Below are 57671 nucleotides of genomic sequence, written 5' to 3'. Positions count from 1 at the left end.
TTACTCAAGTTATGGGAACAACGAACCATACGGTACATATGATGGGGAAAGTAGATAATGAGGTACAGGCAGGTACACAAGTAGTAATGCATACAGAAAAAGTATTTGGAACAATTACAGAAAAAGTACAGCAAGTATCTGAGCAAATTCAAACGGTATCTATGTCTACAGATGAAATTGCAGCGAGTAGTGAGGAAATCTCGGCTTCTGCAGAAGACATGGCTCAAATTTCCCAAAGATCATCTGACCGAACTGATAGGGTAAAAGAGTCTATTCAACAGCAAGAAAAATCTGTTCAAGAGATTTCGGTTTCAATTGAACATATGCATAACGCAGCAGGAAAACTAAAACAAATAGTTGCCCAATTTACTCTTCAAAAGTAGTAGCATATTTGAGTGTTAATAAATATAAAAAAAGCATCCTCTTTTAATAAAAAAGGATGCTTTTTTTATTGCTACTATTCATAGACTTCAGGCATTTTCAAGGCGATGATTTATACATACTAGATTTGTATATTACTTATTTTTTGACAGTTTAAGAGATTTATCGACGAGACTCATTTCTGTATTAGTGTTTTTAGATCCTGCTGTTGCCAAACTATTAGACCGGATTTAGATGCAAGTAATAGGGAGTATCCTTATATTTTTAGGGATGGTACTAACTTTTCGCAAGGGAAGAGAAGGCGAGTTATCATTGAAGGGGAATGCTACCTCTGAAATATAAATCATGAATATAGTAATCGCCATTAGGTATCTCCTTTTCGCGCCAATAAAGGGAAGTTGTAAAGTGAAAAGGAGTTTATAAAGAGATTGTAGAATGTTTTAGTACATAACACCTTAGAGGTGACAACTTCCTTTTTGAAAAAGAAAGAAGGAGGCATAAAGCAGAAAGGTAGTGGAAATATTTCTTCTAGAAGATTTGCATTTTATCTTACATTCACCAAAAAGAGTACTCCTGAAACAATGAAATTCATTTTATTTGAATGAAATAGGGAGAGAGGATAATGAAGAAAAAAATATTGGGTGTAATGATGATTGCGACAATGGCAGGAGGTATATTTGCAGGGACGAATGTGACGCCTGTAAAAGCGGAAGAGTATCCACAAATGATTGTGTTTGAAGATGTTCCATACGGATTTTGGGCATATGATGCTATTATGGATTTAGCATATCATAAAATTATATTAGGGTATGGAAACGGGAAGTATGGTGTTGGTGATCTTATAACACGTGAACAAGTAGCTGGGACTATTTACAGAACACTTGAGATAAAAGAAGAAGGGCCAGTAGCGAATCCATATAAAGATGTTTCTGATAGTACAACAACTTTTAAAAAGGAAATTTTGGCGTTAACAAAACGTGGTGTTTTTACAGGGGATGGCCAAGGGAATTTTAGGCCGAAAGCACCAATCTCTAGAGCGGAAATGGCTGTCATTTTAAAACGAGCATTTAATTTTGAAACGAAACAAAAACATACATTTAAAGATATTCCAAAAGGCCACTGGGCAGAAGATGCAATTAGTGCGCTACAATCTAATAATGTTGTAAGAGGAACTGGGAATGGCATGTATGAATTAAATCGCTCTGTACCTAGAGAACAATATGCTCAGTTTATTAATAATGCGATTATTAATTATCATTTGAAAGAGGATTGGAAATAGAGTGAAATATGAAAGCACAAATAGAAATATTTGTGCTTTTTTGTTTGTTTAAAAAAGAATTATTATTCGTTTATTTGTATTTTTAATGTTATACATAAGCTTTATAATCAACCCCATAAAAAAGACATGATGTGTAATAAGATTCACAAAAACGTCACGAAATGTGTCGGAAAAAATATATACATATTGGGGAGGAAATGTAATGAGCAAAAAATTATTAAAAACAGCTACAGCATTAACAATTATGGGTGGGGTGTTATTCACAGCAGAGAGTAATAGTGTAAAAGCGGAAAGTGCACCGTTGCAAAAAGCAAATACAATTGTATTTAAAGATGTACCAAAAGGACATTGGGCATATGAGGCAATTCATGAATTAGCGGAACAAGAAATAATTTTGGGATATGGCGATGGAATATTCGGTTTTGGGGATAATGTAACACGTGAGCAAGTTGCAGCTTTAGTTTACCGTGTGTTTGATATGGAAGAACAATATGAAAATCCATATGGAGATATTGATGAAAATTCAACAAGCTTTATCGAGGAGATATTGGCTTTAACGGAAATGGGAATTTTCCAGGGAGACGAGAATGGAAACTTTAGGCCGAAGGCGACGTTAACGCGTGCGGAAATGGCACAAGTTCTTACGAATGCTTTTGACTTACAGGCAAAGGGATCTCATAACTTTAATGATGTTTCAGCAAATTCATGGGCAACGAATGCAATTAGTGCAGTACAAACAAATGGTATTACAATGGGAATCGGAGAAGGTAAATTCGGTCCGTCTATGAAGGTAACGAGAGAACAATACGCACAGTTTTTACATAGAGCAATATTGCATGATATGGAACAAGGGCAGTAATAAAGTTTAACTAGTCAAAGTGAAATTTAAAAATAATACAAAAAGGTCGTTGTTGTATAACAGTGGCCTTTTTTTGTATGAAATAAAGCGCGAAAGAATGGCGTTTTGAAAAAAAATGAAGTGAATTTTCAAAAAAAACTTCCTTTTCTGAAGATTTGTTATATAATATAAAACATAAAATCAAATCTGTTATAAAACAGTTTAAGAAGGGGATGCTAATATGTCGACGCAAACTTCACGGGTTACACTCGTTGGAGAAATGTTACCAGCGTACAACGAAATATTGACACCTGAGGTGCTTAGTTTTTTGAAGGAACTACATGAGAATTTTAATGAGCGCCGCATAGAACTTTTACAAAAACGTGTAGAAAAACAAAAGAGAATTGATGCAGGGGAGTTTCCGAAGTTTCTAGAAGAAACAAAACACATACGTGAAGCGGATTGGACAATTGCCAAGCTGCCAAAAGACTTAGAGGATCGCCGTGTAGAGATTACTGGACCGGTAGATAGAAAGATGGTCATTAACGCTTTAAATTCAGGAGCGCATCTTTTTATGGCGGATTTTGAAGATTCGAATTCACCAACTTGGGAAAATGCAGTGGAAGGCCAAATCAATTTACGAGATGCAGTAAAGGGAACGATTTCACATGAAAATGATAAAGGGAAAGAATATAGATTAAATGAGAAAACAGCTGTACTCATTGTACGTCCAAGAGGATGGCATTTAGAGGAAAAGCATATGCAAGTTGATGGGAAAAATATGTCGGGTAGCTTAGTAGACTTCGGCTTGTACTTTTTCCATAATGCGAAAGCTCTTTTAGCAAAAGGGAGCGGCCCATACTTTTACTTACCGAAAATGGAAAGTTATTTAGAAGCGAGATTATGGAATGATGTATTCGTATTTGCTCAAAAATATATCGGCATTCCAAATGGAACGATTAAAGCAACTGTGTTACTGGAAACGATTCACGCTTCGTTTGAAATGGATGAAATTTTGTATGAGCTAAAAGATCATTCTGCTGGCTTAAACTGCGGAAGATGGGATTATATTTTTAGCTTTTTAAAGAGTTTCCGTAATCATAATAAATTCTTACTACCAGATAGAGCACAAGTCACGATGACGGCACCATTCATGCGTTCCTATTCTTTGAAAGTAATTCAAACATGTCACCGCCGTAATGCACCAGCAATTGGAGGAATGGCGGCACAAATTCCGATTAAAAATAATCCAGAAGCAAATGAAGCAGCTTTTGAAAAAGTGCGTGCTGATAAGGAGCGCGAAGCTTTAGACGGTCATGACGGGACTTGGGTTGCCCACCCTGGACTTGTACCGGTTGCAATGGAAGTATTTAATCACATTATGAAAACACCGAATCAAATTTTTAGAAAACGTGAAGAAATATGTGTAACAGAAAACGATTTACTAGAGGTACCGGTGGGAACGATTACAGAAGAGGGCCTTCGCATGAATATTAGTGTAGGTATTCAATATATTGCATCTTGGTTAAGCGGACGGGGAGCAGCACCCATTTATAACTTAATGGAAGATGCGGCAACTGCTGAAATTTCAAGAGCACAAGTATGGCAATGGATTCGTCATGAAGGTGGAAAACTAAATGATGGTCGTAATATTACGCTTGAATTAATGGAAGAGCTAAAAGAAGAAGAATTAGCAAAAATAGAAAGAGAGATTGGTAAGGAAGCCTTTAAGAAAGGGAGATTCCAAGAGGCGACAACTTTGTTTACAAATCTCGTTCGAAATGATGAATTCGTACCATTTTTAACATTACCGGGTTATGAAATTTTATAAAAAATGAAAAGGGGATGGAACAAATGAAAAACGAAAGAATCGAGAAGTTACAAGAAAGCTGGGAATTAGATGAGCGTTGGAAAGGGATCACACGTCCATATTCGGCAGAAGATGTAATTCGCCTGCGCGGGTCAATTGATATTGAACATACGTTAGCGCGTCGCGGTGCTGAGAAGCTTTGGACATCGCTTCATACAGAAGACTATATTAACGCACTTGGCGCATTAACAGGAAACCAAGCGATGCAACAAGTAAAAGCTGGGTTAAAAGCGATTTACTTAAGTGGTTGGCAAGTAGCAGCTGATGCAAACCTTTCTGGACATATGTATCCAGACCAAAGTTTATATCCAGCGAACAGCGTACCTGCTGTAGTAAAACGAATTAATCAAACGCTTCAACGTGCGGATCAAATTCAGCATATGGAAGGAAGCGATGATACAGACTATTTCGTACCGATTGTAGCAGATGCAGAAGCTGGATTTGGTGGGCAATTAAATGTATTCGAACTGATGAAAGGTATGATTGAAGCAGGTGCATCAGGTGTGCATTTTGAAGATCAATTATCTTCAGAGAAAAAATGTGGCCATTTAGGCGGAAAAGTATTACTACCAACGCAAACAGCAGTACGCAATTTAATTTCTGCACGCCTTGCAGCAGATGTAATGGGAGTGCCGACAATTATCGTTGCAAGAACAGATGCGGATGCAGCTGATTTAATTACGAGCGATATCGATCCTGTTGATAAAGCATTTATTACAGGAGAAAGAACACCAGAAGGATTTTACCGTACAAATGCAGGTCTTGATCAGGCAATTGCGCGCGGTTTAGCGTATGCACCGTATGCAGACCTCGTTTGGTGTGAAACGTCGGAACCAAATTTAGAAGATGCAAAACGATTTGCGGACGCAATTCATAAGGAGCATCCAGGAAAGCTACTTGCATATAACTGTTCACCTTCATTCAACTGGAAACAAAAACTAGATGAAAAAACAATTGCAAGCTTCCAAAAGGAAATCGCGTCTTACGGTTATAAGTTCCAATTCGTAACACTTGCTGGATTCCATTCATTAAATTACGGTATGTTTGAACTAGCACGTGGCTATAAAGAGCGCGGCATGGCAGCATACTCTGAACTACAACAAGCAGAATTCGCAGCTGAAAAACATGGCTACTCTGCAACACGTCATCAACGCGAAGTAGGAACAGGTTACTTTGATGAAGTTGCACAAGTGATTACAGGCGGAACTTCATCAACGACAGCGTTAAAAGGATCTACGGAAGAAGCACAGTTTACGAAATAAAAGGAAGGGGCACCTTTTTGAAGGGTGCCCCTTGTTATTTTCTAAACGATTCGAAAAGAGAGATTGAGTTGTCGGAAAAAAACGATACTTCCTTTTCTTTATTACTAAATCAACTCCACTCAGCCCTATGATCACGAATAAACTTCATATCTTTCTCATAATGCTCTAGATGTCCTTCATCAATCATTCTTTGGAAATTCAAGTCGCCTTCTTGCGCTTTTTGTTTCATATATGTACATAATCCTTCTAATCGAAGCAACACCATTCCTAAGTAATCTTCATCCATATTTTTATCATAGGACTGAACGAACAAATTCATTCTCTCTTTAATGCGATCTGCATGTTGCGATGAGTCATAATGAACGGCTTCACCGGATTCTGTATAATACACTCTACTTAAAGGCACACAAGTATAGAGTGTATAAGCGATATCCCATAGTCTTGGACCAGGAGCAGCAACATCGAAATCAATAATCCCTACTGGCTTCTCATTATTAAAAATAATGTTATATATGGCAAAATCATTGTGACATAAAACCTCAATGTTATTTGGAGTGTGATCCATCGGTTTCCAATCATTTAATAATGGAAAATCACTTACAGCATCATGGTAAAGGCGAAGCATCTTTGCGATTTCTTTTAATACATCATTAGATCGCATATATTCTTTTAAAGGATAATTGCCAGCTTCTCCTTCAATAAAGGATAAAATCTCTCTATCTTTTTCATCTACACCTAAAAACTTTGGAGCATAATGAAATCCTTTGTTTTCTAAATGTTGCAATAGCTTATGAATCTTTTCACTGCCCGGCTTTAACTCTCGCCGAACAGTATTTTCAGAACGATATACGTTTGAGACGTTTCCCCCTGTTAGCCTTTCTTCTTTAGCGTAGTTTGACATGTGAAAATTCCCCCTGTGATTAAAAAATCCAATTCCAAATAGTAAATAGACCAATAATGGCAGAAAAGAGAAGGCAAGCAAGGAATGCTAGACAGCCAAAAGGAACTAGCTTATCTTGCCATGTTTCTTTATACTCATAAATTAACTCCTCTGCTACTTTCTTCTGTACTGAAGATAAAGGTTGATCTTTATGCAAACCTTTTATATGGTTAGAATCGCCTTTAAACTTTAAAGCACGTGCAATATGATGAGGACTATTTCCCCTTGATTTTTCAAATAATAAACATGATTCATGCATAATATCTGTTTTATGCTCCTCTAGATACCAGTAACGTCCAGCCATTTCTGGATATTGTAATTTATAATAAATATCTCCGAGTTGTTTTCGAAGATGTAATTCATTTGGGTATGTAAAGATGAGGCCGTGCAATCTGTCTCTTGCTTTTCCAAGATTATTATTTTCAATATCCTCTTCGATTCTTTTTAATGTTTTTCTAGGAATTTTATTGGTCATAAATTCCTCCTTATTTAGAATAGAGATAATTATATTTTATAAGAAATACTAAAAATTAGAAATTCCATTTTCAAAAAAGATTGTACATTTCATTTTAAGTATGCTATGATGATGTCAGTTGAATAGTTAAATTAAGCAATCCATATGTTATCAAGTGCTGGAAACGAACGAGAAAAAGTATGTGAGAACTAGTTTATGTTTCGTATTTGATAATGTGTGGATTCTTTTTTTAGACAGGAAGACTAAAAAAATTAAAATTTGTATTTTCTTAGGAGGAAATAATCATGGCAGTAACAGGACAAGTAAAATGGTTTAATAACGAAAAAGGCTTCGGTTTCATCGAAGTTCCAGGCGAAAACGACGTATTCGTACATTTCTCTGCAATCGAAACTGAAGGTTTCAAATCTCTAGAAGAAGGCCAAAAAGTTAGCTTCGAAATCGAAGAAGGTAACCGTGGACCTCAAGCTAAAAACGTAATCAAACTATAATTTTATAGTTGATGATGGAAAAAAGGATGGCTAATGCCATCCTTTTTTTGTTGTGGAGAAAGTTTTTTTAGAGCCTGTTTTTATATCTAAATCTCTTTTTCTATGTTACAACGGGTAAAAAATTATCTGGAATGCGTATTAGTTTCTGTAGAAGAATTATTTCAGCAAGAGCAGTTACTGCGTATGATAGTAAATAACTATAAATTTGTATTCTTCATTGAAATAGGGGAATCTTTTCCAGATAGACCTTGAGTAACATCTTTTTTGTTAGCATTGTTGTTGGAATTTTGTACGTTTTGAGATGATGTTTCTAACAGTTGTTCTTGTTCCTTACTAGGGGTATTCAGAGCATCTGAGGGGATGCTATTAACCTGCTGGCTTAATAGGTTTTCTTTATCCATAGTATACAGCTCCTTTTTGGAATTCGATAAAAAGCAATGTAATTATAAAATGACCACTTATATATATTGTGTTTTTGAATGAAATTATATACAAAACTTATATTATAAAGTTAACTAATTAACGAATTGTTAGTGATGGATAAAGATGTACAAATACTATTTCTCATGTTTTATATAAGGATCATATACAAATCAAAAAAAGATGTAGAGAATCTTGGAAGAAAATATAGTTGTTTTTTAGGGTGAAGAAGAATAAATAAAATGATACTACAAATGTAAAAAGGCATTCCATAAAGGAAGGCCTTTTATTGTTCTTGCTCTAATTTTTTCTTCTCACGTTTTTTACATTCTGGACATTTTGATTTACGAAATGGTTTGGAAAAGAATAGAAGAATGAAAAATAAACCGAATATAATACTAGCTGAGTTTTTCACGATAATGACGCTGCTATTTTTCATTTGAATCGATGGTTGGATTTCTTTTTCTTCCATAGTGGCCCTCCATATATTGGATTTATATTTTAATTATAGCAAAGTTAGTTGTTGTAATGATGTGAAATGAGGAAGTGATTTCAAATATTTATAGTAGTATAAATGTTTTTTGTGTACATTATTATCTTTTTATTATTATATAGTTAATTTTAAATTTGAAGAATGGTTGATAAATAATAAATCTATGTAAAATAGTGGGATATGCAATCCGTTTTCTTTTCATAGGTGCTAAAATTATATATGCAGCTGCTAATATAAATGGAAAAAAGGAGATAATAGAGCATGGAAAGTAAAGTGGAACGCTATGTCGAAAATTATGTTGTAACGAAAAATACGATGGCCTTACTTCCTGTTATTCTAAGTGAAAAGAAAATTGTTACTCGAGTCGTTGAAATGAATGATTCTTTTTTCGTATTTCAAAAACCTCTAGATATTATAGAAAGAAGTTGCCGCAAGCATGGCTCGAGTTTCTTAGGCAGAAAAGAAGGAACGAAAGAGTTAACTCATATTACACATAAAGCACCAATTGCGATTAGTCCTACAGATCAACTTTATTTTTTCCCTACCTATTCTTACTCTAGAAAAGAGTGCGCTTGGTTGTCTCATTTTTATATTGAAAGTAATAAAGAATTAAAAGATGGAAATCTTATTATTAGATTTATAAATGGCTTTGCTGTGAAATTAGAAATATCAAAAACTAGTTTTGAAAATCAACAAAATCGTACAGCGAAATTACGTACTGAATATGAAGATCGTAGGAAAAAACAAGGGAGCCCTTGTTTTAAAGAGATTGATAAAAAAGAGGAATCAACATTAAGACCCGCTTATGAGAGTGTGTATTTTGTGAAGGAAGGCGAAGTGTGAAAGAATGGGGGGAATCCCCATTCTTTTTTTGTTTATCCCGCTATTTGTGGGCAGTAAGACCCCCACCTCAAAATTCAGCGAAAGCAAAAAAGTTAGGTGGGGGTCGGGCTGTATAGATAAAGCGATATATTTAGAAAATTACCAGTGTAATTTCATTTACCGATAAAAAATCGGAAAACCATCTAAATAACAAAACGAACGACATGTCCTGTCGAATATTGATAGATTATCATAGCTAAATAATGAAGGAATTCTTATGAAAGATATGGAAACTTTAATAAATACATCTCCATATGTCGTATCTACCATTTCCTCTTTCATATAAGCGATGATACAGTAGGGATAGTATTTAGAGTAAAGGGGTAAAGTGTAGAATGGATTTTCAGACAATCAAAGAGTATTTTTCACCAGAAAATATGGATCATATTGTTGAGAGTTATAAAGCGTTCGGACCACTTCTTGGTATTGGTTTACCGATGATAGAGGCGTTGATTCCAGCATTACCGCTTATCGTATTTGTACTGGCGAATGCTGTTGCATTTGGCTTTTGGCTCGGTTTTCTTTATTCATGGCTTGGATCAGTAATGGGTGCATTATTTGTCTTTTTCATCATCCGCCATTTTGGTCGCAGTCGTTTCTTTTCGTTTGTAAATAAGCATGAGAGAGTACGAAAAGCAATGGGGTGGATTGAAAGGAAAGGATTCGCACCGATTTTTGTTATATTTTGTTTTCCGTTTACACCGTCAGCGCTCATAAATGTTGTCGCTGGTTTATCCCGAATTAGTGTAAAACAGTTTGGTCTAGCGTTAGCATTCGGAAAACTTGTGATGATTTTTATTTTAACGTATATCGGTCATGATTTAATGTCATTTATTCATAACCCGGTGAAATCAGTCATTGTAGCGATTGGTATTTTTATTCTATGGTATGTCGGTAAGAAAATTGAAGTAAAATTAGAACTACATTAAGAATAGTCTTCTTTGTAAAGGAAAGCTTCAGTATTAAAGGATAAGGGGAGAAGCAGATGAAGAAAACTTTGAAAAAAGAAGGCATAGAGTGGATACGAACAATTTTAATTGGTGTATTATTAGCTGTATTTTTTCGAACGTTTTTCTTTTCAACGTATGTTGTAGAGGGGAAGTCAATGATGCCGACATTGCAAGATGGCAATATGCTCGTTGTAAATAAGGTGAGTTATCAAGTTGGGGACTTGAACAGATTTGATGTTGTGGTGTTTCATGCGAATAAAAAAGAGGACTATGTAAAGCGAATTATCGGTTTACCTGGAGATCATATTGAATATAAGCATGATAAGTTATATATAAATGGACAATTTATTGATGAGCCGTATTTAGAGAAGTATAAGAAAGAGATAAATGGAAGGCAACTAACAGGCGACTTTACATTAGAAGAGTTAACGAAAGAAAAGCTGGTGCCACCCGGGTTTATTTTTGTAGTAGGTGATAACCGGCTCGGGAGCTGGGATAGTAGACACTTTGGCTTTGTAAAAGCTGATACAGTCGTCGGTAAAGTTGATTTGCGATATTGGCCAATTCAAGAGGTACAAACGAATTTTTCAAAAGGTTGATATAATGAAGTAGAAGTATAGAAAAGGCAAACAACTCAGTTTGTCTTTTTTCGTGTACTATAATACAATTATAGTAGCAAACTAACGTTCGTTATGTAAGTGAAAGGTGGGGTTACATGTCACTTCGATTTGTGATTGGTAGAGCGGGAAGTGGAAAAAGTACACTTTGTTTACGTGAAGTGCAAGAAGAGTTAAAACAGCGCCCGAGAGGGAAAACAATATTATATCTTGTGCCAGAACAGATGACATTCCAGACGCAGCAGGCGTTAATTGGAAGTGAGGATGTAAGAGGTTCTATTCGGGCACAAGTTTTTAGTTTTTCACGATTAGCGTGGAAGGTACTGCAAGAAGTTGGCGGAGCAAGTCGTCTTCATATCGATGAAGCTGGTGTACATATGTTACTCCGTAAAATTGTAGAGTCTCGTAAAGATGGGTTATCGGTGTTCCAAAAAGCAGCGGAGCAAAACGGTTTCTTTGAACATCTTGGCAGTATGATCGCGGAGTTTAAACGTTACAATGTAACGCCATCTAACGTATATGAAATGTGGCAACAATTAGATGCGCATAGTAGCAGTGCCGAACAAAAGTTACTAGCGAATAAAGTGTATGATTTACAGTTACTATACGATGATTTTGAACGTGCTTTAATTGGAAAATACTTAGATTCAGAAGACTACCTGCAATTGCTAGTGGAAAAGCTTCCGCAGTCTGAATATGTAAATGGTGCGGAAATTTATATAGATGGATTTCATTCATTCTCCCCGCAAGAGTTAGAGATTGTAAGACAGCTTATGATTTGCGGAGCGAAAGTTACGATCACGTTAACGATAGATGAAAAAACGTTAGCACAGCCAGTAAATGAACTCGATTTATTTTATGAAACGACGTTAACGTATGAAAAAATAAAACAAGTAGCGCGTGAAGAGAAAATAGAAATTGAAAAAACAATTCCACTTATGGAACAGCCGCGTTTTCATTCTCCAGCATTAGCGCATTTAGAAGCTCATTATGAAGCGCGTCCGAATGAAAAATTTAACGGTGAAGCGAGTGTAACGATTAGTACAGCTGCGAATTTACGAGCGGAGGTAGAAGGTGTTGCTCGTGAAATTCGTAAACTTGTTGCGGATGAAAAATATCGTTACCGAGATATTGCTGTGCTTCTGCGTAACGGGGAAAGTTATTACGATGTGATGCGGACTTTATTTACAGATTATAATATCCCGCACTTCATCGATGAAAAACGCCCGATGTCACATCATCCATTAGTAGAATGTATTCGTTCTGCTTTAGAGATTATTAGCGGGAATTGGCGTTACGATGCGGTGTTCCGCTGCGTGAAAACAGAGCTTTTATATCCATTAGACGTAAGAAAAGAAACGATGCGCGAAGAAATGGATGAGTTTGAAAACTACTGTTTAGCGTACGGTGTACAAGGAAAGAGATGGACTTCAGAGGATCCGTGGATGTATCGCCGTTATCGTTCTCTTGACGATACGAACGGGATGATTACAGACAGTGAACGTGAAATGGAAGAGAAAATAAATAGGCTACGCGACGTTGTAAGAACGCCTGTTATTCGCATGCAAAAAAGGTTGAAACGTGCGGGAACAGTTATGCAAATGTGTGAAGCAGTTTACTTGTTTTTAGAAGAACTGGATGTTCCGAAGAAACTAGAAGAATTACGTATACGTGCAGAAGAAAGTGGAGATTTCTTATTTGCGACAGATCATGAACAAGTATGGGAAGAAGTAATGAGCCTTCTTGATACATTTGTAGAGATGCTTGGGGAAGAGAAAATGTCTCTTTCTATGTTTACTGACGTTATGTCGACAGGTCTTGAGGCACTTCAATTTGCTAACATTCCGCCGTCATTAGACCAAGTGTTAATTGCTAATATTGATCACTCCAGGTTATCTGATGTGAGAGCAACGTTTATTATAGGTGTAAATGAGGGTGTCATTCCAGCAGCACCTATGGATGAAGGTATGCTTTCTGATGAGGAAAGAGAAGTTCTTGGTGCAGCAGGGATTGAATTAGCGCCAACGACGAGACAAACTTTGTTAGAAGAACAGTTCGTTATGTATCAAATGGTAACGAGAGCATCTGAGAAGTTATACATTTCATGCCCGCTTGCAGATGAAGAAGGAAAGACGTTACTTGCGTCTAGCTTTATTAAGAAAATAAAAAGAATGTTCCCTAATGTGAAAGATTCGTTTATTACGAATGATGTAAACGACTTATCACGCTCAGAACAAATTTCATATGTAGCAACGCCAGAAGTGACGTTATCTTACGTTATGCAGCAACTACGAACGTGGAAACGATACGGATTTGAAGGGAATTTAGATTTTTGGTGGGATGTATATAATTTCTACGTAACGTCAGATGAATGGAAACAAAAAAGTAGTCGCGTGCTATCAAGTTTATTTTACCGAAATCGTGCGCAGAAACTAAGTACAGCAGTAAGTAGAGATTTATACGGAGATACAATTAAAGGAAGCGTCTCTCGTATGGAACTATTTAATCGTTGTGCATACGCTCATTTCGCGCAGCATGGTTTGTCGCTTAGAGAGCGTGATATTTTCAAACTTGATGCGCCAGATATCGGCGAATTATTCCATGCGGCATTAAAGAAAATTGCGGACAAGTTATTGCGTGAAAACCGCACTTGGGCGGATTTATCAATAAAAGAATGTGAACATCTTTCTGTTTTAGTAATAGAAGAAATTGCACCGTTATTACAACGACAAATTTTATTAAGTTCAAATCGTCATTTCTATTTAAAACAAAAACTACAACAAATTATTTTCCGCACGTCAATCATTCTTCGTGAACATGCGAAGTCGAGCGGATTCGTACCAGTTGATTTAGAGGTGCCGTTCGGTATGGGTGGTACAGGGTCACTTCCGCCAATGGAATTCTCATTACCAAATGGTGTAAAGATGGAAGTAGTCGGTCGTATTGACCGTGTTGATAAGGCAGAAGATGAAAACGGGACGTTCTTACGTATTATTGATTATAAATCAAGTTCAAAAGCGTTAGATTTAACGGAAGTGTATTACGGATTAGCACTTCAAATGTTAACGTATTTAGATGTTGTTACTTCGAATGCACAGACGTGGATGAAAAAAGGCCACGCAGCATCACCAGCTGGTGTATTGTATTTCCATATTCATAACCCAATCGTTGAGATGAAAGGTGACGCATCTGAAGCTGAAATTGAAAAAGAAATTTTAAAGAAATTTAAAATGAAAGGACTCGTATTAGGAGATGCTGACGTTGTTCGTTTAATGGATAACAAACTTTCAACAGGAAGCTCAGATATTATTTCTGCTGGCCTGAAAAAAGACGGTAGCTTTAGTGCGCGTTCAAGTATTGCAAGTGAGCAAGAGTTTAACGTACTGCAAAAATATGTACACCATACGTTTGAAAATATTGGAAAAGATATTACAGAAGGTGTTATCGATATTGCTCCTTATAAAATGGGAAATAAAGCAGCATGTACGTTCTGTAACTTCAAATCTGTTTGTCAATTTGATGAGTCACTTGAAGATAATCAGTTCCGATCGTTAAAAGATATGAAAGATAGCGAAGCGATGGAGAAAATAAGAGAGGAGGTTGGCGGAGAATGATAGAAAATTGGCCTAAAAAACCAGAAGGTAGTCAATGGACAGATGACCAGTGGAAAGCTGTTGTAGCGAACGGACGTGATATTTTAGTTGCGGCTGCAGCTGGATCAGGTAAAACAGCAGTATTAGTTGAACGTATTATTAAAAAGATTATTAATGAAGAGAACCCAGTCGATGTCGACCGCCTGCTCGTTGTAACATTTACGAATGCAGCAGCGCAAGAGATGAAAAACCGAATCGGGGAAGCGTTAGAAAAGGTATTAATTGATGAACCAGGCTCTCAACACGTAAGAAAGCAGCTGAGCCTATTAAATAAAGCTTCCATTTCAACAATTCACTCATTCTGTTTACAAGTAATTAGAGGATATTACTACATGCTTGATGTTGATCCTCGTTTCCGTATTGCGAATCAAACAGAAAATGAATTGTTAAAAGAAGAAGTGCTAGATGACATATTAGAAGAAGAGTATGGCATCGAAGATAATATGATATTCTTTGAACTCGTTGATCGTTATACGAGTGACCGTAGTGATGATGACTTACAACGTATGATTTTAGCGCTTCATACAGAATCAAGAGCGCATCCAAATCCGGAAAAATGGCTTGATAAATTAGTAGAAGCATATGACGTAGAAGGAAAGACAATTGAGGATTTAGTATATGCTTCTTATTTATTAGAAGATGTGAAATTCCAGCTTGAAACAGCGGAACAGCATATTCGTAAGGCAACTGAACTCGCAATGCTTCCTGACGGTCCAGCGCCTCGCATTGAAACCCTGCAAGCAGATGTAGCTTTACTTGGAACGCTATCATCAGCTGCTCGTGAGTCGTGGACAAGATTGTATGAAGCGATGCAAAACGTATCGTGGCAAACGTTAAAGCGTATTAAGAAAAGTGATTACAATGAAGATGTTGTAAAACAAGTAGACTCTCTTCGTAATAAAGCGAAAGATGAAGTGAAGAAATTACAGGAAGAGTTATTTAGCCGCAAACCGGAAAGTTTCTTACGAGATTTTCAAGATGTGCACCCAGTATTAGAAAAGCTTGTTCAACTTGTAAAAGTATTTACAGAGCGTTTCCAAGCGATGAAGCGAGATAAAGGAATGGTCGATTTTACAGATTTAGAGCATTTCTGTTTACAAATTTTAAGTGAACAAAGTGAAAATGGTGAAATGAATCCGTCAGCAGTGGCGCTCCAATATCGTAATAAATTTGCTGAAGTATTAGTCGATGAATATCAAGACACGAACTTTGTACAGGAATCCATTATTAAATTCGTAACGAAAGATTCTGAGAGTGAAGGAAACTTGTTCATGGTTGGTGACGTAAAGCAGTCGATTTATCGTTTCCGACTAGCCGAGCCAGGACTATTCTTAGGAAAATATAAACGCTTCACACAAGAAGGATTGGGCGGCGGAATGAAGATTGACTTAGCGAAAAACTTCCGTAGTCGTCATGAAGTACTAGCAGGTACGAACTTTATTTTTAAACAAATTATGGGCGAAGAAGTTGGGGAAATTGACTACGATGCTGACGCTGAACTAAAGCTAGGTGCTACCTATCCAGAAGGTGAAGATGTAGCAGCAGAATTACTATGTATTCAGCAAACGGAAGAAGAAGTAATGGATGGAGAAGAAGGTGCAGAAGTCGAAAAAGCACAGCTAGAAGCTCGTCTTATGGCGCAGCGTATTAAAGCGATGGTTGATTCAGGTTATGAAGTGTATGATCGTAAAACGGATAGTATGCGCCCTGTACAATACCGTGATTTCGTTATTTTACTCCGCTCGATGCCGTGGGCGCCGCAAATTATGGAAGAGTTAAAATTGCAAGGAATTCCAGTATATGCTGACCTTGCGACTGGTTATTTTGAAGCGACAGAAGTAAATATTATGATGAACGTATTCCGCGTTATTGATAATCCGATGCAAGATATTCCGCTTGCAGCTGTACTTCGTTCACCGATTGTGGGACTAAATGATGAAGACCTTGCGACGCTTCGTGCTCATGGGAAGAAAGGGTCATTTTATGAAGTAATGAGCTCGTTCTTAAAAGGAGCACCGCTTGAAGAAGAGCAAGAACTTCATGATAAATTAGAGTGGTTTTATAATTTACTGCAAGGATGGCGTGAATTTGCCCGTCAACAATCCCTTTCTGATTTAATTTGGAAAGTGTACGGTGAGACAGGTTATTACGACTTCGTTGGCGGTTTACCAGCTGGAAAGCAAAGGCAGGCAAACTTGCGCGTGCTATATGACCGTGCAAGACAATATGAAGCAACATCATTTAGAGGGTTATTCCGCTTCTTGCGTTTTATTGAACGTATTTTAGAACGCGGTGATGATATGGGTACGGCGAGAGCCCTCGGTGAACAAGAAGACGTTGTTCGCATTATGACGATTCATAAAAGTAAAGGGCTAGAGTTCCCGGTCGTATTTGTAGCTGGACTCGGTCGTCGTTTTAATACACAAGACTTAATGAAGCGTTTCTTACTGCATAAAGATTTCGGTTTCGGTTCACAATTTATCGATCCGCGTAAACGAATTAAATATACGACATTATCACAGCTTGCGATTAAGCGTAAAATGAAAATGGAATTAATTGCAGAAGAAATGCGCGTATTATACGTAGCGTTAACGCGTGCGAAAGAGAAGCTAATTTTAATCGGAACAGTTAAGGATGCAACTAAGGAAATGGAAAAATGGCTTGATGCGAGGGAACATAGTGAATGGTTATTACCAGATCACATACGTGCTGGGGCGTCTTGTTATTTAGACTGGATTGCACCTTCATTATATAGACACCGTGATAGTGAAATGCTTCTTGAATTAGGACAAGGAAGCATTCCGGATGAAATTTACGGGTATGACACTAGCTGGAAAGTAGAAGTTGTGGACGGTAACACGCTTCTTGCACCAGAGCCAGTTCAAGAAGAGAAACAAGAATTGTTAGAAGCGCTTCGTGAGAAAAAGGCTGTTCCCCTGCAAAGTGAACGGAAAGAAGAAGTGTACGACAGATTAATGTGGAAGTACGGATATGAGGATGCGACATCTCATCGTGCGAAGCAATCTGTTACAGAAATAAAGAGAAATTATCAATCTGAAGAAGGTAGCGATAACGCCTTTATTAAAAAACTACGTGCACCAATTAAAACACGTCCGCGCTTTATGGAGAAAAAAGGGTTAACGTACGCAGAGCGTGGAACAGCAGTCCATGCCGTTATGCAGCATGTAGATTTGAAGAAACCGATTACGGCCGAAACGCTACAAGAACAAATCGCAGGAATGGTAAATAAGGAATTATTAACATTCGAGCAGGCGGAAGAAATAGCGATTGAAAAAGTAATTTCATTCTTTGACAGTGACTTAGGTAAAAGGGTATTAGCGGCGAAAAGTGTTGAGCGTGAAGTACCATTTACGATGATGCTTGCAGCAGAAGAAGCATATCAAGATTGGCAAGGGGAGAGTGAAGAAACGATTCTTGTCCAAGGGGTTATCGACTGCATGATTGAAGAGGAAGATGGCATTACGTTAATCGACTTCAAAACAGATACGATTGAAGGGAAATTCCCAGGTGGATTCGAACAAGCAAAACCAATTTTAGAAGATCGATATAAAGTGCAACTTTCGTTATATGCAAAAGCACTCGAGAAAAGCTTACAACATCCTGTGAAAGAGAAATGTTTATATTTCTTTGATGGGAATCACGTTGTAAATATTGAAGAATAGAGGGGCTTGAAAATGGTAAAGGAAAAAACGTTAAGAACTTGTGAACAGGGACACGAGTATTATAAAAGTAGCGATTGTCCAACTTGCCCAACCTGTGAGAAAGAGAGAAAACCAAAAGAAGGTTTTCTCTCTCTTCTTTCAGCACCAGCAAGAAGAGCATTAGAGCACCACGGAATTCAAACTGTAGAAGAACTCTCAAAATATAGTGAAAAAGAAATTTTAAAACTGCATGGTATGGGACCTGCGTCTTTGCCGAAGCTTAGACAAGCTTTGGAGGAGAGCGGATTATCATTTAAATAAAATGAAATAGTGCCTCTTCACTCCTTACTTGTTTATACCACTATTTGTGAACAGTAAAGCTCTTGCTGATTAAAATTTCATTTTAATAATTTGAATTAGATAAAAGAAAAAAGTAGGAGAATATCTCCTACTTTTTTTACGCTGTTCCAATCTGATCTTGATCCGCCACATCAGAATCAAACGTATTTGTTGCACTAACACCGCTAAAAGTATTCACAACAAACCCAACATTGGAAGCTCCAGATCCGTTATAGGCTTTCGTGTTTTCTTTCGGAGACACGTTATAAAAATCTCCTAAGTTGAAAGAGCCGTTACTGTTTTGAACAACGAGATTTCCTACAACTGAAGGCATACCATCCACCTACTTTACTAAGCTTTTTAATTACTATATGAATTATTGTGCGGAAGGTTCATTTGTAATATATTGGCGGATTTGCATAATACGAGAGTTATTAAAAACATAATCAACATTTCCAATTTGAAAGCAACCAGAATTTAAAAGTGTCCGTAATTCAACGTTATTAACTTCAATAAAAGGGCATTCATTTACAATATTTAATTTTACATCTGTCGTTCGTTTTGGAATTGTAATGTGTTCATCTGTAAAGATTTCAAAAGCATCAAAACGACCTTCTCCCTTTATATAACAAGGAATTTCACGGTGGACGGCAAGAGCTCTACTTTTTAATTCCATTTGGTTTGCATCTCCAACTTGCAATACGGCAGTAATCCCTAAAGAAATAATAGAAACATTTTGGACAATGGACACATGATGCAACATAATTTCTCAGTCTCCTTAACCTGGAGTAGGAGGGACATCTGTTACTAATGGTACAAATGGACCCTCTGTAACTGTTTCAAATGGTGTATCGAGAATAGAAGATAGAATGAGGAGATTTGCATCTCCAATTAAAAAGAGTGCGGACGACGATACACCGTTCATTTTAATCTGTCCGACTTTTAACTCACGGTTTACAACGTTAAGGTTCATACATACTTACTCCTTTCGGAAATTTCCCGGTATGTGCTGAATAAAGGAGAGAAAGGCTTTGTCAATATCTTGTTTCATTGCCTGAATAATGATATCTCGTAAATAATCTGGATCTGTTGAAATACCTTCATATGATTGCGCTTGTGATAAATAATAAGGGAGTCGATGCTCCATCTGTTTTTTTATGTCATCTACCATCATTTGTCGATACATTTCATCAAGCGGTGTTCTCTCTTCTTGTTCAAAATGGAGAATACGATTATATGCTTCTTCATCTAAGTATCGATGCATTTCTTGGAGGATACCTTGATAAAAGTCTGGGTTTGTTTCGGTTTCAGGGTTTACCTTCAATGTTTCTGTATCCACTTGAAAATCTTCAATTTGTTGTCCTTTTGCTGAAAATGGGTTTAAACCAATATTTAAAGTACCATTTAAATTTTCGACTTTTAATTGATCGAATTTGTATTCCACTTTTCCTACAGAAGAGGAGGGGCGATTTTTTAATTCGTTAAGCTCTTCTTGGAGTTGGCGCACTTGTTCTTCTAAATTTAGGATGGCTGCTTGTTGTGTTTGAAGAGCTTGTTGAAGTTGGTGTAAGTAAGTATATATATCTTGATTCATTTGTGAAACCTCCTTTTCAATAGGGAGGGTAAAAATATTCCTGCTATATATTTATGACAAGGATGTCTTAAGAAGAACTAGTTGATGGTTTGATAGAAATAATTTGTCCTTTTGCCTGTAATGGGCGAAGCGGCTCCGTAAATCCGCCCGTATTTGAAAATTTAGATAGGGCTTTAATACTTCCGGCAGTACCAATTTGGAACACAGAAGAGGTTGTAATACTATCAATTTTAATACTGTTGATGATGATACTTTGGTTTACATAAAAATTCAATGCAATTGCCTCCTTTAAGTTGAGCCAATTATCGCTTGATCGATTACATCTGAATCGTTGACAGTCGTTGCACTTTGATAATTGTAGACAGAAACATTATCTCCAACGTTGAAAGAACCGGCCCCGGCGAAAGCACGTGAGTAACTAATAGGCCTAATCGCAAATACATCTCCAATATGAAAAATACCACTTGATCCAATATTGACGATACGAATATGTCCGACCATAGCTGGCATACAAAACACCCTTCGTTTTTAAAATTTTCTTTTCTACTATTGTATGGGCGTTTCCAATAAAATGTGTTTTTTTTTGAAATAAAAGAAACACACGCGTTATTGCGTGTGTGTGTTGAACGTTTGAGTAGGGTGTAAATCCGTATGTACATGACAAATTACATTTAAGAGCCTGTCCAGTTCTTGGCTACAATCCACTGTTCTTTGAGAAGTCATTCCATAGCGTTCAGCAAAATAGATCATTTTTTCACGTTTTTTTTCAATAGCTTGCTCAAACATTGAAATCGGCTCCATCTCTAAATGAAATTTTTAGTATATATGTAGTACATATTATACAAAAACTCCATAAAAAAGAAATACCTTCGCTAAAAAAAGTAAAATTTCTACATTTTATGCTAAATAATGAATAAGTAACGAATAAGTGCGAGAAGAATATTGTAAAAATTAGCGTGCATGAGAAGGTTTTTTTCTTGCGGATGCGAATACAATTAAAAGGTATGAGTTTTAGGATGGAGAGTGGAAATATTGCGTTTTGTAACGGCGAAGAAAGAAGAAAAGGTATTTGTAGGTATTGTGGATGAAGAAGAAGAAAAGGTATTACACTTAAGAGAAGCGCAAAGACAAAAAGGGGAAAAGGTTACAATCCCTATTACAATGTTAGAGTGTATTGAAAGAGGGACTGAATGCTTTGAGAAAGTATGTGAAATTGTAAATTGGGCAAAAGAGAACGGGGAAGCGGCGTATTATCCGTTAACAGAGGTGAAAATATTAGCGCCGATTCCAAGGCCAAGAAAGAATATTTTGTGCGTTGGAAAAAACTATCGTGAGCATGCGGTAGAAATGGGCGGAGTAGAGTCTATTCCAGAAAATATAATGATCTTTACGAAAGCACCAACAACAGTTATTGGCATAAATGAGCAAATTAATGGTCACCCTCACGCAACGGACGAACTAGATTACGAAGGAGAACTAGCTATCATTATTGGTAAGCGAGGGAAGCAAATTAAAAAAGAAAAAGCCCTTGAGCATGTTTTTGGTTATACGATTATAAATGATGTAACAGCTCGAGATATTCAAAGAAAACATAAACAGTTTTTCCTTGGGAAAAGCTTCGATACATTTTGTCCGATGGGACCGTATTTAATTCATAAATCGGTGGTTGAAACGCCGAATGCATTACACATTGAAACGGTAGTAAATGGAGAAGTAAGGCAAACTTCCAACACGAATAAAATGATTTTTTCAATAGAAGAAATTATTTCAACGATAAGCAAAGGAATGACTTTAGAACCAGGCGATATTATCGCAACAGGAACGCCGGCTGGTGTCGGAAAAGGTTTTACACCACCGAAGTTTTTACATGCTGGTGATGAAGTGGTCATTACAGTGGAAAGAATTGGTACTTTGCGAAATGTAGTGAAATGAAAAAAGAGCTATCTTGTATAAAGATAGCTCTTTTCTATGGTCTCGGATTATAGAGATAATCGATAACGGCAAAAGTGTAAAGACCAATTAATGCAAGTGTACAAATGCCAAATAATATAACCGCAAGTGCGCTTTTTTCTCGTCCAAATCCAATAATAGTAAGAATAACAGCAGTCCAAAATGATGCTTTCAGTAGTGTGAGTGTAGTAGGAGTTGAGTAATGAAGCCATGTTGTGGAAAGTAGGAAACTAAAGAATGTAACTAAAATAAAAGCTGTAGCTAAATAGTTAATATGTTTACCATATCTTAGTAGCATATCGCACCTCCTTTATGAATTTAAAATACAGAAAATTACAATTGTATCTTAATATAATTGAATGTAAAAAGAAAGAGGTTGTCCCAACATGTTGGGCAACCTCTCTATTATTACGATAATACAGCTTTAATTTTTTGGAATGCCCACTCTAAATCTTCTTCAGAGATTACTAGAGGTGGTGCGATACGAATTACGTTTTCGTGTGTTTCTTTACATAGTAGACCAGCTGCTTTTAGTTGTTCACAGTAAGGACGAGCTGGCTCGTTTAATTCGATACCGATGAATAAACCTTTACCGCGAACTTCACTGATCATTGGGTTATCAATTTCTTTTAATTGCCCAACTAATTTTTCTCCTAATTGAAGAGAACGCTCTGTTAATTTTTCTTCTTCTAAAACTTCAAGAGCTGCGATAGAAACAGCACATGCAAGTGGGTTACCGCCGAATGTAGAACCATGAGAACCTGGCTCAAATACACCTAAAATGTCGCGGTTTGCTGCAACACAAGAGATCGGGAATACACCGCCACCAAGGGCTTTACCAAGTATGTACATGTCAGGAGTTACATCGTCCCAGTCACAAGCGAATACTTTACCAGTACGGCCTAAGCCTGTTTGGATTTCATCTGCTACGAATAAAACGTTTTCTTTTTTACATACTTCAAGAGCTTCTTTTAAGTAACCAGCTGGTGGGATGTTAATTCCTGCTTCACCTTGAATTGGCTCTAAAATGAATGCTGCTGTGTTTGGTGTAATTGCGGCTTTTAATGCTTCTAAATCACCGTAAGGAATTACAACGATGCCAGGAAGCATTGGACCGAATCCACGCTTGTACTCTTCATTTGAAGACATAGAAACAGAACCCATTGTACGTCCGTGGAAGTTATCTTCACAAACGATGATTTCAGCACGGTTTGCTTCTACTTTCTTCACATCATAAGCCCAGCGACGAACTGTTTTAATTGCAGTTTCAACAGCTTCAGCACCTGTATTCATTGGAAGTACCATTTCTTTATTAGTTAGTTTCGCAACTTTTTCGTACCAAGGACCTAATTGATCGCTATGGAAAGCACGAGAAGTTAACGTAACACGATTAGCTTGGTCAATTAAAGCGTTAATAATTTTCGGGTGACGATGACCTTGGTTTACTGCAGAATATGCACTTAATAAGTCCATATAGCGGTTTCCTTCAGGATCTTCTACCCAAACACCTTCTGCTTTAGAAATAACGATTGGAAGTGGGTGATAGTTATTTGCTCCATATGTGTCTGTAAGTTCGATAATATCCTTAGTTTGAATCATGATTGTTCCCCCTTTTGTTATTACAAGAAGTTTGTAAATACTCTAAATATTATAGCATTTAAATGTAAAAAAGCGAAACATTTCCTGAAAATAAATGAACATGTTATCATATAGAGTGAAAAAGTGTGAAAAGAGGAGGTAAGGGATACGATGGTACATATGCATATTACAGCATGGGCGTTAGGTTTAATTTTATTCTTCGTTGCGTATTCACTTTATTCAGCAGGAAGAAAAGGTAAAGGTGTACATATGGGGCTTCGTCTTATGTACATTATCATTATTGTGACAGGTTTCATGTTGTACATGGGGATTATGAAGACTGCAACAAGTAACATGCACATGTGGTATGGTTTAAAAATGATAGCTGGTATTTTAGTTATCGGTGGAATGGAAATGGTTCTTGTGAAAATGAGCAAGAACAAAGCAACAGGGGCAGTTTGGGGGCTATTTATTGTTGCATTAGTAGCAGTATTTTACCTTGGACTGAAATTACCGATTGGTTGGCAAGTATTCTAATAAAGAAAATAAAACCACCTTATAATCTCAAAGACTTGGGAGCTAAGGTGGTTTTTACTTTTTATGTCGCATCGATATGTAACTCTTCTCCATTTACTTTCGTAAAACGGAACATGTTTTTATTGGATGTAGTGTGACGGACGAAATGATGCTGTAGTGTACAGATCATCTCTTCGTTATCAAACAAAAGAATATTTACTCCTTCGCGTGACTCCTGTTTCGGTAAGAAAGATAAATAATTATGACAATACATGCAATCATATAAAGAGTAGTGAAGTGATTGCAATGATTCGGTTAATAATGTGAACACAGAGTCAGGTAATTCCTCGAGCCATTCATTATAGCTAAGAAGTAATTTTTTTCGAATACGTATCATTTCCCCGTTTTGCAGGTGGTGCTGTTCGTTGGCGATTTGTAATATATCTTGTTCATAGAAACGAGCTGGTAGCCAGTTGTTGTTATATAAAATCTCAAAACCATCTTCGGCAATATCTTCTAATAAAAATGCTTCATCATTTTCATCATCAAAGAATACCCATTCATTGTTTATATATTCTACATTACCGACTGTATGAGCGCGGGGCTGGTTATATAAAATATGGTTACGTTGTATCATACATGATTTCTCCTTTATAAAAAGTAGTTATTCCTGTTATAGACAGTTCGTGCATTCTTTATAACTAGACACATCTAGACATAGGTGGGCATACAATAAAACACGTTTTACTGAGTGAGAATGCTATTCCATATGTGGATAGTAGGTTATCGTCAAGTTTTCCATTTTTTGATCCGCACTCTTAGGGTGGGGATTACTGCACGTTCAAGAAAAGAAATAAGATGGAAGGATGATTTATATGTGCGGGATTACAGGATGGGTGGATTATAAACGCTCATTAGAAGGAGAAAGAGATGTCGTTACGAAGATGGCTGAGACGTTAGCGAAACGTGGTCCGGATGATAATAAAGTTTGGATTAAAGGCAATGTCGCATTTGGGCATAAACGTTTAATCGTTGTGGACCCTGAGGGCGGGAAACAACCGATGACTTGTTTAAAAGATGAAACGAATTACGCCATTTGCTATAACGGTGAACTTTATAACACAGAAGACATTCGAAAGGAATTATTAAGAAGAGGGTATACGTTTAAAGGTCATTCTGATACAGAAGTATTATTAGCTTCTTATATTGAATGGAAAGAAGAATGTGTCGATCATTTAAACGGTATATATGCGTTTGCTGTATGGGATGAACAGAAAGAACAAGTATTTATTGCGCGAGATCGACTAGGTGTAAAACCGCTATTTTATAAATATGATAGTGGGCGATTACTATTTGGTTCAGAGTTAAAAGCGATACTGGCTCATCCAGATGTGAAGGCGGAAGTAACGTTAGAAGGGTTATCCGAAATATTCGGCCTCGGACCGTCAAGAACGCCTGGCCATGGTATTTATGCTGGTATAAAAGAATTACGTCCAGGTCATGCGATGACATTTTCAAAGAACGGTTTATGTATATGGAGATATTGGAATGTAGAAAGTAAAAAACATGAAGACTCTTTTGAAGAAACAGTAGAGAAAACGCGCTTTTTATTACAAGATGCGATTACAAGGCAGCTTGTTTCTGATGTGCCACTATGTACTTTTTTATCAGGTGGTGTAGATTCGAGCGCTATTACAGCTATCGCAGCAAAAGAATACGAGAGATCAGGAAAAGGGCAATTACACACGTATTCTATTGATTACGAAGATAATGACAAATACTTTAAAGCGAATGCGTTCCAGCCAAATTCAGATGCTCCGTTTATTAATTTAATGACTGAGACATTTCAAACAACCCATCATCGCTGCGTCATTTCGAATGAAAAATTAGCAGAGTATTTAACTGAAGCAGTACTCGTTCGTGATTTGCCTGGTATGGCAGATATCGATTCGTCATTATTATGGTTTTGCCGCGAAATTAAACAAGATTTTGTCGTCGGTTTATCTGGGGAATGTGCAGATGAAATATTTGGTGGATATCCGTGGTTTTATAGAGAAGATGATTTACAATCGAGTGCCTTTCCGTGGATGCGCTCTACAGAAGCACGTGAACAACTGCTAAAGAAAGAATGGAGAAATAAATTAAATTTACAACAATATGTACAAAGGCGCTATGAAGAGTCGATTCAAGAAGTTCCTATTTTAGAGGGAGAAAGTCCGCTAGAAGCAAAAAGACGCCAATTATTTTATTTAAATATGGTATGGTTTATGACAACATTATTAGACAGAAAAGACCGCATGAGTATGGGGGCAAGTTTAGAAGTACGTGTTCCATTTGCAGATCATCGCCTTGTCGAATATGCGTGGAATATTCCTTGGGAAATGAAAATGTATAAAAACCGCGAAAAAGGTCTATTACGTAAAGCGTTAGAAGATGTACTTCCACATGACATCTTATATAGAAAGAAGAGTCCTTATCCGAAAACGCACAATCCACACTATACAAAAGCAGTAACAGTATGGCTTCAAAATCTATTAACGGATAAAGGTTCAATTTTACACGAATTGTTTGATAAGGAGCAGTTGAACGGATTAATTCAGTCTGGTGGCAGTGCATTTCAAACACCATGGTTTGGTCAATTGATGACTGGGCCACAGCTTTTAGCTCATTTAGCACAAATTCACGTTTGGTTTAAAGAATATGGGGTAAATATTAAGGAATAAGGGAAAAGCGGCTTACAATTATGTAAGTCGCTTTTTATTAAAGAAATTGTCATATAAAATTCAAAATCACCTTATAAATAATACTTAATTAGAATTATTATTTTGACATACTTATTATTAATTGTTATAATTGGAAACAAATGTTCTGAAAAGGATTCTCATTTATAAAATTGAGGTGTTATATAGATGACAAAGAAAAAAATAGGTTTACTCGTAATGGCGTATGGAACACCAGAATCATTAGACGATGTAGAGGCATATTATACACATATCCGTCACGGACGTAAGCCGTCAGAAGAAGCGCTTGAAGATTTAATTGGGCGCTATAAAGCGATTGGTGGAATTTCGCCGCTTGCAAAAATTACGAAAGAGCAGGCGCATAAATTAACAGATTCGATGAATAACATATTTACAGAGTATGAATTTACTTGTTACTTAGGTTTAAAACATACTGCGCCATTTATAGAAGATGCTGTAGAGGAAATGAAGCGAGATGGAATTGAGCAGGCGATTAGTATCGTATTAGCACCGCACTATTCTACATTTAGCATTAAAGCGTATAATGATCGTGCTATTCGTCTTTCAAAAGAAATCGGTGGTCCTGTTATTGAACCAATTGAACAATGGTATGATGAACCGAAATTTATTTCGTATTGGGCAGACCAAATAAAAGAAACGTTTACAGAAATTGATGATAAAGAGAAAGCAGTCGTAATTTTCTCAGCGCATAGTTTGCCAGAAAAGATTATTGCAGCAGGAGACCCATATGTAGAACAACTAAAGTATACGGCAGATTTAATTGCAGAAGCTGCAAATATTCAAAACTATACAATCGGTTGGCAAAGTGCTGGGAATACTCCTGATCCATGGATTGGTCCAGATGTCCAAGATTTAACGAAAGATTTATATGCAGAGCATGGGTACGAATCTTTCGTATATTGCCCAGTTGGTTTTGTAGCGGAGCATTTAGAAGTTTTATATGACAACGATTATGAATGTAAAGTTGTAACTGATGAATTAAATGCCAAATATTTTAGACCAAGTATGCCGAATGCACAATCTGCATTTATCGACTGTTTGGCTGAAATTGTTTCAAAAAAAGTGAAGGAAATAGTTGACAAAGGTTTAGTTTTGAATAATAATTAGTTTATAATAATTTTAAATAAATAATAATTACTATGAAGGAAAGAGGAGGATCCCCCTAGATGAATCCAAATAATCGCTTAACAACAAACCAAGGTGCTCCAGTTGGAGATAACCAAAATTCTCGTACAGCTGGTCGTCGTGGACCAGTATTATTAGAAGACTATCATTTAGTAGAAAAACTTGCGCACTTTGATCGTGAACGTATTCCGGAGCGTGTTGTGCATGCACGTGGTGCAGGTGCTCACGGTGTATTCGTAACGAAAAATAGTATGAAGCAATATACGAAAGCGGCATTTTTACAAAATGAAGGAACTGAAACGCCTGTATTTGTTCGTTTTTCAACGGTTATTCATGGTCAAGGTTCTCCTGAAACAGCACGTGACCCACGTGGGTTCGCTGTTAAATTTTATACAGAAGAAGGAAACTACGATATCGTAGGTAATCATTTACCGGTTTTCTTCATTCGTGATGCAATTAAATTCCCTGATATGGTACATTCTTTAAAACCAGCACCTGATACGAATATTCAAACGCCAGATCGTTACTGGGATTTCATGGCGTTAACTCCAGAATCTACACACATGATGACATGGGTATTTTCTGATTACGGTACACCAGCAAGTTATCGTAAAATGGAAGGTTTCGGCGTCCATTCATTTAAATGGATTAATGAAGAAGGTAAAATTGTTTATATTAAATACCACTGGAAACCACAGCAAGGTGTACGTAACTTAAATGCGAAAGAAGTGCAAGAAGTACAAGGGAAAGACTTCAATCATGCAACTCGTGACTTGTTCGACGCAATCGAAAAAGGAAATCACCCGAAATGGGATTTACACGTACAAGTTATGCAATTAGATGAAATGGACTCTTTAGACTTTGATCCATTAGATCCAACGAAAGTATGGCCAGAAGATCGCTTCCCATTAATGGAAGTAGGGACGATGACGTTAAATCGTAATCCGAAAAATTTCTTTGCAGAAGTAGAACAAGTAGCGTTCTCTCCAAGTGCAACTGTAAATGGTATTGAGCCATCGGAAGATAAATTATTACAAGGTCGTTTATTCTCTTACCCAGATACACAGCGTTATCGTCTTGGTGCAAATTACTTACAAATTCCTGTAAACTGCCCATACGCAGCTGTTCATAATCAACAACGTGATGGTGCGATGCAAGTAAATCAAAACCCATCTACAATCAACTACGAACCGAGCCGTCATGCAGAGAATCCGGTTGAAGACAAAGCTTACCGCGATTCAACTATGAAAGTAGAAGGCTATGTATCTCGTGAAAAAATCGAGAAACCAAATGACTTTAAACAAGCAGGTGAGCGTTACCGTTCATTCTCTAAAGAAGAGCAAGATAACTTAATTGCGAACTTAACAAATGATCTAAAAGACGTAAATGAACGCACAAAATTATTAGCTGTTTGTAACTTCTTCCGTGCAGATCAAGAATACGGTATGCGCTTAGCGCAGGCGTTAAATGTTGATATTACGCAATATGTAGGAAATGCTCCGAAATAAATAGGAAAAGACGACCGGGTTTCGGTCATCTTTTTTCTATAACGTTATGTGGGGTATTTTGCTTGTAAATTATGTCGGAATTTGTTTGTAAATCGATATGTTGTGTCGAACCGTTGATATATTGAAAGAAACAATCGATATATTTGAAAAATCGTTGATATATTCAAAAAACCGATGATATATTTACATTTATACTAGGTGGGGTATGTTGCCTAGTACGCAAAAAAGAGATGCAATCTACTATCAATAGATTGCGTCTCTTTTTTAGTTTGCTCGCTCTGCATGTTCATAAGCCTTCTCGCCGTGCATTGAAATATCAAGACCCATGTGTTCTTCATGTTCATCGACGCGAACAGGGAGGAAGAAGTTAATCGCTTTAATAATGGCATACGTCATGATGATCGTGAATGCATATGTTGCGCCAATTGCTATAAGTTGTTTAAACAGTAAAGCGGCGTTTCCGTAAAACAATCCGTTCGCACCATCCCCGTTTACGGTAGTAGTTGCAAATAGTCCTGTTGCAATACCGCCCCAAGTTCCTCCGATGCCGTGGCATCCAAAGGCATCAAGTGTATCGTCATACCCGAATTTTGTTTTTAAGAAGAAAACGGCGCCAAAGCATAATATACCACCAATTGCTCCGATAAGAAGAGCGGAGAAAGGTGTAACGAACCCGCAAGCTGGTGTAATAGCGACTAGACCAGAAACAACTCCGCAAGCAGCTCCCATCGCAGTCGGTTTTGATTGGAAGAACCATTCAGAAAGCATCCAAGTTAGAGCGGAGGCAGCAGCGGCTATATTTGTATTAATAAATGCAGTTAAAGCTACGTCGTTTAAGGATAATGCGCTGCCGACGTTAAAACCGAACCAGCCAAACCATAATAAGCCTGCGCCTAACATTGTAAATGGCAAATGGTGAGGAGAAGAACCGTTTATGTTTTTTCGTTTTCCAAGGAAAATAGCTAATACAAGACCAGCAACTCCGGAAGTGATGTGAACGACGTTTCCGCCAGCGAAGTCTAGTGCACCAAGTTCCCTTAGCCACCCGCCGACGCCCCATACCCAATGAGCGACAGGATTGTAAACGATCGTTGTCCATAGAAGGATAAAAATAAGAAAGGCAGAAAATCGCATTCTTTCAGCGAATGCACCTGAAATTAAAGCTGGAGTTAAAATGGCGAACATGAGTTGAAACATCATGAATAAATTGTGAGGAATAGTAGATGAGTAGTCTGGATTTGGTGCGTAGGTAACTCCGTTTAGACCGAACCAATCAAGTGTACCGATAAGCCCGTGCCAATCTGGTCCGAATGATAAAGAATAGCCGATAACAATCCATTGAATCGAAACGATAGCCATTGCGCTATAACTATGCATCGTTGTGCTGAGTACATTTTTGCTGCGAACCATACCTCCATAAAAAAGTGCCAATCCTGGTGTCATCAACATGACCATTACTGTCGTCACAAACATAAAAACTGTATCTCCCATATTCATGAGCTCTCCTCCTATAATGTTAGAAAAAATAACATCTATTTGTTATGTTTCATATCATATTCGAAATTAAACTAAAAATCAACTAAAAATTCAGAAAATTATATACATGATGTCAGGAAATCTAACATGAATTATTTTGTGAGGATTAAAATCGACATATGCGTTTCGTTCGGATAATTGGTATAATATTCTTAAAATTAAAAAACTTGGGGGATGCGTGTGGGAAAAATACGGACTAGGAAACTATTCATTTGTTTTTGCTTAGCTTTTGTTTTGTTTGTACCAATACATACTTTTGCAGACGAAAAAAGAGAGTGGCGAGATGAAGTTATATACTCCATTATGATTGATCGCTTCAATAATGGAGAACCGAAAAATGACAAACAATTAGAAGTTGGTAATTTAGAAGGGTATCAAGGCGGGGATATAAGAGGAATTATAAAAAGGTTGGATTACATAAAAGAAATGGGTTTTACTACCGTTATGCTTTCGCCACTTTTTGAAAGTGGAAAGTACGATGGATTAGACGTGCGAAATTTTAAAAAGGTAAATGAACATTTCGGGACAGACAATGATGTGAAAAAACTTGTAAAAGAAGTTCATGCAAAAGGAATGAAAGTTGTATTTCAATTTCCGCTTGGAGAAAACGAACAACAGGTAATTGACGTAATGAAATGGTGGATAAAAGAAGTTGATTTAGACGGAAGTTATGTTATACATAGTGAAAAAAAGCCGCGTTCCTTTTGGGATAACGCGCAAAAAGATATGCAAGTGATAAAGAAAGATTTTCGTATTATGACAAAGGAGGATAGCGAATACAACGAAAAAATAGTAGAATCGTTTTCTAAAGCAGATGTATCGGTGAAATCGTTATACGATGTGAGTAAAAAAGAAGGAGAATTTGTTACGTTCTTAGATAATCAAGAAACAAAAAGATATGCGCGTATTGCAAAAGAAAATATGTATTATCCGCCATCACGTTTAAAACTGGCGCTTACTTATTTGTTAACATCACCTGGAATTCCGAATTTTTATTACGGAACTGAAATTGCATTAGATGGAGGAAGTGTACCCGATAATAGACGATTAATGGATTTTAAGTCAGACGAAAAATTTATGCAGCACATAACAAAACTAGGTGAACTTAGACAGGTGAGACCGTCTTTACGACGCGGTACGTTTGAGCTACTGTATGATAAGAGCGGTATGAGCATACTAAAACGAAAATATAAAAATGAAGTAACTTTAGTAGCAATTAATAATACGAAAGAAACACAAAAAGTCTCCTTACCTGCAAGTACGATTGGTGAAAAACAAGAGTTAAGAGGATTGTTGCAGGATGAAATTATAAGAGAGGAAAACGGGAAATTTTATCTCGTTTTAAAGCGTGAAGAATCAAACGTGTATAAAGTTAACGGAGAAACAGGTGTGAATTGGTTATTTATCTCCTTAATCGTTGGGGTGAATGTATTATTTATTGCGTTTTTAATTGCAGTTAAAAGGAAGCGTAGATAAGATGAGAAGTTGCTGGCTCTATGTTCATGTCTTCTTATTGTATATGTAAGTTTGTTCGGTGGCGCGATAGTGTTTATTCTGTTGATATGAAATTTCTTAAGAGAAACGATGTGAGAATGAAAACGTCCCTAGTGAGAGGAGGGCCAGGTTAGGAAGAGGATTTTCTTCCTAACCTGTTTTTTGTGTTAGCACCGATAGGGAAGAATCTTTGAAAAATCAATAATTGCAACTATATTAATTTTACATTACATTAAAAGTTAGAGAATACTCTTATACTAATACAGTGCTAAATAGTAGGTGGGAAAATGGAGTTTTACGATTTGGGTATTACCATTAAAGAGCTTAGAATTAAAAAAAATATATCACAATCCGAATTATGTCATGGAATATGTTCGCAAAGTCAAATTAGCAAAATAGAAAAAGGTGTGATTTATCCATCTAGTATATTGTTATATCAATTATCAGAAAGACTTGGTATTGACCCAAATAATATATTTGCATTAACTCAAAGCAAAAAACTAAAATATGTAGAAAATGTAAAATGCGTAATAAAAGATTGCTTAAAGCAAAAACAATACAAAGAACTTTATGAAATAGTGAAAAAAGAGAAAAACGAAAATAACTTCCAATCAACAGAAGATAAACAATTTTTAATATGGCATGAAGCGATTGCTATATTTATGGTGGATAAATCAATAAAAACTGCTTTAGATTTTTTAAATAATGCATTAAAATTAACTGTAACTAATTCAGATTTTTTATCAGAAAGAGAAATAGATATTATGCAGACAATTGCTATATTCCATGGGGAAAATAAAGAATATGAAAAAAGTATTAATATATTAAGAAGGTGTTTAACTAATTTTAATAAGTTAGATTTTCCTAGAGATAAAGAAATTAAATTGAAAATTATTTTTAATTTAGCAAAAATTTTAGGTCATGCAAATCAACATGAAGAGGCAGTAAAATACAATGATATGGGTATCAAACTAGCTATTAATCTAAATACTTTATATTTACTAGGTGAATTATACTATGGAAAAGCTTGGAATTTATTGAAACTTAAACAACCTAATGAAGAAGATGTTGCAAATAACATGAAAAAAGCATTATTTATATTTGAACTAACAGAAAAAGAAAATCTGATAAAAATGGTTAAAGAAAAATATTTTGAAAACCAAACTGAAAAAAGTCACTCATAATTCATTTGGAAATCACTTGAAATATAATAAAACCTACAGGGAAAATCCCTGTAGGTTCTAAACTTATAAACTTTCTTCTAAAATATTAGTGTTTAATATAAATTTTTGAATAAGAGTTTACTTAGTGTACTTTTTATTTTGAAGTCTGCATCTTTATTAACGATGTATGCTTCTTTTTAAATCCATCCGAATATTATTGGTTCAAGTCGGAGGAAGGTACTTTGAAGTGTCTTTTTTTTATGACCTTTATCATTAACTATTTAATGTTTTTTTAAATGATTACATGACATAGTTTTTTTGTACCAAGCTTTGTTGATACAGTTAGACTTATCCGTTAGTGAATTCGCATTATTAGAACATCCTACAGTATTTAGGGAGAATGTGGCCAATAAAAACCAGAGTATTAATTTCTTCATAATAACCACTTCTAACTCTTTTTTAATTAACATTTTTTAAGTTCCTTATTAATTTTACATTACATTAAAGGTTGGGAAATATTCTTATACTCATAAATTGTTACGTTTTGGCGTGGAGAGGAATTATGAGTTACAGCGATTTTTAAGATGACTTTGGTCTAGGATGTAGTTACTAAGAAAAGTAATTCAAATCGAAGGGAAAACGTCTTAAGGTGTCTTTTCCTTATTTTCAATTTACTTAGCGATTTTTACCACACATACCCTTTTTCTATAGTTTGTTCTCGTAATATTGTCTCTACAAGACAAAAAAGAAAGCTCCTCTAATTAAGAGGAGTTTTCTTTTTAGCGGTAGTTAATGAACTGTACGTCGATTGGTAAATCAGCGCTACGAACAGCTGCGATTACTGCTTGTAAGTCATCACGGCTTTTTGCTGTAACACGTACTTGATCATCTTGTACTTGTGTTTTTACTTTTAATTTCATTTCTTTAATGATATTGTTAATTTTTTTCGCGTTATCTTTATCGATACCTTGTTGAAGTGTTGCGCGTTGGCGAACAGTGTTGCCAGTTGCAGCTTCAACTTTTCCGTAATCTAAGTTCTTAATTGGAACGTTACGTTTTACAAGCTTAGAAATTAAAACGTCTTTTACTTGGTCTAATTTGAACTCGTCGTCAGAAGTTAAAACTAGTACTTCTTTTTCTAATTTAATATCACTTTTACTTCCTTTAAAGTCATATCGGTTTTGGATTTCTTTTAATGCGATATTAATTGCGTTTGTTACTTCAGGTAATTCTACTTTCGAAACGATGTCAAAAGAACTATCTTTTGCCATAGTTAGCACCTCCAAATAAATTTTTAATCTTTTTATGTACTGTACATACTAAAGTATAGCTGAAAACGAGCTTAGACTTAAGTGTTTTCATACTTATAATCATGTAACCTCATTTTATTATAGTGAATTTTGGGCAGTTGGACAAATAAAGGAAAAATCGTGTTATAATTAACTTTTGTTTGGAATGATAAAAAGATAAAAAAGTTAATTTTATATATATAGAAGGGAATTAAAAAATATGTATTTACAAATAGGATCGATTGAACAGGTAACTGTTTTACGCGAAACGGAAATCGGATATATGGTTGGAAATGAAGAAGAAGAAATTTTTCTACATAAAAATGAAGTAGCTGGAGAAATTGAAGAAGGCGATACGATTGATGTATTCTTATACCTTGATCACCAAAATCGTATTTCGGCAACAATGAAGGAGCCAATTATTACAACTTATGATTGGAACTGGGTAAAGGTTGTAGAAGTTATTCCTAGTTTAGGTGTGTTTGTTGATATTGGTGTATCAAAAGATATACTAATTCCGGCTGATGAATTCCCAATTTATATGCCAGTATGGCCAGAAGTTGGAGACGAATTATATTGTACGTTAAAATTAACGAATCGTGATCGTTTAATTGCTCTCCCAGCAAGAGATAGTGATATGCAAGAAATCGTTGTAGAGGCGACGCCATCTATGCGTAATAAAAATGTAAATGGGCGTGTGTATCGTTCACTTCAAGTTGGTTCATTCGTATTAACAGATGAGCATTTCCGTGCATTTTTACATCATACAGAAAGAAAAGAACAAGTTCGCATCGGTCAGCGCGTAACAGGACGTATTATTGATGTAAAAGATGACGGCACAATTAACATTTCCCTTCTTCCTCGTAAAGAAGAAGGAATGGAAGATGATGCTGCAGTAATTTATGCATATATGGAAGAACGAGGCGGAGCAATGCCGTTTTGGGATAAGAGCCATCCAGAAGATATTAAAGAACGCTTTAACATGAGTAAAGCTGCATTTAAGCGCGCACTTGGTAAGTTGATGAAAGAAGAAAAGGTTTACCAAGAAGAAGGTTGGACTTACTTTAAGAAATAAGATAGAAGATTAAAAAGCACACCCTTATCTAAAAAGATAAGGGTGTGCTTTTTTTAATTTCCTTGCGGAGAAACAAGAGTAAATGTATCTTTCAAATCACTATCATTTATTTTAATATTTGCCTTTTTTAATTCCTCTTGTAACAATTTTTTGCTGAATACAGGATCAGCAGTACGTTCTTCCTCTAAGTTTTTGCGAATAGAGTTTTTTACTTCATCGTAAGGTTTTAAATCTTTTTTATCAGTTAATTTAATAACGTGATAACCGTTTGATGATTTTACGGGATTGCTAATTTGTCCAACATTTAGTTTGTAGGCAGCCGTTTCGAATTCAGGAGCCATTGTACCTGAATTGAAGTATCCAAGGTCTCCGCCTTTATCTTTTGATAGTAGATCTTGTGATTCTTGTTTTGCTAATTCTTCAAATGAAGCACCAGCATCTAGTTTACTCTTTATTTCTTTCGCTTCATTTTCGTCACTTACTAAAATGTGACTCGCTTTAATTTCTGGCTTATAGTGGTCTTTTACGTCTTTCTCTGTAATGCTTTTCTTAATCGCTTCATTCATAGCAAGTTTGAACTTAATTTGATTTTTAAAATCCTCTTCATCTTTTAAACCATTATTTTCTAATACTTTTTTGAATTGATCTCCATATTGTTTTTTTACTTTTTCTACTTCTTTATTTACCTCTTCATCAGGTACTTTATATTTTTTTGTGATGACGTCTTGTGCCATCATTTCGTATAGCATGTCTTTTCCGTAACGATCTTTCAATTGTTTTTCGAAGTCGTCCTTCGTAACAGTCGAGTCTGTTGCTGTGGCGACTGTAGCTGATCCGTTTTTTTGTCCGCAAGCAGATAGCATCAATATACTTATTAGTGCAGTAATAATGAAAATATGTTTCCCTCTCATGCCAACACCTCATCCGAATATGTTATCGCTATTGTAGAATATAGAAGTGAACATGAAGTGAATTTTTAATGTTTTTTTCCTTTAAAATGTAAAAAAGTACATCAACATAATTGTTGATGTACGATGGAATCAAAGGTGATCGGTCTTTTTAGAGTATGCACGTTTACCTTGCTGAATATTTTTTTGCTCTTGCTCATTTTTTTGTGTGCGTTTTGCATTATTATCGCGTGCTTTTTTGTCGTTATCACTCGTATGTGGCATATGTATCAACTCCATTTCTAAACGTTGTACGTTTATCATTTCCTTTTTCGTAAAGACTATGTATAGCGGTGCATTTATGAAGGGTAAAGGTGGATTCGAAATGGATTTGAAGTTGAATTATACTGAACTTATAAAGAAGTTAATCGTTGTAATCATCGCAGGTTTATTAAACGCGATTGGGATGAATTTATTTTTAACGCCAGCGAAAGTGTATGCGAGCGGCTTTGCTGGATTGTCTCAATTATTATCACAAATATTAGGTGATTTTTTATCGATTCACATATCTACGGGAGTATTGTTTAGCTTATTTAATATTCCTGTCGTTATTTTAGCGTGGAAAAAGGTTGGAAAGGCCTTCACCTTTTTTAGTTTTCTTTGTGTTATATTTATGACTTTGTTTCTAGAAATCATCCCTGTTAGAGCGGTTTCGAATGATATCATATTAAATGCGATTTTTGGCGGGATTATTTCGGCAATTGGAGTAGGGATTGCTTTAAAGTGGGGTGCTTCTACAGGTGGATTAGATATTATCGCCATGATTTTATCAAAAATAAAAGATAAGCCTGTCGGTACATACTTTTTCTTTTTTAATGCAATTATCATTATCGCTGCTGGCTATGTATATGGATGGGAAAAAGCGTTATATACGTTAGTGACTTTATATGTATCAACGAGAATTATTGATGCAATTCATACTCGTCATGTAAAGATTACAGCATTAATTGTTACGAAGAATGGGGCGGACGTAAGAAAGGCGATTCACTCGCGATTAGTAAGAGGAATTACAACGATACCAGCAACAGGTGCTTATACGAATGAAAATAAAGAAATGTTAATGATGGTTATTACCCGTTACGAGTTATACGAATTGGAGAGGATTATTAAACAAGTGGACCCAGGTGCATTTACAAATATACTGCAAACAGTTGGGGTGTTCGGATTGTTTCGGAAAGATTAAAGAGGACCGAAGTTGGTCCTCTTTTTTAATGTATATTCGTAATGTTTTGCAATTGCTCTTGCATTTCACGGAGCTGAACTTTTTCAGCAGTTGAAGAGTTTGCGTAAGCGGATTGCAAAGCATTTTTTGCTCTATATACGAGATCTTGTTGCTCAGTACCGCTTGAACAAGATACGGCATTTTCAACAGCATCTCTAGCTTGTTGGAATAGTAAGTTCCCCATTTAAACCCCTCCAAAAGAAGAGTTACTTCTTGCCTTTTCTGCCTCAGCTAATGTACCTCTGTACGGGAATCTTGCATCATGCTTCATAACAGCATCGGCTCCTTGTTGGATAAAACGCTTTGATTTGTTCTTTTTACCCATTCGAAAAACCCCCTTTATTTAGCTGAAAACAATCGACGCGATGTCTCTTGCGTCTACTTATAGTATGGACATTTGGCAGGAAACTATAAGTAGGGAATTTTTAGATTACAACCCAAGAACCTCTTCTAAATATAAAGCAATACCATCTTCTTCGTTCGTTAACGTCGTATGGTTTGCGAGTGATTTTAATTCAGGGATGGCATTCCCCATTGCGATGCCGTGACCAGCAAATTCAATCATTTCAAAATCATTATCTTCGTCACCGAAAGCGATAATTCGCTCTTGTGGAATGTTGTAATGACTAGAAATTTTTTGTAATCCAACCGCTTTATTTAATCCGCTTTTCACAATCTCAATAATCGGCCAAGGTGCGCCCCATTTTCTATGATCGATTACTTCCGCGTGCATATCCGTTAAATGTTGACGAATTGCAGTGGAATGCTCGTCATGTGCATCAATTAATAAGCAAGTTGGATGATCGTTTAAAATATTTAATAAGTCTCCCGTAAAAATCTTAGGAGAGCCGAATTCGAAAATATGTTTTTTATCTTCATCAATTTCACGAACATACACATCGTCCATTACTTCCGCGTATATATTTTTTACGCCGAAATCAAAGCAAGCTCGTACAATTTCTTGCGCTGTTGCTAGCTCAAGAGGAGAGTGGTGTGTTCCCCAGCTTGAATCAAGAGGATGATGTACGTAAGCACCGTTAAAGTTTACGATAGGTGTGTTAAGAGCAAGTTCTTTATAGTAATCATAACTAGCACGGAATGGACGTCCTGTTGAAATAACAACAATATGTCCCTGTTCCTTTGCTTTTGCAATTGTATGTTTCGTTCGAGTGGAAATTATTTTGTTGTCTGTTAATAAAGTACCGTCTAAGTCTAATGCGATTAAATGTTGTTTGTTCATAATTTCACCTCTTATAATAATTTTTTTGTATCTATCTGTATTTCCGTTTTTAATATGCAGAAATAAGAGGTTAGACTCGGTGAAATCACCATAGATGGAAATTTCACTATATATCCATCTTACGTCTCAAAGTGCTGCGGTGTCTACTATTTATCGTTGGAAATTAAGAAAAGTCAACATCTTTTTAGAAAGTTCAAACAATGTTTCTTTCATTATGTACAAATTGTGAAAAGGGTTACATTGCTCGTGTGATGAGGCATATAATGAACATGTAATCTTCTCGTATATGTTTGACTCTCCTTTGAAACTAGCCTAGAGTAGGTTGGTTTCTTTTTTTTCTACAAGTAGGAAAGAAATCCCTGCTTACGCTTGTATCATTCATATATATGTACAAGGACGAGATGTAGTACTGTTTCCTAAACATGACAGAAAACCTTTCTTTTAAAATGGATATACTAATGAGGCAAAGACGTCATGGAAGGAGAATGAAAATGGGACAAAATCGCAGGTTTCGTTCTGGACAAAAAGCGCCGAATGATGGTATTTATGTAGAAATTGGTGAAACGGGAAGTATGGTGAAAAATCCGCAAATGGTACAATTAACTGCCGGTGAAAAATTTCCAGATAATACGAATCATAACCGTCAGTGGACATATAAAAGAAAACCGTAACAGAAGCCGCAATCGTTATTGCGGCTTTTTTGTCGTTACACATTATAATTTCATTTACCGTATTTTTAAAACAATATAATGAATGCTTCCTTTTTCTTTTTCCAATAATAAGTTTGAAAATACATAGGCAAAATTATTGTATAAAAAAGTAAGTTGGCGTATAATCAAATCAAAGGTCAAAGAAAGTCAAACTTTTGGAGGGCTGTAAAGATGGACTTAAATCAAATGACAACAAAAACACAAGAGGCGATTATGAGTGCCCAATCTTTAGCGGTATCTCATCATCACCAAGAGGTGGATACTGTTCATCTATTACTTGCATTATTAGAAGAGCAAGATGGATTAGCAGTACGTATATTTCAAAAAATGAATGTTGATATAGAAGCATTAAAGCAAAGCGCTGAAAGCTTAATTAAAAAGAAACCTTCTGTAACAGGGAGCGGTGCAGAGGTTGGAAAATTGTATGTAACGGGCGCTCTGCAACAATTGCTTGTAAGAGCAGGGAAAGAAGCAGAAAAACTACAGGATGATTACATTTCAGTCGAACATGTATTGCTTGCTTTTTCCGAAGAAAAAGGCGATATAAATCAATTATTTGCAAGATTGCATATTACGAAAGATAACTTATTACAGTCTTTAATGACAGTTCGGGGGAATCAAAGAGTGACTAGTCAAAATCCAGAAGTAACTTATGAAGCGTTAGAAAAATATGGCCGTGATTTAGTGGCAGAAGTGAGAGCCGGGAAAATTGATCCTGTTATCGGCCGAGATAGTGAAATTCGACGCGTTATCCGCATTCTTTCACGTAAAACGAAAAACAATCCTGTTTTAATTGGTGAGCCAGGTGTTGGTAAAACAGCAATCGTTGAAGGATTAGCACAGCGTATTGTGAAAAAGGATGTACCTGAAGGATTGAAAGATAGAACGATTTTTGCATTAGATATGAGTGCGCTCGTAGCAGGTGCGAAATTCCGTGGTGAGTTCGAAGAGCGTCTGCAAGCTGTATTAAATGAAATTAAAAAGAGTGAAGGCCGCATTTTATTATTCATTGATGAACTTCATACAATCGTTGGAGCTGGTAAAACAGAAGGTGCGATGGATGCAGGAAATATGTTAAAACCGATGCTTGCTCGTGGTGAACTGCATTGTATCGGGGCGACAACATTAGATGAATATCGTAAATATATTGAAAAAGATCCAGCACTAGAAAGACGTTTCCAACAAGTATTAGCAGAAGAACCAACTGTTGAAGATACGATTTCCATATTACGTGGATTAAAAGAACGCTTTGAAATTTATCACGGTGTAAATATTCATGACCGTGCGATTGTAGCAGCGTCAGTTTTATCAGATCGATATATTTCAGATCGCTTCTTACCGGATAAAGCGATTGACCTTGTTGATGAAGCGTGCGCAACAATTCGTACAGAAATCGATTCTATGCCGACAGAATTAGATGAAGTAACGCGTCGTATTATGCAGTTGGAAATTGAAGAAGCGGCTCTTGGAAAAGAAACGGATCGTGGTAGCCAAGAGCGTCTAAAAACATTGCAACGTGAATTATCGGATTTAAAAGAAGTTGCAAGTGGTATGAGAGCGAAATGGGAGAAAGAAAAAGAAGACATTCACAAAGTTCGTGACTTACGTGAACATTTAGAACGTCTGCGCCGTGAATTAGAGGAAGCAGAAGGTAATTACGATTTAAATAAAGCAGCCGAACTTCGTCACGGGAAAATTCCTGCAATCGAAAAAGAATTAAAAGAAGCGGAAGAAATGGGCGCGCATAATAAACAAGAAAACCGTTTATTACGTGAGGAAGTAAGTGAAGAAGAAATTGCAGATATTGTTTCACGCTGGACTGGTATTCCTGTTGCTAAACTTGTTGAAGGCGAGCGTGAGAAATTACTACGCTTAGAGCAAATCTTATCAGAGCGTGTCATCGGACAAGAGGAAGCAGTAAGCTTAGTATCAGACGCGGTTCTTCGTGCGCGCGCTGGTATTAAAGACCCGAATCGTCCAATTGGTTCCTTCATTTTCTTAGGCCCTACGGGTGTTGGTAAAACAGAACTTGCAAAAACGTTAGCGCAGTCTTTATTCGATAGTGAAGAGCAAATGATTCGTATTGACATGTCTGAGTATATGGAGAAACACGCTGTGTCACGCTTAATTGGTGCGCCTCCTGGATATGTAGGATATGAAGAGGGCGGTCAATTAACAGAAGCGGTAAGACGTAAACCGTATTCAGTTATTTTGTTAGACGAAATCGAAAAAGCACATCCAGAAGTATTCAACATTTTATTACAAATGTTAGATGATGGACGCATTACAGATTCACAAGGAAAAACAGTAGACTTTAAAAACACAGTTATTATTATGACTTCAAATATTGGATCTGCTCATTTACTAGAGGGATTAGAAGAAGATGGTTCGATTAAAGAGGAATCAAGAGACCTTGTAATGGGGCAATTAAGAGGACATTTCCGCCCTGAATTTTTAAACCGTGTTGATGAAATTATTTTATTCAAACCTCTTACAACGAATGAAATTAAAGCCATTGTTGATAAAATTGTAAAAGAACTACAAGGCCGTCTAGCTGACCGTCACATTACAGTAGAATTAACAGATGCAGCAAAAGAATTTGTTGTAGAAGCTGGTTTCGATCCAATGTACGGAGCTCGTCCATTAAAACGATACGTACAACGTCAAGTGGAAACGAAATTAGCAAGAGAATTAATTGCAGGAACAATTACAGACAATAGTCACGTAGTTGTTGATGTAGAAAATAACGAATTAGTCGTTCATGTGAAATGAAAATAAAAAAGAGTTCGGATAAAATCCGGACTCTTTTTTTAGTGTTGTTCTACTGGCTCGTTTGGAATTGCAGCTGAAATTGCGAGTACTAATACAGCAAGAACAACTGAGAAAATAGACGCTTGGTTAAAGTCGTATGTACCGCCAGTCATAGAGCCAATTACGTAGCTCATCATATGTACAAGTAAGAACGACCAAATTAATGCCCAAATGAAACGCATATTTTACACCTCTATTCGTTCAATCTGTCCTTATTGTAACACAATTGAAAAAAGAATATAGAAAAATATTTGTAGATTTTTCAACGCAAATTTGCATTCCGTTCATACATTATAAAAGAGTGGTTTTATATGTTTAGAAAATAAGGCGGGGGAAAAATGAGTATTACGGAACGTTTTTTTTACTTAGAAAAAGAACCATGTGTCATTTATTTACCGGAGAAGCCAAATGGATTTTCTGTTATGCTCCTCGGTGATTATAACTACTTTATTGAGAATGGTACAAGTTTATGGACACAACATGCGGGTAAATCTTATTTCTTACATGGTCTTATTGAGCAAGGCTACACGGTCTTTTCCTCTAATTTATACGGAAGACATTGGGGGAACGATCAATCTGTTCGTCTGGCAAAACGTTTATATGATGTTGTTTTGAGAAAAGAGACGTTAAATGCGAAGATGCACATTATGGCAGATGGTATGGGAGCGCTTGTGGCACTTGAAATGATGAACAAATATCCTGAATGTATTCGTTCTGTTGTTATGTTAAATCCGTGTTTAGATTTACCAGAATATGTGGGTTTTGAGAAAGAGCATAAGTTTTTTTACAAGAGACTCGTGAAGGAATTAAGTTTGGCGTATGATTCCAAAGAAGAAGAATTAGATTTAAAAATAAATAAGAAATCATTTACGCTTCTTCCATCTTGTGTACCTGTTAAAATTTTCGTATCAACACAAGAAAAAAGAGGAAGAAAACAGCAGTTGCGGAGATATGAGAAAATGAGGCAATTAAATCAATGTGATACTTCTGTCTTATTCCATCTGCAAGATGTGAAATATAAAATGGTTAGGCAAACGACCGATTTCTTTAAAAAATATGAAGAAGAATTGTGAAGCTCCCATATACATAAATGAGGAGCTATTTGTTTCAAAGGGAAAGGGTTGGTGGTATGGAACGCGTGCTGATAATAGGTGCACTTACGTTTGTAGGTTATCACCTTGTGAATAAAATGATCGCAGAAGAAGTAGAAGTGTATGGTCTTGATTTTGATGAATTCGATAGTATGACCAAAATTAATGAAGAGAAGTTATTGTTAATTGGGCGAAATGCGTTATTTACGTATTATTCGATAAGAGATGAAGATGGATGGAGATCGGTAGAGGAAGAGAGATTCGATACTGTCTACTTTTGCTTATATGAGCCAAATCAGCAATGTGGATTTCGGAATGAAAGAGTCATATTACAATATTTAAAGCGAATTATAAGAATGTGTGAAGAACAAAAAGTGAAGTTAAATTTAATTTCTTCTATTGAAGTAAGTAGTACAGGTGAATCCGAAAATAAGCGCCTATTTTTGAAAGTAGAAGAAGGATTGAAAAAAGGGAATTTAAAATATAGTGTATTTCGAGTTCCTACATTATATGGACCGTGGCAACCATCCTTTATGATGTATCATCAGCTCATTTTATCAGAATTAGACGAAAAAGAGTGCCGTTGTACGAGTGAGGAAAAAGGAAGTGATTTGCTTTACATTGAAGATGTATGTGAATACTTATGGGAAAATGGAACGAACGGGGCGCATCTTGGTATATACAATTTACTTAGTGGTAAACAGTCATTATGGGAAAAAGGTATGAATCTTTTACGCGCGGATGATAAAGTAAATAAAAATAATAATGAAATAAGAGATGAGGCTATTGAAGTCATTTCGATAAAAAGAAATACTCCGTTAGAATACGGTTTAAATAAGCAACTGGCACACATGAAAAAATATAAAGAGTTATACGAAGAGTAGCACGCGTGTTACACTATTGTATGTGAAAGTTTTAATGGAGAGGAAGAGTATAATATGAACGAAAAAAGCATGCAGTTTTTACAAATCGCAATGAAGCATTTACCGGAAGCGAAGGCAATTTTAGATGATAACGGAATTGCAATTGATATGGAGAAGGCACAGCCGGTGTTAGAGTTGTTAATGAAAGTTATGAACGAAGCTTATGAGCTTGGGAAAGCAGATAAAGAATAAAAAGCATCTTTTTAAGATGGAAGAGAGGCCCGAACCGTGGATAGAAGCGGTCAGGGCCTTTTTTATTCTCGCCTGGGGGAAAACTAGAGATATGAATAGGATAAAGGAAAAGTAGTGAAGAGAACTCTCTAGTTTAGAAGAAAAGCAGATCAAGAATAAAATCCTTCTTTTTTGATGGAGGGGAGGCTCGAATCGTGAGTAGAAGCGGTTCGGGCCTTTTTATTTGGAATGAAACACGAAAAGGTATGATTCTGTTTCTTTTAATGAAAAATAAAGTGGATAATGTGTTAGCTTTCTGTTTTATGTGAAATATATTCTAGACAAAAATACATTTATGTTTTAAAATTAGTACCAAGTCATAATAATTGATATAAAACGGAGGGCTGCGATGTGAACGTGGGCATTTTAGGGATCGGAAGATATGTGCCAGAAAAAGTAGTCACAAATCACGATTTAGAAAAAATAATGGATACATCCGATGAATGGATTCGTACGAGAACGGGAATTGCAGAAAGACGCATTGCCGATGATACAATAGATACTTCATATATGGCCGTAGAGGCTGCAAAAAAAGCACTTGAAGATGCAGGGATTAGCGGAGAAGATATCGATCTTATTTTAGTAGCGACAGTAACACCAGATCGTGCGTTTCCAGCAGTAGCTTGTGTCATTCAAGAAGCGATTGGAGCGAAACATGCAGCTGCAATGGATGTAGGTGCAGCATGCGCTGGTTTTATGTACGGAATGATTACAGCGCAGCAATTTATTCAAACGGGGACTTATAAAAACGTATTAGTAGTTGGTAGTGATAAGCTATCTAAAATTGTAGACTGGAATGATCGAAATACAGCGGTATTATTTGGAGACGGAGCCGGTGCTATCGTAATGGGAGCAGTTTCAGAAGGAAGAGGCGTTCTATCTTTCGAATTAGGAGCAGACGGAAGCGGCGGCAAGCATCTATATCAAGACGAGTATGTTATGATGAATGGCAGAGAAGTCTTTAAATTTGCCGTTCGTCAACTTGGTGAATCTTGTCTTCGTGTTTTAGATAAAGCTGGTCTTACGAAAGAAGATGTGGATTTCTTAGTACCGCATCAAGCGAATATTCGTATTATGGAATCTGCAAGAGAAAGGTTAAATTTACCACAAGAAAAAATGAGTATGACAATTGAGAAGTTCGGTAATACATCAGCTTCTTCCATTCCGATTGCAATGGTAGAGGAATTGCAAAACGGACGTATTCAAGACGGTGATTTAATTATACTTGTTGGTTTTGGCGGCGGATTAACATGGGGAGCAGTTGCTCTTCGTTGGGGTAAATAAGGACTGAGAGAAAAAAAGGAGTGTATTTTGTATGGAAAAAAAGAGGGTCGTAATTACAGGACTAGGAGCTGTTACACCGGTCGGAACAGATGTTGAAACAGCATGGGAAAACATTAAAAAGGGTGTATCTGGAATCGGGCGACTTACAAGAATTGATCCAGAACTATTTCCAGCAAAAGTAGCAGCGGAAATTAACGACTTTGAAGTCGAGAAATATATTGATAAAAAAGAAGCGCGCCGTATGGATCGCTTTACACAATATGCAGTAGCAGCAGCGAAAATGGCAGTTGCAGATGCAAAGCTTGAAATTACAGAAGAAAACGGACCTCGAATTGGTGTATGGATTGGATCTGGTATTGGTGGTATGGAAACATACGAAGAACAATTTAAGATTTTTACTGAGAAAGGCCCACGCCGCGTGAGCCCATTCTTCGTGCCGATGATGATTCCAGATATGGCAGCAGGTCAAGTATCAATCGCAACAGGAGCAAAAGGAATTAACACTTGTTCTGTAACGGCCTGTGCATCTGGTGCAAACTCAATTGGTGATGCATTTAAAGCAATTCAGCGTGGTGATGCTGATGCAATGATTACAGGTGGAGCAGAAGCGCCGCTAACAAGTATGGCATTCGCAGGATTTAGCTCAGCGAAAGCATTAACATTTAATGAAGACCCAGCAACGGCTTGCCGTCCGTTTGATAAAAACCGTAGCGGTTTCGTAATGGGTGAAGGTTCAGGTATTTTAATTCTTGAAGAATTAGAGCACGCATTAGCTCGTGGTGCTCACATTTACGCGGAAATCGCTGGTTACGGTGCAACTGGTGATGCATTCCATATTACAATGCCTGCTCCTGGTGGTGAAGGCGGAGTGCGTGCAATGCGTCAAGCTTTAGCTGATGCAGGCCTACAGCCAGAAGATATTGATTACATTAATGCGCATGGTACAAGTACGGATGCGAATGAAAAATATGAAACGATGGCAATTAAAGAAACTTTCGGTGAGCATGCGTATAAAGTAGCAATTAGCTCAACGAAATCAATGACAGGTCACTTATTAGGAGCAGCTGGTGCTGTTGAAGCGATTTTCTCTATTAAATCAATTACAGACGGAGTAATTCCTCCAACAATTAACTATGAGACACCAGATCCAGAATGTGACTTAGATTACGTACCGAATCAAGCGAGACACCAAGAAGTAAATGCAGTATTAAGTAACTCATTAGGATTCGGTGGTCATAACGCAGTGTTAGTATTTAAATCGTATAAATAATAGATAAAATAAGGAGTTTTTCCGCAAGATATTGCGAAAAAACTCCTTATTTATTTTTACGTCTTTTTCTCCTGTAGCATATACATAAGAAAAAGGAGGGATAAAGATGGGGATTGTTGAAACAGCTGAATGGCTACATTTATATTATGGACGGCCAGAGAAACTTTGTGAGAAATTTACGAAGTATATTCCGTTGCCAAAAGAAAGGTTGTATCGCTTTTTAATTTCAAAAGGGATGTATCGCCCGATCATGCGCGGGGAAAAGGAAATTAAAGAATTAGAGGAAAAGGAAATTTGGAAAGAGTTGAGCCTGGAGTATGATAAATTGAAAAATTGGTTGAAAGGTCCGGATGTCCCTGTTTTTATTTTATTATCAGATTCTTATAATCGAACTGTGCAAGAAGAGTATAACGGTAGGGCTGGATTATCTATGCGTCATGTTATTTTCTTATTCGTATGTGGACGGAATTCGGTAGAAGAATTAAAAGTGTTATTGGCGCATGAATACCATCACATATGCAGGTTACATCAAATTGAGACGAAAGAAACAGAATATACATTACTTGATACAATGATTATGGAAGGGCTAGCTGAGCAAGCAGTAACAGAAAGGTATACAGAAAAAAATAATGCACCGTGGACGGAGTATCTTTCAAAAGAAGAGGCTATTTATTATTGGAAAAATGTTGTACATGAAAGAATAAGTATAAAACGAGGAACAAGGGAACATGACATCTTATTAAATGGCTTTCACTCTTATCCGAAGATGCTTGGCTATGCGCTTGGATTTCATATTGTCAAAGATTGTGTAACTTTGGAAGGAGGAGATACACTTTCTTTATTATCTATAGATGCAAAAGAAATATTGAATAAAGCAAATACATTTCATATATAAAAAAACAGGGGCTCTATTTCCTGTTTTTTTTAGTATTAATAGAAGAAAAAATAATAATTAGAATATATTTCCTCAAGTGGAATAAAGTTAAGCAAAAATGAACATAATGATTGGTACAAACAGTAGTGAAGTGAGGGGTAGTGAATGTTATATCTACATGATGTATGGGTAAATTGGTTTGAAGGTGAAGAGAATGGGTATAACGTTTGTCATTTTTACGAATGGCGGAAAGATGATACGATTGAGCTATTAGATCAAGTGCCATTATTAAAAGTAGATGCCACATTATATCATTACATCGAGAACGAATTGTTAGAGCTTCCGCAAAAAATGCTGGAAGACGTACATCATAAGGCTTATATTCGTAAAAATCATGAACGTTTGCAGCAAGAGTATTGCTTTGTTGTTACAGATGGAAAAGGAATTATTGCGATTGACACAATTGGTTACAATGTACCAATTCGCAAAAGCAGACTTATACCACGCCAAGAGCAGATGGTATATGAGATGGTAGAAAACGTACAAGCAGAAAAGTATGAGTTCCAAGTAGAAGAAACAGAAAAAGAACACCACATTTTATCACCATCGCCTTTCATTATGAATGGCTTGACTCGTAAAGAAAGACAGCTAAAACAATTATTATTTATGGCGTTAGATCAATTACATACAACGAAAAATACAGCAGAGATTCGCTATTGGTACACAGAGTGGGATCCATCAGCATATGGAACGGTTCAACATATGGAGTTCGAGGATATTTGGGCTAGACTGTATGATGAAGCGAAAGCTGGCTGGTCTGAGAAACATGAACAATTATGCGAGCGTCTCGTAAAAGGACAGCCATTTTTTGAAAAGTTATGGGAAATGGAAAATGAGCAAAAGGTAAATTAAAAAACCGCCAATTGGCGGTTTTTTAATTTTGTAGTAACCTAGCTCCGGTAGCAAGCCCTCCGCTTTATATGAAATCCAGCTCCGGCTCCTAGCCCTTCGCTTTATATGTTACCTACGTTTTCTACTTAACCCCATTGCATTTTCTACTTTGCGTAGTTGTTTGAATGCAACACGGTTTGCTTTTTCGGCACCTTTGTCTAGAATTTCGTCTAGTTCTGGTGAGCTGATTAGTTCGTTGTATTTGTCTTGGATTGGACGAATTGCATCTACGACTACTTGCGCTAGGTCGCCTTTGAAGTCACCGTATCCTTTTCCTTCGTACATTGCTTCAATTTCTTCAACTGTTTTTCCAGAGAATGAAGAGTAGATTGTTAATAAGTTAGAGATACCAGGTTTGTTTTCTTTATCAAATTTCACAATACCTTCAGAGTCAGTAACAGCACTCTTAATTTTCTTTTCAATTGTTTTTGGCTCATCAAGCATACTGATCATTGATTTTGGATTCGGATCAGATTTGCTCATTTTTTTCGTAGGTTCTGTTAAGGACATAACGCGAGCTCCTACTTTTGGAATACGAATTTCAGGCATTGTGAAGATTTCACGGTAACGTTTGTTGAAACGCTCTGCTAGGTCACGTGTTAATTCGATATGTTGCTTTTGATCATCACCAACCGGCACGATTTCAGTATTGTATAGTAAAATATCAGCAGCCATTAGTGGTGGATACGTAAGTAATCCAGCTGGAACTGAATCTCTACCAGAAGCTTTATCTTTATATTGCGTCATACGCTCTAATTCTCCAACGTAAGCAACAGATTGCATGATCCAACCTAGTTGAGCGTGTGCTGGTACTTCTGATTGTACAAATAAAGTAGCTTTTTCAGGGTCAATGCCACATGCCACATAAAGTGCAGCAAGACTGCGGATGTTTTTACGAAGTTGTACGGGATCTTGAGGTACTGTAATCGCATGTTGGTTTACAATACAGAAATAACAGTCGTGTTCATTTTGAAGCTCTGTAAACTGCTTCATGGCTCCTAAATAGTTTCCAAGTGTAATCGTTCCACTTGGCTGAATACCAGAAAAGATAACTGACATAAGTAATTCCTCCTAAAATTGAATGCGTGATGGGGGAAGAGAAGGCAAACAAAAAAGCCCATTCATCCCAAAAACTATAGGGACGAATGGACCGCGGTACCACCCTAATTATTTCACCACTGTGAAGTCTCTCTAATCCATAATAACGTTTGGATATAACGCCAAAGCCTACTACTTTCGGTTCGGTTTGGTGCTCAAAAGCCCATTCCATACTGTACAATTACTTGTTCACACCGACCACAAGCTCTCTGAAATTGCCTCAATATGTACTCTTCTTTATCATCGCATACATATAAATTTATTTATTGTTACTTGAGCTCTTTTAATATGAAAGAACTAAAGTTTTATAACAAAATGTTTTGCTGATTATTATATCATATGGGATAGTGTTTGCAAACTACATCAAAATAGTAAAGCTAATAAGGGTCGAGAACAACCCAAGAACGATACCTGTAATACAAATTGGATATGTCCATTTGAATGAATATGTTTTATAAATATGTTCTTTCTTATCTGTAGGTTCCTCGACTTCTTCAATTAAAGAGTCAATCTTTTTGTTCGTACCAAATACTCTTTGGAATGCGTAAATGGTTACATTGAAAAAACCATTTTGAAATATGTATAAAAAACCGCCGATAAGAATAAAAAACAGTGCAATATAAAACAAGATGTTGACAAAATTCAACAAAAATTGCGATGAAATGAGGAATGCGCCAATACTAGAAGCGATTATCGCTATGAAAATTAGTATACAAGTATGAAAAAAAACTTTATTCAAAATGTTCCCCTCCGTCAAAATATTACTAGAATTATTATACTATAAAAGCTATAATATGTACTAGAATTAATTTTTTGAAAATTATACGCAATTAAAGGTCTGATTTCAAGATGATGGTATCAATGTTAACGTATCCCTTTACAAAAAAAATAAAAATATAAACATTTTATTAAAAATTTTAACAAAAAAACAAAAAACTATATTCACAATTGTTATATTATATGTATAATGAAAATTGTAGAAACTTGGAGATTATTCTTTCAATTCTACTTTTTAACAAGTGAGGGTACAGGAAGTGCAATTAGGGGAGGCAACACAACATGAAGAAAAAGATACCGTTATTACTTGCATCGACTTTAACTGCAAGTATGTTGCTGGGTGCGTGTAGCTACCAAAAAGATGACGCAAAAGCAAAAGGGAAAGAAAAAACTACGAGTAGTAGTAACGGAAAGCAGGTTCTTAATTTAACAGAGTTATCTGAAATTCCGTCAATGGATGCATCGCTAGCATCTGACTCTGCATCTTCTACAGCATTAAATAATACGATGGAAGGTTTATATCGTATCGGCAAAGATCAAAAGAGAGTGCCTGGAATTGCAGAAGATGTTCAAAAGCTAGATGACGGAAAGAAATACATATTTAAATTAAGAAAAGATGCAAAATGGTCGAATGGGGAGCCTGTAACAGCAAAAGACTTTGTGTATTCATGGAAAAGAGCAGTAAATCCAGATACAAAAGCGACGTATTCGTACATTATGTTTGATATTAAAAATGCAGAGAAAATTCATAAAAAAGAATTACCTGCTGACCAATTAGGTTTAAAAGCGATTGATGATTATACATTAGAAGTGGAATTAGACAATCCCGTTCCTTACTTTGTTGATTTAACAGTTTATCCGGTATTTTACCCACTAAATGAAAACTTTGTAAAAGCACAAGGTGATAAGTTTGGGTTAGAGGCAAATACAACATTATATAATGGGCCATTTGTTATGAGTGATTGGAAACATGAGCAAAGCTTCCAGTTTAAGAAGAACCCATCATATTGGGATAATAAAACGGTTAAAATCGAAGAGATTAACTTTAATATTGTAAAAAATACGTCAACTGATGTAAATTTATATGAGACAAACTCGATTGATCGTGCGGCTCTAACTTCAGAATTTGTTGATAAGTTTAGACAAAGCTCAGAATTCCACACAAGAAAAGAAGCAGGGGTTGCTTACCTAAGATTTAATCAAAGTAATCAATACTTAAGTAATAAAAACTTAAGAAAAGCAATTTCAATGTCCTTTGATCGTGATAACATTGCGAAAGTTATTTTAAATAATGGTGCGATTGGAGCTTATGGATTTGTTGGAAAAGATTTCGCTGAAGGTCCGAATAAAAAAGATTTCCGATCTGAAAATGGAAAGCTAGTTGAAACGAATCCAAAAGAAGCGAAAAAGCTTTGGGAAACAGCGAAGAAAGAGCTTGGCACTGATAAAATCGAACTAGAATTCTTAAACTTTGATAATGAAGATGCAAAAAAGGTTGGTGAATTCTTAAAAGGTGAGATGGAAAAAAACTTACCTGGTTTATCAATTAAAATTAAACAGCAGCCATTTGCACAAAAAAATAAATTAGAAGATTCTCAGCAATATGATATTGCGTTTGGTATTTGGGGCCCAGATTTCCCAGATCCAATCTCATATTTAGATATGTTTGTTACAAATGGTTCTCAAAATAAAACAGGGTATTCTAATCAGAAATATGATGAGTTAATTCTAAAAGCTAAAACAGATACAAAAGATTTACAAGCACGCTGGAACAACCTTTTAGAAGTAGAGAAGATGTTAATTAAAGAGGATGCAGTTATCACTCCAATCTTCCAAAAAGGTTCAGCATATATAGTAAAAGATGCTGTAAAAGATATTATACCAATCAACTATGGTGGTAGATTAACTTACAAATGGGCATCTGTTGAACAAAAATAATCTTTTTTTCCATCGTTTACAGGGGTATATGCCTATGATGGGCATATGCTCTTATTTTAAAAAAATAAAAGTAAGAATATTTCAAACTATCTTATTGCTTTTGAGAAAAACGGGGAGGTGCTTGACTATGGGACGTTATGTATTAAAACGTTTCGTGTACATGGCTTTGACATTATTTTTAATTACTACGCTGACTTTCTTTTTGATGAAATTACTTCCGGGTTCTCCGCTTAAAAACCAGGAGAAGCTATCACCGGCACAAAAAGAAATCATTCTTGAAAAATATGGTTTAAATGATCCAGTACCAGTTCAATATGCGCGTTACTTAGGTAACTTAGCAAAAGGTGATTTAGGGGTATCATTCCAATATGATAACCGTCCAGTAACAGATATGATTGTGGATCGCATTGGACCATCAGCACAACTTGGTTTACAAGCGATTATATTAGGAACATTTATTGGTTTAATTTTAGGAATCGTTGCGGCACTTCGTAACAATACGTGGGTCGATTATGGAGCGACAATTATTTCCGTACTCGGGATGTCGGTACCATCATTCGTATTCGCCGCTTTACTACAATATTTCGTAGGGGTAAAACTTGGTTGGTTCCCAGTAGCGTTCTGGAAAGGACCAGAGTTTACAGTAATGCCTACAATTGCTTTATCGATGGCAGTTATCGCAACAATCGCACGTTTCTCTCGTGCAGAATTAATTGAAGTTATGCAAGCCGATTACATTTTAACAGCAAAAGCAAAAGGAATTAGCCAAGGCGTTATCATTGTCAAACACGCACTTCGTAACGCATTAATTCCAGTAGTAACAATTTTAGGACCAATGGTTGCGGCATTAATTACAGGAACACTTGTTATCGAGCAAATTTATGCTGTACCAGGGCTTGGGGAACAATTCGTTAAATCTATTACAGTGAATGACTATACAGTTATTATGGGAACTACGATTTTCTATAGTGCTATCTTCATTTTAGTTATTTTCATTGTCGATATTTTATACGGAATTATTGATCCTCGTATTCGTTTAGCGGGAGGGAAAAAATGATGAAAGATGTACAAAAATTATCTCCAGATTTATTTCAACAAGCCAATCAAAATAATGTTGATAATGAAGTCATTGCCCGTCCAAGCTTAACGTTTTGGCAAGATGTAAGAAGACGTTTATTCCAACATAAAGGTGCGATGATTGGTTTCGTATTATTAAGCCTTATTATATTACTAGCGATTTTTGGACCGATGGTAAGTAAACACTCGTATAAAGAGCAAGATTTAGGTCGTGCGAAAATGCCACCCAAAATTCCAGTTATTGAAAATGTTCATTGGTTACCATTTGACGGTACAGATCAATATGGTGTTGACCAATATGAAAAACGTGATATTAAAGAGTACTTCTGGTTTGGTACAGATGATCTTGGTCGTGATTTATGGACAAGAACATGGGAAGGTACACGCGTATCATTATATATCGCTCTTTTAGCAGCAGCAATTGACTTAGTAATTGGGGTTGCATACGGAGGTATTTCGGCGTTTTATGGCGGCAGAGTAGATAATATTATGCAACGTATTATGGAGATTATTAACGGTATTCCATACTTAATCATCGTTATCTTAATGGTAATCATTATGGGATCTGGTATATGGTCAATTACACTCGCAATGGCAATTACAGGTTGGATAGGGATGTCGCGTATCGTTCGTGGGCAAATCCTGAAATTAAAAAACCAAGAATATGTATTAGCATCTCGTACATTAGGTGCAACAAATACACAATTAATTGTGAAACATTTAATTCCAAACGTAATGGGACCTATTATCGTAATGACAATGTTTACAATTCCATCAGCGGTGTTTGGTGAAGCGTTCTTAAGTTTCATCGGTTTAGGAATTCAGCCACCATTTGCGTCACTAGGTTCTCTTGTAAATGATGGTTATAAATCTATTCAAACGTATCCGCATATGATGTTCATCCCTGCGGTTGTCATCAGTATATTAATTTTAGCGTTTAACTTAATGGCAGACGGATTACGCGACGCGTTAGATCCAAAAATGCGTAAGTAAAAGAGGGGAGAGGCAAAGATGAAAACATTGTTAGAGGTAAAAGATTTACAAGTCTCCTTTGATACACATGCAGGTGAAGTGCAAGCTGTACGCGGCGTTACTTTTGATTTGAAAAAAGGAGAGACATTGGCGATTGTAGGAGAATCTGGTTCAGGGAAATCAGTTACTTCTAAAGCGTTAATGGGATTAATTCCGAATCCTCCTGGACGCATTAAAAATGGTGAGATCGTATTTGAAGGTCGTGACTTAACGAAATTAACAGAAAAAGAAATGCAGCAAGTACGTGGTAAAGATATCGCGATGATTTTCCAAGATCCAATGACATCATTAAACCCAACGATGACAATTGGAAATCAAATTATGGAAGGCCTTATTAAACACCAAGGGATGAGTAAAGCAGACGCACGTAAAGTTGCTTTAGAATTAATCGACCTTGTAGGTATTCCAAATCCAGAAGCTCGTTTAAAACAATATCCTCACCAGTTCTCAGGTGGTATGAGACAGCGTGTAGTTATTGCGATGGCGTTAGCTTGTAACCCGAAATTATTAATTGCCGATGAGCCGACAACAGCGCTAGACGTTACGATTCAGGCACAAATTTTAGAACTTATGAAAGACATTCAGCAAAAAACAGAAGCGGCAATTATTTTCATTACGCATGACTTAGGTGTAGTAGCAAACGTTGCTGACCGAGTGGCAGTTATGTACGCTGGTAAAGTTGTTGAAATTGGAACTGTAGATGAAATTTTCTATAATCCGAAACATCCATATACTTGGGGCTTAATCGCATCTATGCCAAGTTTAGATGGCTCAGAGGAAGAGTTATACGCAATTCCTGGAACGCCTCCGGATTTATTGAAGCCGCCGAAGGGTGATGCTTTTGCACCACGTAACCCACAGGCATTAAAAATTGATTTTGAAATGGACCCACCTTTATTTAAAGTAAGTGATACACACTATGCGGCAACTTGGTTACTTCACGAGCAAGCTCCAGAAGTAAAACCACCGGCAGTCGTTGAAAAACGCATTCTTCAAATGAAAGCAGGTGAACAACATGACTAAACAACGTGAGAAATTAATTGAAGTAAAAAATGTAAAGCAGCACTTCGACGTGAGTGGTGGTGTTGTCAAAGCGGTTAATGATATTTCATTTGATATTTACCGCGGAGAAACATTTGGTCTTGTAGGAGAATCAGGTTGTGGTAAATCAACAACTGGAAGAACGATTATTCGTTTATATGATGCAACTGCTGGTGAAGTATTGTTCGATGGTGAAAACGTACATGGTAAGAAATCACGCGCAGAATTGAAGAAATTCAACCGTAAAATGCAAATGATTTTCCAAGATCCATACGCATCATTAAATCCTCGTATGACAGTAGGGGATATTATCGCAGAAGGTATTGATATTCACGGATTAGTGAAAAGTAAAAAAGAGCGCATGGACCGTGTTCATGAACTATTAAACACAGTTGGTTTAAATAAAGAGCACGCAAACCGTTTCCCGCACGAATTCTCAGGTGGACAACGTCAGCGTATCGGTATCGCTCGAGCGCTTGCTGTAGAACCAGAATTTATCATTGCGGATGAGCCGATCTCAGCACTTGACGTATCGATTCAGGCGCAAGTTGTAAACTTACTGAAAAAGCTACAAAAAGAAAAAGGTCTAACATACTTATTTATTGCCCATGATTTATCAATGGTAAAATACATTAGTGACCGCATCGGTGTAATGTACCGTGGTCAAATCGTTGAGCTAACAACAAGTGAAGAGTTATATGCGAATCCAGTTCATCCATATACGAAATCACTATTATCAGCAATTCCGCTACCAGATCCAGATTATGAGCGCAATCGTAAACGTATCGTATACGATCCATCGCAGCATGATTACGGTAGCGAAGTGCCAACAATGCGTGAAATTCGCCCAGGGCATTTCGTACTATGTTCTGAAGCAGAGTATAAGAAATATAAAGAGATTTATCAATAATAAAAAAAGCCATTCTTTAAGGATGAAGTGCACCCCAATTGTTAGACACAGTCTAACAATTGGAGGTGCATTTTTTATGGCTAAATTTTCTTCAAAAGAAAAAAC

At 36.4% G+C, this 57671-nt stretch carries 59 protein-coding genes, 1 pseudogene and 1 other annotated feature (1 of these 61 running past the window's edge); of the genes and pseudogenes, 36 read left to right on the top strand and 24 right to left on the bottom strand.

Annotated features, from left to right (window positions below):
* The 6 genes and pseudogenes from OXT04_RS30185 to aceA form a co-directional block, all read left to right on the top strand.
* Positions 1 to 383: the end of a methyl-accepting chemotaxis protein gene (locus OXT04_RS30185; protein ID WP_411326792.1), read on the top strand. It extends 571 nt beyond the left edge of the window; the window shows 383 of its 954 coding nt (coding positions 572–954); its start codon lies off the left edge, out of view; its stop codon occupies positions 381 to 383.
* A gap of 59 nt (positions 384 to 442) precedes the next feature.
* Positions 443 to 723: pseudogene (locus tag OXT04_RS16495) on the top strand (EamA family transporter); the annotation flags it as partial.
* Positions 724 to 1003: 280 nt separating this feature from the next.
* Positions 1004 to 1660, top strand: coding sequence for an S-layer homology domain-containing protein (locus OXT04_RS16490; RefSeq protein WP_267416017.1), 657 nt, complete (start codon positions 1004 to 1006; stop codon positions 1658 to 1660).
* A 202-nt stretch (positions 1661 to 1862) separates the two neighbouring features.
* Complete coding sequence (locus OXT04_RS16485; RefSeq protein ID WP_267416015.1) at positions 1863 to 2519, top strand: S-layer homology domain-containing protein; 657 nt, start codon at positions 1863 to 1865, stop codon at positions 2517 to 2519.
* Positions 2520 to 2739: 220 nt separating this feature from the next.
* Positions 2740 to 4329, top strand: coding sequence for a malate synthase A (gene aceB / locus OXT04_RS16480; protein ID WP_000107345.1), 1590 nt, complete (start codon positions 2740 to 2742; stop codon positions 4327 to 4329).
* A gap of 23 nt (positions 4330 to 4352) precedes the next feature.
* The gene (aceA, locus tag OXT04_RS16475; RefSeq protein ID WP_000787346.1) at positions 4353 to 5630 is read left to right on the top strand and encodes an isocitrate lyase; all 1278 of its coding nucleotides are present in this window, start codon (positions 4353 to 4355) and stop codon (positions 5628 to 5630) included.
* Between the two features lie 109 nt (positions 5631 to 5739).
* Here aceA and OXT04_RS16470 read toward each other — a convergent pair whose 3' ends face one another.
* A complete protein-coding gene (locus tag OXT04_RS16470) occupies positions 5740 to 6531 on the bottom strand; it encodes a phosphotransferase (protein WP_267416013.1) in 792 nt (263 codons plus the stop codon).
* 19 nt (positions 6532 to 6550) lie between these two features.
* Complete coding sequence (locus OXT04_RS16465; protein WP_000182394.1) at positions 6551 to 7045, bottom strand: DUF6584 family protein; 495 nt, start codon at positions 7043 to 7045, stop codon at positions 6551 to 6553.
* A 284-nt stretch (positions 7046 to 7329) separates the two neighbouring features.
* On the opposite strand from OXT04_RS16465, the gene cspA reads away from it, so the two are divergent.
* Positions 7330 to 7533 (top strand): RNA chaperone/antiterminator CspA, encoded by a 204-nt coding sequence (cspA, locus tag OXT04_RS16460; protein ID WP_000301522.1) that lies wholly within the window; start codon positions 7330 to 7332, stop codon positions 7531 to 7533.
* Between the two features lie 197 nt (positions 7534 to 7730).
* Here cspA and OXT04_RS16455 read toward each other — a convergent pair whose 3' ends face one another.
* Positions 7731 to 7934 (bottom strand): hypothetical protein, encoded by a 204-nt coding sequence (locus OXT04_RS16455; RefSeq protein ID WP_000356913.1) that lies wholly within the window; start codon positions 7932 to 7934, stop codon positions 7731 to 7733.
* 305 nt (positions 7935 to 8239) lie between these two features.
* The gene (locus tag OXT04_RS16450) at positions 8240 to 8425 is read right to left on the bottom strand and encodes a hypothetical protein (RefSeq protein ID WP_000391377.1); all 186 of its coding nucleotides are present in this window, start codon (positions 8423 to 8425) and stop codon (positions 8240 to 8242) included.
* Positions 8426 to 8707: 282 nt separating this feature from the next.
* Between OXT04_RS16450 and OXT04_RS16445 the strand changes: the two genes are divergently transcribed.
* The 6 genes from OXT04_RS16445 to OXT04_RS16420 all read left to right on the top strand — a co-directional run bounded on the left by OXT04_RS16445 (position 8708) and on the right by OXT04_RS16420 (position 18531).
* On the top strand, positions 8708 to 9289 hold the full coding sequence (locus tag OXT04_RS16445) for a competence protein ComK (protein WP_000444448.1): 582 nt from the start codon (positions 8708 to 8710) through the stop codon (positions 9287 to 9289).
* A 374-nt stretch (positions 9290 to 9663) separates the two neighbouring features.
* Positions 9664 to 10257, top strand: coding sequence for a TVP38/TMEM64 family protein (locus OXT04_RS16440; RefSeq protein ID WP_267416005.1), 594 nt, complete (start codon positions 9664 to 9666; stop codon positions 10255 to 10257).
* 56 nt (positions 10258 to 10313) lie between these two features.
* Complete coding sequence (gene lepB, locus OXT04_RS16435; RefSeq protein ID WP_000751897.1) at positions 10314 to 10877, top strand: signal peptidase I; 564 nt, start codon at positions 10314 to 10316, stop codon at positions 10875 to 10877.
* 116 nt (positions 10878 to 10993) lie between these two features.
* Complete coding sequence (gene addB, locus OXT04_RS16430) at positions 10994 to 14509, top strand: helicase-exonuclease AddAB subunit AddB (protein ID WP_267416002.1); 3516 nt, start codon at positions 10994 to 10996, stop codon at positions 14507 to 14509.
* Positions 14506 to 18231: a helicase-exonuclease AddAB subunit AddA gene (gene addA, locus OXT04_RS16425; protein WP_267416000.1), complete on the top strand. Its 3726-nt coding sequence runs from the start codon at positions 14506 to 14508 to the stop codon at positions 18229 to 18231. Before addB ends, addA begins: the two co-directional genes overlap by 4 nt.
* Before the next feature lie 12 nt (positions 18232 to 18243).
* A complete protein-coding gene (locus tag OXT04_RS16420; RefSeq protein ID WP_016513143.1) occupies positions 18244 to 18531 on the top strand; it encodes an RNA polymerase alpha subunit C-terminal domain-containing protein in 288 nt (95 codons plus the stop codon).
* Between the two features lie 136 nt (positions 18532 to 18667).
* On the opposite strand, the gene gerPF is transcribed toward OXT04_RS16420, so the two are convergent.
* The 7 genes from gerPF to OXT04_RS16385 all read right to left on the bottom strand — a co-directional run bounded on the left by gerPF (position 18668) and on the right by OXT04_RS16385 (position 20929).
* Entirely contained in the window at positions 18668 to 18883 is a 216-nt protein-coding gene (gene gerPF / locus OXT04_RS16415; RefSeq protein ID WP_001141570.1) for a spore germination protein GerPF, read from the bottom strand.
* 42 nt (positions 18884 to 18925) lie between these two features.
* Complete coding sequence (locus tag OXT04_RS16410) at positions 18926 to 19312, bottom strand: spore germination protein GerPE (protein WP_267415991.1); 387 nt, start codon at positions 19310 to 19312, stop codon at positions 18926 to 18928.
* 15 nt (positions 19313 to 19327) lie between these two features.
* Positions 19328 to 19522, bottom strand: a complete 195-nt coding sequence (gene gerPD, locus OXT04_RS16405; RefSeq protein WP_001052807.1) for a spore germination protein GerPD — start codon at positions 19520 to 19522, stop codon at positions 19328 to 19330.
* A gap of 6 nt (positions 19523 to 19528) precedes the next feature.
* On the bottom strand, positions 19529 to 20143 hold the full coding sequence (gerPC, locus tag OXT04_RS16400; protein WP_001070763.1) for a spore germination protein GerPC: 615 nt from the start codon (positions 20141 to 20143) through the stop codon (positions 19529 to 19531).
* Positions 20144 to 20210: 67 nt separating this feature from the next.
* Complete coding sequence (gerPB, locus tag OXT04_RS16395; RefSeq protein WP_001012508.1) at positions 20211 to 20417, bottom strand: spore germination protein GerPB; 207 nt, start codon at positions 20415 to 20417, stop codon at positions 20211 to 20213.
* Between the two features lie 14 nt (positions 20418 to 20431).
* On the bottom strand, positions 20432 to 20653 hold the full coding sequence (gene gerPA, locus OXT04_RS16390; protein ID WP_001111187.1) for a spore germination protein GerPA: 222 nt from the start codon (positions 20651 to 20653) through the stop codon (positions 20432 to 20434).
* A gap of 96 nt (positions 20654 to 20749) precedes the next feature.
* Positions 20750 to 20929 (bottom strand): aspartyl-phosphate phosphatase Spo0E family protein, encoded by a 180-nt coding sequence (locus tag OXT04_RS16385; protein WP_000462857.1) that lies wholly within the window; start codon positions 20927 to 20929, stop codon positions 20750 to 20752.
* Between the two features lie 246 nt (positions 20930 to 21175).
* Between OXT04_RS16385 and OXT04_RS16380 the strand changes: the two genes are divergently transcribed.
* A complete protein-coding gene (locus tag OXT04_RS16380; RefSeq protein WP_053565035.1) occupies positions 21176 to 22075 on the top strand; it encodes a fumarylacetoacetate hydrolase family protein in 900 nt (299 codons plus the stop codon).
* A gap of 34 nt (positions 22076 to 22109) precedes the next feature.
* Here the strand turns inward: OXT04_RS16380 and OXT04_RS16375 are convergent, their stop codons facing one another.
* Both OXT04_RS16375 and rocD read right to left on the bottom strand, forming a co-directional pair.
* Positions 22110 to 22391: a hypothetical protein gene (locus OXT04_RS16375; protein WP_000926859.1), complete on the bottom strand. Its 282-nt coding sequence runs from the start codon at positions 22389 to 22391 to the stop codon at positions 22110 to 22112.
* A 110-nt stretch (positions 22392 to 22501) separates the two neighbouring features.
* Positions 22502 to 23692, bottom strand: a complete 1191-nt coding sequence (gene rocD, locus OXT04_RS16370) for an ornithine aminotransferase (RefSeq protein ID WP_267415979.1) — start codon at positions 23690 to 23692, stop codon at positions 22502 to 22504.
* 150 nt (positions 23693 to 23842) lie between these two features.
* Between rocD and OXT04_RS16365 the strand changes: the two genes are divergently transcribed.
* Entirely contained in the window at positions 23843 to 24208 is a 366-nt protein-coding gene (locus OXT04_RS16365) for a YisL family protein (protein ID WP_000233490.1), read from the top strand.
* 61 nt (positions 24209 to 24269) lie between these two features.
* Here OXT04_RS16365 and OXT04_RS16360 read toward each other — a convergent pair whose 3' ends face one another.
* Entirely contained in the window at positions 24270 to 24824 is a 555-nt protein-coding gene (locus tag OXT04_RS16360; RefSeq protein WP_267415977.1) for a DUF2777 domain-containing protein, read from the bottom strand.
* A 238-nt stretch (positions 24825 to 25062) separates the two neighbouring features.
* On the opposite strand from OXT04_RS16360, the gene asnB reads away from it, so the two are divergent.
* The 3 genes from asnB (at position 25063) to katB (ending at position 29582) form a co-directional block, all read left to right on the top strand.
* Positions 25063 to 26910, top strand: coding sequence for an asparagine synthase (glutamine-hydrolyzing) (gene asnB / locus OXT04_RS16355; protein ID WP_000333991.1), 1848 nt, complete (start codon positions 25063 to 25065; stop codon positions 26908 to 26910).
* 186 nt (positions 26911 to 27096) lie between these two features.
* Positions 27097 to 28056, top strand: coding sequence for a ferrochelatase (gene hemH / locus OXT04_RS16350; protein ID WP_065228459.1), 960 nt, complete (start codon positions 27097 to 27099; stop codon positions 28054 to 28056).
* A 59-nt stretch (positions 28057 to 28115) separates the two neighbouring features.
* A complete protein-coding gene (gene katB, locus OXT04_RS16345; protein WP_267415969.1) occupies positions 28116 to 29582 on the top strand; it encodes a catalase KatB in 1467 nt (488 codons plus the stop codon).
* Positions 29583 to 29846: 264 nt separating this feature from the next.
* Here the strand turns inward: katB and OXT04_RS16340 are convergent, their stop codons facing one another.
* A complete protein-coding gene (locus OXT04_RS16340) occupies positions 29847 to 31079 on the bottom strand; it encodes an ammonium transporter (RefSeq protein ID WP_087966117.1) in 1233 nt (410 codons plus the stop codon).
* 213 nt (positions 31080 to 31292) lie between these two features.
* Here OXT04_RS16340 and OXT04_RS16335 point away from each other — a divergent pair, with 213 nt between their 5' ends.
* On the top strand, positions 31293 to 32594 hold the full coding sequence (locus OXT04_RS16335; protein WP_267415962.1) for an alpha-amylase family glycosyl hydrolase: 1302 nt from the start codon (positions 31293 to 31295) through the stop codon (positions 32592 to 32594).
* Between the two features lie 305 nt (positions 32595 to 32899).
* Positions 32900 to 33796: a helix-turn-helix domain-containing protein gene (locus OXT04_RS16330; RefSeq protein WP_267415960.1), complete on the top strand. Its 897-nt coding sequence runs from the start codon at positions 32900 to 32902 to the stop codon at positions 33794 to 33796.
* Between the two features lie 758 nt (positions 33797 to 34554).
* On the opposite strand, the gene OXT04_RS16325 is transcribed toward OXT04_RS16330, so the two are convergent.
* On the bottom strand, positions 34555 to 35046 hold the full coding sequence (locus OXT04_RS16325) for a YajQ family cyclic di-GMP-binding protein (RefSeq protein ID WP_001040146.1): 492 nt from the start codon (positions 35044 to 35046) through the stop codon (positions 34555 to 34557).
* Between the two features lie 238 nt (positions 35047 to 35284).
* Between OXT04_RS16325 and OXT04_RS16320 the strand changes: the two genes are divergently transcribed.
* Entirely contained in the window at positions 35285 to 36139 is an 855-nt protein-coding gene (locus OXT04_RS16320) for a CvfB family protein (protein ID WP_000281268.1), read from the top strand.
* A gap of 53 nt (positions 36140 to 36192) precedes the next feature.
* Here OXT04_RS16320 and prsA read toward each other — a convergent pair whose 3' ends face one another.
* Together prsA and OXT04_RS16310 are read right to left on the bottom strand one after the other, a co-directional pair.
* Positions 36193 to 37050: a peptidylprolyl isomerase PrsA gene (prsA, locus tag OXT04_RS16315; protein WP_001214222.1), complete on the bottom strand. Its 858-nt coding sequence runs from the start codon at positions 37048 to 37050 to the stop codon at positions 36193 to 36195.
* A 129-nt stretch (positions 37051 to 37179) separates the two neighbouring features.
* Positions 37180 to 37311, bottom strand: a complete 132-nt coding sequence (locus OXT04_RS16310) for a DUF3941 domain-containing protein (RefSeq protein ID WP_001120851.1) — start codon at positions 37309 to 37311, stop codon at positions 37180 to 37182.
* Between the two features lie 100 nt (positions 37312 to 37411).
* Between OXT04_RS16310 and OXT04_RS16305 the strand changes: the two genes are divergently transcribed.
* Complete coding sequence (locus OXT04_RS16305) at positions 37412 to 38269, top strand: YitT family protein (protein ID WP_000364431.1); 858 nt, start codon at positions 37412 to 37414, stop codon at positions 38267 to 38269.
* A 25-nt stretch (positions 38270 to 38294) separates the two neighbouring features.
* Here the strand turns inward: OXT04_RS16305 and OXT04_RS16300 are convergent, their stop codons facing one another.
* The 3 genes from OXT04_RS16300 to OXT04_RS16290 form a co-directional block, all read right to left on the bottom strand.
* Positions 38295 to 38492 carry a DUF3813 domain-containing protein gene (locus OXT04_RS16300; RefSeq protein ID WP_000527406.1) on the bottom strand — a complete coding sequence of 66 codons (198 nt, stop codon included), beginning with the start codon at positions 38490 to 38492 and terminating at the stop codon, positions 38295 to 38297.
* Positions 38493 to 38633 (bottom strand): hypothetical protein, encoded by a 141-nt coding sequence (locus OXT04_RS16295; protein ID WP_000516816.1) that lies wholly within the window; start codon positions 38631 to 38633, stop codon positions 38493 to 38495. It abuts the gene before it with no gap.
* A gap of 105 nt (positions 38634 to 38738) precedes the next feature.
* Entirely contained in the window at positions 38739 to 39548 is an 810-nt protein-coding gene (locus tag OXT04_RS16290) for a Cof-type HAD-IIB family hydrolase (RefSeq protein WP_001041231.1), read from the bottom strand.
* Between the two features lie 491 nt (positions 39549 to 40039).
* On the opposite strand from OXT04_RS16290, the gene OXT04_RS16285 reads away from it, so the two are divergent.
* Both OXT04_RS16285 and clpB read left to right on the top strand, forming a co-directional pair.
* Complete coding sequence (locus OXT04_RS16285; RefSeq protein WP_000531422.1) at positions 40040 to 40219, top strand: YjzC family protein; 180 nt, start codon at positions 40040 to 40042, stop codon at positions 40217 to 40219.
* A 210-nt stretch (positions 40220 to 40429) separates the two neighbouring features.
* Complete coding sequence (gene clpB, locus OXT04_RS16280; protein WP_267415951.1) at positions 40430 to 43030, top strand: ATP-dependent chaperone ClpB; 2601 nt, start codon at positions 40430 to 40432, stop codon at positions 43028 to 43030.
* 38 nt (positions 43031 to 43068) lie between these two features.
* On the opposite strand, the gene OXT04_RS16275 is transcribed toward clpB, so the two are convergent.
* Positions 43069 to 43251, bottom strand: coding sequence for a YjzD family protein (locus tag OXT04_RS16275; RefSeq protein WP_001211116.1), 183 nt, complete (start codon positions 43249 to 43251; stop codon positions 43069 to 43071).
* A 156-nt stretch (positions 43252 to 43407) separates the two neighbouring features.
* On the opposite strand from OXT04_RS16275, the gene OXT04_RS16270 reads away from it, so the two are divergent.
* The 7 genes from OXT04_RS16270 to OXT04_RS16240 all read left to right on the top strand — a co-directional run bounded on the left by OXT04_RS16270 (position 43408) and on the right by OXT04_RS16240 (position 49654).
* Entirely contained in the window at positions 43408 to 44142 is a 735-nt protein-coding gene (locus tag OXT04_RS16270; protein ID WP_000028690.1) for a lipase family protein, read from the top strand.
* A gap of 29 nt (positions 44143 to 44171) precedes the next feature.
* On the top strand, positions 44172 to 45044 hold the full coding sequence (locus OXT04_RS16265; protein WP_000487723.1) for an NAD-dependent epimerase/dehydratase family protein: 873 nt from the start codon (positions 44172 to 44174) through the stop codon (positions 45042 to 45044).
* 54 nt (positions 45045 to 45098) lie between these two features.
* Positions 45099 to 45275: a ComZ family protein gene (locus OXT04_RS16260; protein ID WP_110496897.1), complete on the top strand. Its 177-nt coding sequence runs from the start codon at positions 45099 to 45101 to the stop codon at positions 45273 to 45275.
* 390 nt (positions 45276 to 45665) lie between these two features.
* The gene (gene fabH, locus OXT04_RS16255; RefSeq protein WP_071713724.1) at positions 45666 to 46598 is read left to right on the top strand and encodes a beta-ketoacyl-ACP synthase III; all 933 of its coding nucleotides are present in this window, start codon (positions 45666 to 45668) and stop codon (positions 46596 to 46598) included.
* Positions 46599 to 46629: 31 nt separating this feature from the next.
* Complete coding sequence (gene fabF, locus OXT04_RS16250) at positions 46630 to 47868, top strand: beta-ketoacyl-ACP synthase II (RefSeq protein WP_000412656.1); 1239 nt, start codon at positions 46630 to 46632, stop codon at positions 47866 to 47868.
* A gap of 106 nt (positions 47869 to 47974) precedes the next feature.
* Complete coding sequence (locus OXT04_RS16245; protein WP_071713723.1) at positions 47975 to 48763, top strand: DUF2268 domain-containing putative Zn-dependent protease; 789 nt, start codon at positions 47975 to 47977, stop codon at positions 48761 to 48763.
* Positions 48764 to 48907: 144 nt separating this feature from the next.
* Complete coding sequence (locus tag OXT04_RS16240; RefSeq protein ID WP_000966129.1) at positions 48908 to 49654, top strand: YjbA family protein; 747 nt, start codon at positions 48908 to 48910, stop codon at positions 49652 to 49654.
* Between the two features lie 108 nt (positions 49655 to 49762).
* Here OXT04_RS16240 and trpS read toward each other — a convergent pair whose 3' ends face one another.
* Complete coding sequence (trpS, locus tag OXT04_RS16235) at positions 49763 to 50752, bottom strand: tryptophan--tRNA ligase (RefSeq protein ID WP_000110989.1); 990 nt, start codon at positions 50750 to 50752, stop codon at positions 49763 to 49765.
* Positions 50753 to 50827: 75 nt separating this feature from the next.
* Positions 50828 to 51044 (bottom strand) — a binding site (T-box leader).
* A gap of 105 nt (positions 51045 to 51149) precedes the next feature.
* Positions 51150 to 51530 (bottom strand): DUF3899 domain-containing protein, encoded by a 381-nt coding sequence (locus tag OXT04_RS16230; RefSeq protein WP_110496901.1) that lies wholly within the window; start codon positions 51528 to 51530, stop codon positions 51150 to 51152.
* A gap of 320 nt (positions 51531 to 51850) precedes the next feature.
* Here OXT04_RS16230 and OXT04_RS16225 point away from each other — a divergent pair, with 320 nt between their 5' ends.
* The 5 genes from OXT04_RS16225 to OXT04_RS16205 all read left to right on the top strand — a co-directional run bounded on the left by OXT04_RS16225 (position 51851) and on the right by OXT04_RS16205 (position 57566).
* Positions 51851 to 53506, top strand: a complete 1656-nt coding sequence (locus OXT04_RS16225) for a peptide ABC transporter substrate-binding protein (protein ID WP_110496903.1) — start codon at positions 51851 to 51853, stop codon at positions 53504 to 53506.
* 127 nt (positions 53507 to 53633) lie between these two features.
* Positions 53634 to 54563 (top strand): oligopeptide ABC transporter permease, encoded by a 930-nt coding sequence (opp3b, locus tag OXT04_RS16220; protein WP_000534166.1) that lies wholly within the window; start codon positions 53634 to 53636, stop codon positions 54561 to 54563.
* On the top strand, positions 54560 to 55576 hold the full coding sequence (opp3C, locus tag OXT04_RS16215) for an oligopeptide ABC transporter permease (protein WP_000974103.1): 1017 nt from the start codon (positions 54560 to 54562) through the stop codon (positions 55574 to 55576). The genes opp3b and opp3C overlap by 4 nt, the downstream gene beginning before the upstream one ends.
* A gap of 18 nt (positions 55577 to 55594) precedes the next feature.
* Entirely contained in the window at positions 55595 to 56638 is a 1044-nt protein-coding gene (locus OXT04_RS16210) for an ABC transporter ATP-binding protein (protein ID WP_000854346.1), read from the top strand.
* A complete protein-coding gene (locus OXT04_RS16205) occupies positions 56631 to 57566 on the top strand; it encodes an ABC transporter ATP-binding protein (RefSeq protein ID WP_000166351.1) in 936 nt (311 codons plus the stop codon). Before OXT04_RS16210 ends, OXT04_RS16205 begins: the two co-directional genes overlap by 8 nt.
* The last annotated feature ends 105 nt before the right edge of the window (positions 57567 to 57671 follow it).

The organism is Bacillus sp. GC_Bacil_1, assembly GCF_026540675.1.
GTDB lineage: Bacteria > Bacillota > Bacilli > Bacillales > Bacillaceae_G > Bacillus_A > Bacillus_A cereus.
Note: the sequence above shows the minus strand (reverse complement) of the source record. Positions and strands in the feature narration are given on the sequence as shown.

Bases quoted from the DNA above. Each gene is read 5' to 3' on its own strand.
- OXT04_RS16270 (WP_000028690.1), top strand. From the start codon at position 43,408: ATGAGTATTACGGAACGTTTTTTTTACTTAGAAAAAGAACCATGTGTC.
- OXT04_RS16210 (WP_000854346.1), top strand. From the start codon at position 55,595: ATGAAAACATTGTTAGAGGTAAAAGATTTACAAGTCTCCTTTGATACA.
- OXT04_RS16410 (WP_267415991.1), bottom strand. From the start codon at position 19,312: ATGTTGCATCATGTGTCCATTGTCCAAAATGTTTCTATTATTTCTTTA.
- katB (WP_267415969.1), top strand. From the start codon at position 28,116: ATGAATCCAAATAATCGCTTAACAACAAACCAAGGTGCTCCAGTTGGA.
- OXT04_RS16325 (WP_001040146.1), bottom strand. From the start codon at position 35,046: ATGGCAAAAGATAGTTCTTTTGACATCGTTTCGAAAGTAGAATTACCT.
- asnB (WP_000333991.1), top strand. From the start codon at position 25,063: ATGTGCGGGATTACAGGATGGGTGGATTATAAACGCTCATTAGAAGGA.
- OXT04_RS16365 (WP_000233490.1), top strand. From the start codon at position 23,843: ATGGTACATATGCATATTACAGCATGGGCGTTAGGTTTAATTTTATTC.
- opp3b (WP_000534166.1), top strand. From the start codon at position 53,634: ATGGGACGTTATGTATTAAAACGTTTCGTGTACATGGCTTTGACATTA.
- OXT04_RS16305 (WP_000364431.1), top strand. From the start codon at position 37,412: ATGGATTTGAAGTTGAATTATACTGAACTTATAAAGAAGTTAATCGTT.
- opp3C (WP_000974103.1), top strand. From the start codon at position 54,560: ATGATGAAAGATGTACAAAAATTATCTCCAGATTTATTTCAACAAGCC.
- OXT04_RS16375 (WP_000926859.1), bottom strand. From the start codon at position 22,391: ATGCTACTAAGATATGGTAAACATATTAACTATTTAGCTACAGCTTTT.
- rocD (WP_267415979.1), bottom strand. From the start codon at position 23,692: ATGATTCAAACTAAGGATATTATCGAACTTACAGACACATATGGAGCA.
- OXT04_RS16490 (WP_267416017.1), top strand. From the start codon at position 1,004: ATGAAGAAAAAAATATTGGGTGTAATGATGATTGCGACAATGGCAGGA.
- OXT04_RS16240 (WP_000966129.1), top strand. From the start codon at position 48,908: ATGTTATATCTACATGATGTATGGGTAAATTGGTTTGAAGGTGAAGAG.
- OXT04_RS16205 (WP_000166351.1), top strand. From the start codon at position 56,631: ATGACTAAACAACGTGAGAAATTAATTGAAGTAAAAAATGTAAAGCAG.
- OXT04_RS16245 (WP_071713723.1), top strand. From the start codon at position 47,975: ATGGGGATTGTTGAAACAGCTGAATGGCTACATTTATATTATGGACGG.
- OXT04_RS16470 (WP_267416013.1), bottom strand. From the start codon at position 6,531: ATGTCAAACTACGCTAAAGAAGAAAGGCTAACAGGGGGAAACGTCTCA.
- prsA (WP_001214222.1), bottom strand. From the start codon at position 37,050: ATGAGAGGGAAACATATTTTCATTATTACTGCACTAATAAGTATATTG.
- OXT04_RS16445 (WP_000444448.1), top strand. From the start codon at position 8,708: ATGGAAAGTAAAGTGGAACGCTATGTCGAAAATTATGTTGTAACGAAA.
- cspA (WP_000301522.1), top strand. From the start codon at position 7,330: ATGGCAGTAACAGGACAAGTAAAATGGTTTAATAACGAAAAAGGCTTC.
- OXT04_RS16385 (WP_000462857.1), bottom strand. From the start codon at position 20,929: ATGTTTGAGCAAGCTATTGAAAAAAAACGTGAAAAAATGATCTATTTT.
- OXT04_RS16335 (WP_267415962.1), top strand. From the start codon at position 31,293: ATGCGTGTGGGAAAAATACGGACTAGGAAACTATTCATTTGTTTTTGC.
- OXT04_RS16330 (WP_267415960.1), top strand. From the start codon at position 32,900: ATGGAGTTTTACGATTTGGGTATTACCATTAAAGAGCTTAGAATTAAA.
- OXT04_RS16320 (WP_000281268.1), top strand. From the start codon at position 35,285: ATGTATTTACAAATAGGATCGATTGAACAGGTAACTGTTTTACGCGAA.
- gerPF (WP_001141570.1), bottom strand. From the start codon at position 18,883: ATGCCTTCAGTTGTAGGAAATCTCGTTGTTCAAAACAGTAACGGCTCT.
- aceB (WP_000107345.1), top strand. From the start codon at position 2,740: ATGTCGACGCAAACTTCACGGGTTACACTCGTTGGAGAAATGTTACCA.
- OXT04_RS16340 (WP_087966117.1), bottom strand. From the start codon at position 31,079: ATGAATATGGGAGATACAGTTTTTATGTTTGTGACGACAGTAATGGTC.
- hemH (WP_065228459.1), top strand. From the start codon at position 27,097: ATGACAAAGAAAAAAATAGGTTTACTCGTAATGGCGTATGGAACACCA.
- OXT04_RS16455 (WP_000356913.1), bottom strand. From the start codon at position 7,934: ATGGATAAAGAAAACCTATTAAGCCAGCAGGTTAATAGCATCCCCTCA.
- OXT04_RS16465 (WP_000182394.1), bottom strand. From the start codon at position 7,045: ATGACCAATAAAATTCCTAGAAAAACATTAAAAAGAATCGAAGAGGAT.
- gerPC (WP_001070763.1), bottom strand. From the start codon at position 20,143: ATGAATCAAGATATATATACTTACTTACACCAACTTCAACAAGCTCTT.
- addA (WP_267416000.1), top strand. From the start codon at position 14,506: ATGATAGAAAATTGGCCTAAAAAACCAGAAGGTAGTCAATGGACAGAT.
- fabF (WP_000412656.1), top strand. From the start codon at position 46,630: ATGGAAAAAAAGAGGGTCGTAATTACAGGACTAGGAGCTGTTACACCG.
- OXT04_RS16295 (WP_000516816.1), bottom strand. From the start codon at position 38,633: ATGGGTAAAAAGAACAAATCAAAGCGTTTTATCCAACAAGGAGCCGAT.
- OXT04_RS16440 (WP_267416005.1), top strand. From the start codon at position 9,664: ATGGATTTTCAGACAATCAAAGAGTATTTTTCACCAGAAAATATGGAT.
- OXT04_RS16260 (WP_110496897.1), top strand. From the start codon at position 45,099: ATGAACGAAAAAAGCATGCAGTTTTTACAAATCGCAATGAAGCATTTA.
- OXT04_RS16450 (WP_000391377.1), bottom strand. From the start codon at position 8,425: ATGGAAGAAAAAGAAATCCAACCATCGATTCAAATGAAAAATAGCAGC.
- OXT04_RS16310 (WP_001120851.1), bottom strand. From the start codon at position 37,311: ATGCCACATACGAGTGATAACGACAAAAAAGCACGCGATAATAATGCA.
- trpS (WP_000110989.1), bottom strand. From the start codon at position 50,752: ATGTCAGTTATCTTTTCTGGTATTCAGCCAAGTGGAACGATTACACTT.
- OXT04_RS16275 (WP_001211116.1), bottom strand. From the start codon at position 43,251: ATGCGTTTCATTTGGGCATTAATTTGGTCGTTCTTACTTGTACATATG.
- OXT04_RS16225 (WP_110496903.1), top strand. From the start codon at position 51,851: ATGAAGAAAAAGATACCGTTATTACTTGCATCGACTTTAACTGCAAGT.
- OXT04_RS16290 (WP_001041231.1), bottom strand. From the start codon at position 39,548: ATGAACAAACAACATTTAATCGCATTAGACTTAGACGGTACTTTATTA.
- OXT04_RS16285 (WP_000531422.1), top strand. From the start codon at position 40,040: ATGGGACAAAATCGCAGGTTTCGTTCTGGACAAAAAGCGCCGAATGAT.
- gerPD (WP_001052807.1), bottom strand. From the start codon at position 19,522: ATGAACCTTAACGTTGTAAACCGTGAGTTAAAAGTCGGACAGATTAAA.
- OXT04_RS16420 (WP_016513143.1), top strand. From the start codon at position 18,244: ATGGTAAAGGAAAAAACGTTAAGAACTTGTGAACAGGGACACGAGTAT.
- addB (WP_267416002.1), top strand. From the start codon at position 10,994: ATGTCACTTCGATTTGTGATTGGTAGAGCGGGAAGTGGAAAAAGTACA.
- gerPA (WP_001111187.1), bottom strand. From the start codon at position 20,653: ATGCCAGCTATGGTCGGACATATTCGTATCGTCAATATTGGATCAAGT.
- lepB (WP_000751897.1), top strand. From the start codon at position 10,314: ATGAAGAAAACTTTGAAAAAAGAAGGCATAGAGTGGATACGAACAATT.
- aceA (WP_000787346.1), top strand. From the start codon at position 4,353: ATGAAAAACGAAAGAATCGAGAAGTTACAAGAAAGCTGGGAATTAGAT.
- OXT04_RS16360 (WP_267415977.1), bottom strand. From the start codon at position 24,824: ATGATACAACGTAACCATATTTTATATAACCAGCCCCGCGCTCATACA.
- OXT04_RS16485 (WP_267416015.1), top strand. From the start codon at position 1,863: ATGAGCAAAAAATTATTAAAAACAGCTACAGCATTAACAATTATGGGT.
- OXT04_RS16300 (WP_000527406.1), bottom strand. From the start codon at position 38,492: ATGGGGAACTTACTATTCCAACAAGCTAGAGATGCTGTTGAAAATGCC.
- clpB (WP_267415951.1), top strand. From the start codon at position 40,430: ATGGACTTAAATCAAATGACAACAAAAACACAAGAGGCGATTATGAGT.